We start from the raw sequence: 49,612 nt of genomic DNA on the forward strand, positions 1-49,612 counted from the left end.
ATCCCGTAGTATCAAATATTACATTATCTGTGTTATTTGAATATGTACCTATTCCGGATATTATGGATCGGTTACTCGTAGCTCTCCTGTATAATCTAACTGTATTTGATGATGTAACATTTTTAATGCCAATTAATTCTCCAGAATATACAATCTTACTGTTCTGTTTTGTGTGATTATATTGCCGATCTACTCTTGTACTGTTGCCTTGATCTGGTTTGATATTAGAAACGTGTATGTTTGCACTATCTGATACTCCTCCATTTACAAACTGATCCCTAATATCTGAATTTGGCAGTGGTTTCGTCGAATTCAAATTAACAGGTTCGCCCTGTTCCTGTCCTTCTGCAAGCCGAATAACTGCCACAAACTGATTACTTTGCCAAATCGTGTTTCTATTTCCCATAGTATCTCTAGCAGGAATCGTCAAACTATCATGTACACCAGTTAGTACCTCTGAGTATCCAATGTATTTCTCGTAGACGACGTTACCACCCGCAGTGATTGGGTGAATTGAAACGACATATGGTGTCTTCATTCCCACCGTGTCTCGAACTTCTATAGTTGCGATCGAGATATTTGTGGTTGCTTCCGCCTCATGTTTTTGATTCTCAAAACGTACTGTACCTAAATACACATGAGCTTGATCTTTGGCTATTGCCAACCTCTTTAATTCACTCGGTAATTTTGTAACATTATTTTGTTTAATGTTTATTTGCTTGCTTGGTATGAGGTATGCTCTAATCCCTCCCCCTAAATTTGAAGTATTAAGCGATATACTGCCTTCCCCATCCATTTGTTGTACTGTCAGTGATTTATGGCCAACAATTTCGCCATTATCTGGGTGGGTAAGGACCACTGTCGAATTCACGTCTGCAATTAACTCACTGACTGTTACTCCAGATGAAGTTCTAGTATCTCTAGCAAAATTCGTAGAAACCGTTGCTTGATCCTGCACAGTCATGGAGGCATCAGCAAAATCAAATTCAGAAGAATTCTTTAAATTTCCACTTGTTTTTAATTCATCATAGCTACTTGTTGAGTCACCGTTTATTGCACCCACTCTATATTGAAGGTTAGTTGATGTTTCGCCCTCCGACCCATTAATGCCCCCCAGTTGTACTGATTCAATTTGAACAGAACCTCCTAAATTCAGACGCTTAATCTGTATCATAAGAACTGCTTCGCCATTGATATTCATATTACTAGTTTTAGCGATAATCCCATTTGATATTGTTGAATTTTCGACAATTGTATTAGACATATCAACACCAATGTTTTGTAATTCTTTAAAGTTCAGATATATGGTCAAATATTCTTTAGAATCAGTAACATCCCTCGGTTCGATTTTTATATCTGAAATTGTATGAGTATTTTCGAACGATAATAATTTCTCGACATCTCCTGATTCACTTATATTGAGAGATTGATCTTTATCCGCTTCTGCAGACATAAGAGTCATTCCCACCGCGGCAACAGAAATCACGACAACACAAATGATGAGGATGACTACCGGTCTGCGCCGAGTTGAGTTTCTTCGATCCATCGTGATGAGCCACGATCGACAGAGCCGGGGCTACGGAGCGCTCGCCTGTGGTGTCCGACGAGGTTGCTACGCTGCCGCCGCCTCGCGTCGTGAGATACTCTCGGGTGGTTGATTATTTATTAAATGCGTTACGGACACAGAAGCTTCTAATCGCGGAAACGACCTCGAGAGATCGACTCACGTTCGGCGATCGAAGCGCTCCCCTCCGTGATCGTCAGAGGGCCTCAAAAACCAGATTGACGTGTCAGTTTGACGAGGAGTGCTCGGCGTGTTCCATCAGCGAGAGGACGGAGTCGCCGGCGTCGACCGCGATCGGGTGGACACCGACGAGCGCGATCACGTCTTCCTCGTGCTGGACGGTCGCGACGTAGAGAAGCACTGGAACGTCTTCGACGGTACTCTGGTTGTCGCCGGCGTCGACCTCCGCGTCGATCGTGGTCTCGAGGATCGACACCTCGACCTGCCGACCGAGGATGGTCCGCGTCTCCGACCCGCGGCTCTCGATATCTTCGGCCTGAACCTCGGTGCCTTCGCCGCCGATCCCTCGCTGATCGACCTGTTCTAACAGCCGACGGATAAGCTCCGCGTCGTTCGCGCGGACGAGCGGGTTGACCGACTGGCCGCCAACCGACGCATCCGGCGTGCTCGCCACGAACAGCGCGGACCCGTTGTCCCGGTTCTCGTACCCGGCGACCCACGTCGTCGCAGACACCTGCGCGTTCACGCCCGCCACGTCGAACTCCTGTTCAAGCGTGAACGACTCCGGCTCCTCGCCCTCGTACCCGGACTCCGAGGCCGCATCGGACGGGATCCGAGCCGGGCTTGCGTCGTACTCATAGCTCCCGTTTTCTCCGCCGGCGCACCCGGCGACGGCGACGGACGTCGATGCGGCGATCGCCGCGAGCAGTCCACGTCTGTGCATAAGGGTTTGTAGGCCTGTTGGAACGGTTAAGCGTATCGGCGCGAGGGCTCCTATCTGATAATCGGCGATGCGCGCTCGGTATCAGTTCCGCGAGTGAAGGCACAAAGTTCACGGTGTGGCGTGTGCGAGATGAGCCAAATGGAACGCCGAGGACAGACAGGGCTGGTGGAAGCGCTCCTCCTTGACGTGGTCCGACTCCACGAGACGTGGATGGAGGTCGTCTTCCCTAGACAGCTCGATCCGAGCGCGGTGCTGGGAAAGTGGAAACCGGAAACCCCCGCTCAGACGGTCGGGTACTACCTCTGGGCGATACTCGGCGGTCCGCTCGTCGCGGTCGCGTACCCGCTCCTGCTCGTCGGGTTCGCCACGCGGTTCTACGCCGCGAAGCTCGACTCGGCGGTCACCCGCTTCGGCGTGATCGGCGCGGTCATCGTCGCGACGCTCGTTTGGGGGTCGCTCACCCTCCTCGCGCACTTCCAACTGCCGACCGAGGTGATGCTCGGTATCGGTGGCGCCAGCGTCGTGGCGGTGATCTCCGCGGGCGCGGCCGCCGGGTTCTCGAAGCTCGGCGGACGGTTCGTCAGCGTGCTGTTCGCGTACCCGTTCGCGATGACCGCGATCTTCCTCCCGCCGGTGGTCGCCGGGCTGCTCACGCCCTCTATCTCCAGTCTGGTGCTCGATCCGAGCTACGAGCTCGCGGTTTGGATCCTCGACACGTTCCTCGCCGTCGGCGGGGTCAACGAAGCGCTCCGGGGCGCGTTCGACTTGAAGACGTTCGGTGAGCAGTGGGGCGTCGCCGGCCTCGGCTACGTGCTGATGTGGCTCGGCATCTCCGTCCCGCTCGGATGGTTCCTCGGAGTGCTCGTCTCCCTCGCGAACCTGATCCGTCCGAAGCCCGACGCCTGAGCGCGGGCGGTCGGGCGTCGGCGCCGACGCTCCGGGAGTGCTACTCGCTTCTGTCGAACCGGTCGCGGGCCGTCTCGAAGGCGGACTCCGACTGTTCCTTGCTCCGACGGCCCTCTCGCTCCGCGACCGCCTCGGGAGCCGGGCTCGCGTCGTCGTCGATCCGCGCGAACGACTTGTGGACCTTCGTGTGACACCAGCGACACAGCGCGACGGTGATCTCGTGGGGACCGGCGTCGTCGGGGTCGCCCGACTGTTCCTCGTCGGTATCTGTCCCGCCGTACGACAGGTGGTGTTCCTCCACTAGCGGCCGGGCGTCGTCGTGGGCGATCCGAACCTCTTCGAGCCCGCAGCGGCGACACTCGCGACCGTCGGTCGTCGAGCGGTAATGAGGACACCGCGGCCACGCCTCCTCGGCGCCGACGTGGCAGGCGTAGCCGTCGGCGCGGCGGGTCGCGGTGAACTCGGGGTCGTCGCCGGCGCGCGTCAGCGCGAACCGACAGCGCCCGTCGTCGGTCAAGTGGTCGCAGACGCCGGCGACCGCGTACGGGTCGTCGACCCCGACGGGGGTCCCGTCCGGCGTCCGTTCCATGTCCGGTCAGATCAGGCTCGCGCCGTCGAGGTCGGTCCGGCCGTAGTCGACGTCGAGCAGTCGCAGGAGGGTCGGTGCCACGTCGAGGAGGTCCGCGTCCTCGACGGTCGCGTCCGGGTGGTCGACGAACAGGGCGGCGTCTTCGAAGGTGTGCATCCCCGTCCGCGGACCGTCCGGGTCGAACACGTCGTCGTGGGGGCGGAAGCCGGACTTGAGGTCGAACCCCTCGTTCGGGATGACGACGAGGTCGGGGGCGATCTCGTCGTGATCGCCTCGGAAGACGGTCTCGCGCTCGACGACGCGCTTCGCGACCGGCTTCCCGTCGGGGCCCTCCCACGCTTCGAGGGCCGACTGCAGCTCGGCGCGCACGGATTCGTACTCCGACTCGGGCACGACGCCGTCGGGCTCGCGGCCCTCGAGGTTGACGTAGAATCGGCCGGGGACGAGCGAGTACGCGCGGGTGTCCTCGTCGATGTCGGTCAACGCGCCGTGGTCGTCGCCGTCGTACGAGAGCCAGCCCTCTCGCTCCAGCCACTCGTTGCAGTAGACGTCGTAGCGGAGCCGCGCGAACCCGTGGGTCGAGCCCACGACGAGGCGAACGTCGTCGGGGAGAGCCGTCCGGATCGCGCCGATGTGTTCGTCCAGCGCGGCGTAGAAGTCGAGGAAGTCCTCACGGTATCGGCCGTTCTCCGCGTAATCGCCCCACAGGAAGTGGTTGATCCGGTCGGGCGCCGTGAACACGCCGACGAACAGGTCCCAGTCGTCGCGCTCGACGTACCGGGAGAACGCGGCGGCGCGGGCGTCGAGCGTCTCTCGCGCGTGCTCGATGAACTCGGACTTGTCCGGCTTGTGTCCGAGCTTCGCGTTCACCGACAGCCGGTAGTCGCTCTCGGTGAGGTACTCGCGGAGCTCCTCGGGATGTGCGGCCTTGTCGACGTCGGGCGAGAGGTATCCCGAAACCATCCGCTGGATCCTCCGCTGGGGCGGGAACGTCACGGGAACGTTCATCACCGTCGCGTCGAGCTCGGCGTCGGCGGCGCGGTCCCACACGCGGGTCGCTTGGACGTCCCGTCCCATCGGGACGTAGGTGTCGTACGAGCCGACCTCCCGGTCCTGAAAGCCGTACACCCCGGTCTCGCCGGGGTTGACGCCGCTGGTGAGGACCGGCCAGCACGCGCTCGATTCCGGAGGTACGGCGCTGTCGATCGGTCCGCCGTCGCCGTTGTCTTCGATCGCCGACAGTGCCGGAAACGTGTCCGGGTTGTCGGCGACGAGACCGTGCGGGAGACCGTCGATCCCGATAAACGCCACGCGCGGGGTGTCGGTCCCGCGCAACCGGTCGAAGAGGCCCATAGGGGTACATCCGGCGTGGAGGGCAAAAGGGTTGACATCGCCCGCCCTCTCGGACGGCGCCCGCCGTCGACCGCTCGCGGGATGTCGACCGCCTCCGCGGCGGCGTCCGTCTCGGCTCGGGAGCCTTTTGAATGCGCCCCGCGAGGGTGACCCATGGAGACGCGACGCGCGCTGCTCGTCGACGCGTTCACGGACGAACCGCTGGCCGGGAACGTCGCCGGCGTGCTGCCGGACGCCGCCGGCCTGAGCGACGGCCGCATGGGGAAGATCGCCGCCGAGATCGGCGCCTCCGAGACCGCGTTCCTCTTCGACGCGGGCGACGGCGCCGACGAGCGGGTCCGTTACTTCACCCCCTCCACGGAGGTCGATCTCTGCGGCCACGCCACGATCGCGAGCTACGCCGCGCTGTACGCGGCGGGGACGGTCGAGGCCGGCGACCGCACCCTCCGGACGAACGTCGGCGACCTCTCGATTCGGATCGACGACGACGGCACCGTCTGGATGCGCCAGAACCCGCCGACGGTCGAGCCGGTGGACGAGGCCGAACTCGACGCCGACCGCCTCGGCGACGCGCTCGGGATCGACCCCGCGGCCCTCCGGGACGTGGGCGCCGACCTCCCCGTCGCCGTCGCCTCGACCGGGCTCCCGTGGCTCGTCGTCCCCGTCAACTTCCTGGAGCGTCTCGGGGAGGCAGAGCCCGACGCGGCCGCCGTCGAGGCGATCTCGAACGCCCACGACGCCGCCGGGATCTACGCGTTCACGTTCGACGCGATCGGCGCGGAGTCGACGCTCCACGGCCGGGCGTTCGCGCCCGCGGTCGGTGTCGCCGAGGACCCCGTGACGGGCACGGCGAGCGGCGCGGTCGGGGCGTACCTCCGGGCCGTCGACGCGTTCGACGGCGACCTCCCGGAGGAGCTCCGGTTCGAACAGGGCCACTTCCTCGACCGCCCCGGGCACGTCAGGGTGCGAGTCGAGGGCGACGACGTCCGGGTCGGCGGCCGCGCGGTCGTCTCGACCGAAGGCGAGCTGACGCTGCCGGCGGAGGAGGACGGCGACGACATCATCGAGGCGTGAGCGCGCTCGGTCCCCGTGTCGCGACGGTCCGTCAATCACCGGAACGCGCCGCGGCCTCCGTCGTCGAGCCGAACGTTTAGGCGGTCCCGGGGCGTACGGTCTGTATGGAGTTTGACCTCCCACGCGCGGCGGCGCTGCTGGTACTGATCGTCGCGGTCGGCACCGCGGGACTGATCGGAAGCGGGATGATGCCGCTACAGACCACGCTGATGATGGTCGCCCCGTCGATGCTCCTCTTCGGGGCGATCGCGTTCGCCATCGGCGTGAAACACGGTCAGTTCCGGGCGACACACGCCTGATCGGGCTCGCAGCGACCACGCCTCCGCGGGGCTGCGCCCGCGCCGGCCGGAACCACGACGCTTTTTAAAACGGGACCGACAAGCGGGAGCCGTGTTGATCGGGTCGCCGCTCACCGAACTGCTGCTCCTCGTCGGCGGTATCGTGCTCCTGTACGCGGGCGCGGAGCTGCTCGTCAAGGGCGCCAGCGACTTGGCGCTCGCCGTCGGCCTGAAGGCGTCGACTGTCGGGGTCACCGTCATCGCGTTCGCGACGACCGCCCCCGAGCTGTTCGTCTCTCTCCTCGGCGCCGTGACGGTGTCGACGGACGTGGGACTGGGGACGATCCTCGGGTCGAACATCGCCAACATCGGGCTCGTGCTGGGCGTCTCCGCGCTGATTCGCCCCCTCGACGTCTCCGACACGGTGTTCGAGCGTCACGTCCCGTTCATGGTCCTCGCCGCGGTGCTGCTCGTCGCGCTCGGCTGGAACGGCCGCATCGGCCGACCCGCCGGGCTCCTCCTGCTCGGAGTGCTCGTCGCGTTCACCGTCGTGATTATGCGACGCATCCGCCGAACGCAGTCCGGCATCTCCACCGCGGAGCGCGCGGAGATGCCGGACGCGAGCCTCCGGGACGTCGCCGCCGTGGTCGGCGGTATCGTCGCGCTGGTGCTCGGCTCGCGGTGGCTCATCGACGGGGGGGAGTCGCTCCTCTCCGCGGCCGGCTTCTCCGACATCTTCATCGGGCTCACGGTGCTCGCGCTCGGTACCTCGCTCCCCGAGCTGGCGGCGAGCCTCGTCGCCGCCGTCCGCGGCGAGGCGGAGTTCAGCGTCGGCAACGTCGTTGGCTCGAACATCTACAACGTCCTCGCCGTCCTCGGGATCGTCGCGATCGTCCGACCTATCGGCGTGAGCCCCGGCGTCCGCGTATTCGAGTTCCCGGCGCTGATCGGCTTCACCGCCCTCCTCGTTGGACTCATGTATCGCGACAGGCGGCTATCGCGCGTCGACGGCGCGGTCCTCATCGCGGGGTACGGCGCGTTCGCGTACCTGCTGTTCCCGTGACGAGGCTGGAGAGGGGTGAGGTGCGGTCGCTGTGCCGGGCGGGGCTTTGGCGGTGTTCACCGCAGATCCGCGATCGATAATTTATAAGAGAGCGGCTGGGGCTTTGAAGCAATTTCCCGGCGCTCCGAGGGCGATAGCTTATAAATAACCGACTGCGGCTTCGGCCACGACCGCGACCAATTTCCCGACACCGTCTCGCGCTCGAACCGACGCCTATTCGGCGGCCCGACTCCGACCGGAACCCGTGATAGCGATCGTCGTTAGCCGGGCCGACAGCGCCTCTGAACACATCGGCGAGCGCCTGCTCGCGGTCGGGGACTGGGAGCGGCGCGAGGACGAAACGCGCTCCGACGCCGCGGGCGGCGGGACCTATTACCGGACCGAGGGATTCGAGCTCCGGGAGTTCGACGACCTCCACATCGAACTCGACGACCCAGCGGCCGCGTTCGGCGGCGGGGGGGACCGCGGAGGCGCTGGAGACGCCGCCGGAGACGCGGCGCCCGACTTCCTCGTCTTCGTCTCCAGACACTCCGGGGAGACGGGCCGGCTCCTGACCGCCCACGTCACCGGGAACTTCGGCCCGGCGCCGTACGGCGGCGAGCCGGAGACGCTCGCGACCGCCGCTCCCGGCGCGGAGAAGCGCGTCGTCGAGGCCTTGGCGACGCGCGCTCCCGATGGGTACGACGTCGGTATCGAGTGCACGCACCACGGACCGACGAGCGTCTCCGTCCCCTCGCTGTTCGTCGAGCTCGGCTCCGACGAGCCGCAGTGGGAGGACTCGGGGGCGGCCGAGGCGGTCGCCCGGGCGGTCCTCGACCTACGCGGGACAGGCCCGGATCTCGTGGGTGACGGAGCTGCCGACGCGACCGACGGGGCGGTGCAGGCGACCGACGGGGCGGTGCAGGCGACCGACGGGGCGGTGCAGGCGACCGACGGGGCAGCGCAGGTGACTGACGGGACAGCGCAGGCGACCGACGAGTCGTCCCGCCACGACGACTCCCCCCGCCACGTCGTCGGCTTCGGCGGCGGCCACTACGCGCCGCGGTTCACTCGGATCGTCCGCGACACCGCGTGGGCCGTGGGGCACGTCGGCGCCGACTGGGCGCTCGGCGAGATGGGCGCGCCCGAGGCGAACCGCGAGACGATCGATCAGGCGTTCGCGCGCAGCCGCGCCGACCGCGCCGTGATCGAGGGCGATAGACCCGACCTCGCCGCAGTCGTCGAGGCGCTCGGCCACCGCGTCGTGAGCGAGACGTGGGTCCGCGAGGTCGGCGACCGCCCGCTCCCGCTGATCGAGCGGCTGGAGGCCGATCTCGCGACCGTCGACGAGGGGCTCCGGTTCGGCGAGATCCTCCCCGCGGAGTCGGGGGCCGGCGCGATCCGGATCCGCGAGCTCCCCGACGCGCTCCTGTCGCGGGCGCAGGGGATCGACCCGGAAGCGACCCGCGAGGCGGTCGCGTCGAACGCCGTCGCCTTCGACACGGAGCAGGCCGGCACCCGCGCGGCGGGAGCGGCCGCCTTCGACGATCGCGCGGACGCTCCCGGCTACGGGGACCTCGTCGACGACCTCGCGGCGGTGCTCGCGGAGAGATACGACGCGGTCGAGGCGGGAGACGACGCGGTCGTCGCCCGCGAGGCGGCATTCGACCCCGATCTCGCGAGGGACCGCGGCGTTCCCGAGGGTCCGGCGTTCGGCCGCCTCGCCGACGGAGAGACCATCGAGGCCGACGGCGAGACGGTGGCCCCGGAGGACGTGTCGCGGTCGCGAACTGACCGGTTCCCGATCGACGGTAAGGACACGGAAGAGTGAGTCCGCCGCGGAGGGAGTGAGTCCGCCGCGGAGGGAGTGAGCCCGAGGGACACCGACGGTTCCGAGAGCGACCGCGCTCCCCGCGCTGGCGACGGTCTCTCGGCGTCCGACCCGCGTCAGACGATCGGGCAAAAATAAATACGTCCGGGTCGCAACCACACCACATAATGGACTCTATCGTAGAGGACGCAATCGACGAAGCCGAGGAACCCCCGGCGGACGACGCCGGGGAGGCCGGCGCCGGCGCGACCGACGCGACGACCGGCACCCCGCCACAGTCCGGCACGATGACCGACGACGAGCTGCAGGACGTCCTCCAGGACCTGCAGACGAACATCACCGTCGTCGGCTGCGGTGGCGCCGGCGGGAACACCGTTGACCGGATGACCGAGGAGGGGATCCACGGCGCGAAGCTGGTCGCCGCAAACACCGACGTCCAGCACCTCGTCAACATCGAGGCCGACACGAAGATCCTCATGGGTCAGCAGAAGACCCAGGGCCGCGGTGCCGGCTCGCTCCCGCAGGTCGGCGAGGAGGCCGCCATCGAGTCCCAAGAGGAGATTCAGGACGCCATCGACGGCTCCGACATGGTGTTCGTCACCGCCGGGCTCGGCGGCGGCACCGGCACCGGCTCCGCGCCGGTCGTCGCGAAGGCCGCTCGCGAGTCGGGCGCGCTCACCATCGCCATCGTCACGACGCCGTTCACCGCCGAGGGCGAGGTCCGCCGGACGAACGCCGAGGCCGGCCTCGAACGCCTCCGCGACGTGAGCGACACGGTCATCGTTGTCCCCAACGACCGCCTGCTCGACGCGGTCGGGAAGCTCCCGGTCCGGCAGGCGTTCAAGGTCTCCGACGAGGTGCTGATGCGCTCGGTGAAGGGGATCACCGAACTCATCACGATGCCCGGACTGGTCAACCTCGACTTCGCCGACGTTCGGACCGTCATGGAGAAGGGCGGCGTCGCGATGATCGGCCTCGGCGAGTCCGACTCCGATTCGAAGGCGCAGGACTCGGTGAAGTCCGCGCTCCGCTCGCCGCTGCTCGACGTCGACATCTCCGGCGCGAACTCCGCGCTGGTCAACGTCACGGGCGGCACGGACATGTCCATCGAAGAGGCCGAGGGCGTCGTCGAGGAGATCTACGACCGGATCGATCCCGACGCCCGGATCATCTGGGGCACTTCCGTCGACGACGAGCTGGAGGGTCAGATGCGCACCATGATCGTCGTCACCGGCGTCGAGTCGCCGCAGATCTACGGGAGCAACGGCGAGCCGCCGGAGGGAACCGCGGCGGAGATGGAAGACATCGACTACGTGGAGTGACGCGTCGGCGACGCGTCGCGTCCCGATAGAGTCCCTTCTCGCGGTTTCGCTCTCGGGTCCATCGGATCGGCCCGCATCAAAAGGTAAAAACCGTCTCGCCTCGAAACCCGTCGTAACATGGACGTTCCGTACGACCTCAACAGCTACGTTCGGGTGCTGAAGCTGGCGAGCACGCCGAGCCCCGACGAGTTCCTCCAGGTGTCGAAGATCGCCGGCGCCGGCATCCTCCTCGTCGGCTTCATCGGATTCCTGATGTTCGCGATCATGAGCCTCCTGCCGGGGGTCGGCGTCTGATGCCGATCTTCTCGGTCAAGACCACTGCGAGCCAAGAGCGCACCGTCGCCGACATGCTCGCGGAGAAGGAGATGCCGGAGATCCAGGCGGTCATCGCCCCCGACCAGCTCACGAGCTACGTGATGGTCGAGGCGACGGACGGCAGCGTGTTCGCCCGGATCCTCGACGAGATCCCGCACGCCCGCGGCGTCATTCAGGGCTCCGAGGGACCGGCCCGGAGTCCCTTCTCCGAGGTCGAACACTTCCTCTCGCCGACCCCCGACGTCGAGGGGATCGCCGAGGGCGACATCGTCGAGCTGATCGCCGGGCCGTTTAAAGGAGAGAAGGCCCGCGTCCAGCGCATCGACGAGGGGAAAGACCAGGTGACCGTCGAGCTGTACGAGGCGACCGTCCCGATCCCTGTCACCGTCCGCGGCGACCAGATCCGCGTGCTCGACTCCGACGAGCGCTGATCGGCCGACTCCCGTTCCCTCTCCGTCCTCCTCTTTCGTCCCCACGTCGCGTCTTTCTTTGCGCCCTCTCGCACCGAGCTTCCGCGCTTTCGCACCGAGTTTCCGTGCTCTCGCACCGAGCGACCCGCGACGGATCGTCGGCAACGACAAGGGCTTTATTCGACGACGACCGACGGTTCGGACATGTTCGGTCCCGGCCTGTCGGCGGTCGTGAGCTTGGTTCCCAACACGTTCACGTTCGCTTGGATCGTCGCGATCCTCTTTGCGGCGTCGTGGCTGCTCGACAGCCGCAGGCTGGCGGCGGGCCGGTCGCTCGCGGCGGGGACGTGGGCGCTGTTCGGGCTCTTCTGGCTGACGACGGTCCCGTACTTCGCGCTCGAACACCAGAGCTACGTCGAGTCGATCTTGGCGCTCGTCGGCGTTCCGGCCTGCACCTACGCCGGTTACCTGCTGTACGACGGCCGCGCCTCGCTGTTCACGCTCACCCGGGCGATCGCGATCATGCTGTTCATCTACCTCCCGTTCGAGACGATCCCGGCGTTCTCGATCGCGGGCGTCGCGTTCCCCGAACCGCGGCAGATCCTCATCGAGGCCGTCGCGACGCAGACGGGATTCCTCATCGACCTGCTCGGTTACGCGCCGGAGCGCGTGATAAGCTCCGAGGGGTACGACGCGGCGTACGCGTGGACGCTCGCTGACGGCCACACGGTCACGATCCACGTCGTGTTGGCGTGTACGGGGCTCGGGAGCATGGCGATCTTCGGCGGCCTCGTCGCCGCCGTGCAGGCGCCGCTCTCGCGCAAGCTCCGCGCGCTCGCGGTGTCGATCCCGCTCATCTACGTGCTCAACATCCTCCGGACGACGTTCATCTCCGTCGTCGCGGGCAACCAGTACATGCAGTGGCAGACCGACCTCGTGCTCGCGATGTTCGGCGCGACCGACCCGTACCGGGTCTCCTTCCTCATCTCCGACCGGATCATGAGCCAGCTCCTCGCGGTCGTCGCGCTGATCGCGATCACGTTCCTCGCGGTGCGGGAGCTCCCGGAGCTCGCGGTCATCCTGGAAGACGTCCTCTACCTGCTCACGGGCGAGGAACACGACTTGACGGAGTCGCTGGACCTGCCGCGAGAGCCGACGAACCGCTGAGTTGGATCGCGTGTGTCGGTTTCCGCCCCGCCGCCGCCGACTACATAGTCCTCTATAGAAAACTATAGGCGTATTTGTGTGATATACCGACGCATGCCGGAGACCGTTCGCGCGGCGCGTCGACGCCGCGGCGGGGCAGGTGACCGGCCGTGTTGAGCGCGGTCGACCCCCTCGTCTACCTCCAGACCAACGTCGCGAAGCTGGTCTTGGCGACCGCGCTCGGACTGTTTCTCGGACTCGAACGGGAGTGGTCCCACAAGTCGGCCGGGATCCGCACGTTCGCGCTGATCGCCCTTGCGGCGGCGGTGTTCTCACTGCTCGACGGCGGCGGGCTCCTGATCGTCGGCGGCGCGCTCATCGTCGCCAGCGCGGTGCTGTTAGCGGTCCGGAGCTTCGTCGAGGAAGGCGTCGACGGCCTCTCGCTCACCACGTCGGTGTCGATGCTCGTCACGTACGGGGTCGGGGCGCTCGTCGCCGAGGCGTTCTTCATCGAGGCGGTGACGGTGGCGATGCTCTCCTCGCTTTTACTCGTGCTGAAGCGGGAGCTCCACCAGTTCGCGTGGGGGCTCTCCCGCGAGGAGGTCCGCAGCGCGGTGGAGTTCACCATCCTCGCGTTCGTCGTCTTTCCGCTGCTCCCCGCGGAGACGATCGACCCCTGGGGCGCGGTCCAGCCGCGGCTCATCTGGTCGCTCGTCGTCGCAGTCAGCGCCATCGGCTTCGTCAACTACGTGCTCGTGAAGCGGTACCAGGGGCGCGGCTACGCGGTCACCGGCTTCTTCGGGGGGCTCGTGAACTCGACGGCGGTCGTCGCGGAGATGGCCAAACGCGCGAAGGGTCGGGGCGACGCGCTCGACCTCGCGGTCGGGTCGATACTGCTGGCGAACGCCGCGATGGCCCTGCGGAACGCCGCGGTCGTCGCCGCCTTCGTTCCGGAGGCCGCCGTGGTGGTCGGCGCGCCGCTCGGTGCGGTCACCATCGCCGGCGTGTCGATCGCGATATGGAGGAGCGACTGGCGGACGACCATGGAGGCGGAGCTCACCTCCCCGTTCAGCCTCCGGAACGCCCTGACGTTCGGCGCGCTGTTCCTCGCGGTCCTCCTCATCTCCGCCGGCGCGGAGCGGACCTTCGGCGCTGGCGGATTCGTCGCCACATCGTTCCTCGCGGGGCTCGTCTCCTCCGGGACCGCGACGACGACCGCGGTCTCGCTGCTCGGTACCGGACAGATAACGGTCGACACCGCGGTCGCGGGCGTCGTCGCCGGAACGGCCGCGAGCATCGTGGTCAAGACGGCGTTCGCGGCGAGCTTGGCCCGCGAGCTGCTTCGCCCGGTGCTGCTCTGGAACCTCGTGTTGTTCGCCGTCGGCGTCGCGGTCGGCGTCCCGCTGCTCCTGTTTTAACGGGCGCTGCGTTTTTCGTGCGCTCCGCGACTCACGAGAGGTGCGCCGCCACGTCGGTCGAGGAGACCATGCCCACGTAGTCGTCGTCGACGACCGGGAGGTGTTTGACGCCGTACATCGTCATCATCGCGGCGACCTCCTCCATCATGAGGTCCGGCGTCACCGTCTCCACGTTCTCGGTCATCACGTCGCGGACGACGGCCTCGTCGAGGTCGCGGTCGGCCGCGACGGCGCCGATGATGTCGCTCTGGGTGACGATACAGCCGCCGCCCGTCGTCACGACGAGCGCGCTGATGTCGTCGTCGGCCATCCGACGCGCGGCCCCGCGGAGCGGCTCGTCCGCCCCGATCGTCTCCAGCGGCGTCGACATGACCTCGCTAACGCGGGTTCGGTCGTTTAAATCCATACCATGTCGTGTGCTATCAGGTCGGATTACTCTTCCGGTGCACGATCATCTCCGACTCGTCCGACGGTTTCTGCGACCGGCCGCCGGCTTCTCGGCGGGCCTGACACGCTCGGACGAGCATATATACGCGTCCACCTCCGTACTGTTCATATGACAGGGGTTCTCAGTTCACTGGACGATTTCGGAACGCGGTCGCTGCTCACGCACGCCATCATGTCGGTGACGCTCCCGTTGGGATTCCTCATCGGGCTTACCGTGGACTCGCAGCTCGGGTTAGTGTCGTTCGTCGCGCTGTTGAACTTCACCGCGGGGATGTGGATCTGCCAGTCGATCCACTCGCTCGGCGCGGAGGCAAGCGAGGACGGATACGACGGCGTCATCAACGAGCTCAGAGCCTATGTCCGGTGACGACGGAATCGACGCCGGGCGGCTCGGGCGTCTGCTGCTGTTGATCGGATTCGTCACGGCGGTCTCGCTGCTGACGTCCGCGCGGGTCCTCCCGAGCGACCTGTTCTCCGTCGCCGTCGTCGCCATCGGGAGCATCGCGCTCGTCACCGCGATAATCGGCTTCCTGATCGCGGCGGGCGCGACGTACGACGAACAGGTGTCCGCGTCGAACCGCTAGCCGGTCGGGGATCGGCGACGGGGGCACGTCCTGTCCCCCCGTACGGCTCGTCGTTGAATCGAGGGTGCGCCGTCAGCGTCGGTGTTCCGAGATATACGCCGTCAGCGTCGGTGTTCCGAGATATACGCCGTCAGCGTCGGTGTTCCGAGATATACGCCGTCAGGTCGGTCGTCGACACCACCCCGACCACCTCGCCGTCCGCGCCGACCACCGGTAGGTGCGTGTATCCGCGGTCCGTCGGCTCCGCGAGCTCCTCGACGGAGTCGTCGGGAGAGACGGTGACGACATCTGTCGTCATAAACGCCTCGACGGACGTCTCGTCGTCCGGGTCGTTCCGGCGGACGAGCGAGACGAAGTCCGTCGCAGTGATCAGTCCCGCGAGGCGCCCGTCGTCGTCGACGACGAGGACGGAGCTCACTCCCGTCTCCAGCATGCGTTTGGCCGCGTCCGCGGCGGCCGCGCTCGGGGAGATCGTGACGAGTTCGGTCGACATCAGCTGCTCGACGGGCACGTCTGTCATGAACTGCAATAACGCGAGACGGGGATATCAAACGACCGGTCGTCGGATCCCCGCGATCCTCGGTGTGCTCACTCGTCGAGGAACTCCTTCGGCGCCCCGGCGAGCCCGGCGAGCGCGTCGGCCTCGACGTGGTGGAGGTCGCCGGGGATCACGAGGAGATGGAGCGGATCGCCGAACTCCCGGTCCGCGAGGGCGCTCAGCCGGTCGGCGGCGACGGTCGCGTCGGGGGAGCCCGCGCGGGCGACGACGACGGCCAGTTCGTCGCGCCAGCCGTCGGCGAGGAGGCCGGCGGCGACGTCGGCGGTCATGTACTCCTCGTGGTCCGGGTCGGGGCCGGTCGGGCCGGTGCCCACCTTGATGTCGAGGTAGACGAGGGTGTGGAGCCCGCGCTCGCGGTTGGCCTCGATCGTCTCGACCACGCTTCCGGGCACGTCGCCGCCGCCGTGGGCGTACGGGAAGGGAAGCGTCGTCGCCTTACCGAAACGGTAGTTCTGGAGCCCGGTGAGGCTCGACGCGGCCGATTGGGCCGTTACCCCGTGGATAACGCGCGTGTCGATACCCCGTTCCTCGGCGCGCAGCCGGAGGTCCGTGTGCGTCGTCGAGATCATCGTGTCGCCCGCGGTACAGAAGGCGATGTCGCTTTCGGCGGCGGCCGCGAGGATAGGCTCCGGGTCCCGCTCGACCCCCTCGCGGTCCCGGACCTCGATCTCGGCGCCGTGGTACGCCTCCAGCTCGTCGACGTCGGCGCCGACCAGTCTACTGGTGTAGAACTCGGCGAAGACCCGATCCGCGGCGCGCAGCGCCTCGCGCCCCTCGACGGTGATCGACCGCTCGTCGTAGAGCCCGAGCCCGATGAACGTGAGCATACCCGCGGTGGGTCGGGCGGCGGCTAAAAGGGCGCGGAACGAACCGCCGGCCGTCGGCGACGGGGTCACACCTAAAGGTCTTTCATGATTGTTCCTTGTGATTCCATAGCAAGCCCTAAGAGGTAACCACCACAACTTCTGGCCACAGGCCCTCACGGGCTCACATACCACTATGACTGACGACGAACTCATCTGGCGCATATCGGGGGGATCCGGAGACGGGATCGCTTCGACGAGCCAGAACTTCGCAAAAGCCTTGATGCGATCGGGGCTCAACGTGTTCACGCATCGCCACTACCCGTCCCGCATCCGCGGCGGTCACACGTACACCGAGGTCCGCGCCGCCGCGGACCCGGTGAAGTCTCGCGGCGACGGATACAATTTCCTGCTGGCGCTCGGCGACTCCTTCGCCCGAAACCCGCAGGAGGAAGCTGTGTACGGGAACGAGGAGATCAAACCGCTCTCGGAGAACCTCGACGAGCTCCGCGAGGGCGGCGTCATCGTCTACGACGAGGGACTCTTAGACGCCGCCGAGATCCCGAACTTCGACGAGCGGGTCGAGGAGAACAACTGGCACGTATTCCCCCTCGACCTCCGCGGGCTCGCCCGCGACATGGGTCGCGAGGTCATGCGCAACACCGCCGGCGTCGGCGCCACCTGCGCGCTGACCGGTATGAACCTCGACCACGTCCAGGACCTCATGCGCGACGCGATGCCGGAGAAGATCCTCGACCCGAACCTGGAGATCCTCCAGACCGCCTACGATCAGGTGCGGGAGGAGTACGACGCCGACGCGCCGGACGTCTCGGTACCGACCGGCGAACACGAGGAAACGCAGCTGCTCATGTCCGGGTCGGACGCCATCTCCTACGGCGCCATCGACGAGGGCTGCCGGTTCATCGCCGGCTACCCGATGACGCCGTGGACCGAGGTGTTCACCATCATGACGAAGCACCTGCCGAAGCTCGGTGGGATCTCCGAGCAGGTCGAAGACGAGATCGCGGCGGCCGCGCTCGCGGTCGGCGCCTCGCACGCCGGCGTCAAGGCCATGTCCGGCTCCTCCGGCGGCGGGTTCGCCCTGATGTCGGAGCCGCTCGGGCTCGCTGAGATGACGGAGACCCCCGTCGTCCTCGTCGAGGCCATGCGCGCCGGTCCCTCGACCGGGATGCCGACGAAGCCGGAGCAGTCCGACCTCGAACACGTCCTGTACACCTCGCAGGGCGACTCCCAGCGCGTCGTCTTAGCGCCCGGGACCGTCGAGGAGGCGTACGAGCAGTCGCGGCTCGCCTTCCGACTGGCCTACGAGTATCAGATTCCGTCGATCCTCCTGTACGACCAGAAGGTCGGCGGCGAGATGACGAACGTCCCCAAGAGCCACTTCGACCGCGATCCGAATCCGACGCTCGGAAAGACCCTGAGCGAGGACGCGCTCGCCGATGAGCCGCATTCGGCCGACGGGAAGTTCCACCGGTTCCAGCACGACGTCGACGACGGCGTCTCCCCGCGCTCGATCCCCGGACAGAAGGGCGGTCGCTTCCTCGCGACCGGCAACGAGCACGATCCGACCGGGCACATCGCCGAGTCGCCGGACAACCGCGTCGCGCAGATCGACCGGCGCACGGAGAAGCTGGAGGCGATCCGCGCCGACCTCGACGCGGTCGACACGGGCTCGTACGCCGGCCCCGACGACGCCCAGTACGGTATCCTCACTTTCGGAAGCCAGCAGGGCACCGTCGAGGAGGCCGTCGGGCGCCTCAACGACGCCGGTATCTCGGTGAAGTCGTACGGCGTCTCCGACATGGCCCCGTTCCCGACCGAGCAGGTCGAGGCGTTCGTCGAGAGCGTCGACGAAGTCCTCGTCGTCGAGATGACCGCCTCGGGACAGTTCCGCGGGCTCATCCAGAAGCACCTCGGTCGCTACGGCGAGCGGCTGTCGAGCCTGCTGAAGTACAACGGGAACCCGTTCGAGCCGGCGGAGATCGTCGACGGGTTCGAGGCCGCGATCGTCGAGGGCGACGGCGACGCGTCCGGCCATCAGACCACCTTCGTCCCAGCCGCAGGTGACTAACCAATGAGTACGTTTTCAGCGATCGGAGAGGAGCGAGAGATCGACCGCGACGAGTACACTCCCAGCGTGGAGCCGCAGCCGACCTGGTGTCCGGGCTGCGGTGACTTCAGCGTCCTGAAGGCGCTCAAGCAGGCGCTTCCGGAAGTCGGGCGCACCCCCGAGGAGACCCTGCTGTGCACCGGGATCGGCTGTTCGGGCAAGCTGAACAGCTACCTCGACACGTACGGGTTCCACACGATCCACGGGCGCTCGCTGCCCGTGGCCCGCGCCGCGAAGCTCGCGAACCCCGACCTCGAAGTCATCGCCGCCGGCGGCGACGGCGACGGCTACGGGATCGGCGGGAACCACTTCATCCACACGGCCCGGGAGAACCACGACATGACGTACATCGTCTTCAACAACGAGATCTTCGGGCTCACGAAGGGGCAGACCTCCCCGACGAGCCCGAAGGGCCACAAGTCGAAGACGCAGCCGTCCGGCAGCGCCAAGGAGCCGATCAAGCCGCTCTCGATGTCGCTGAACGCCGGCGCCTCCTACGTCGCCCGCACGGCCGCGGTCAACCCCAATCAGGCGAAGGAGATCCTCATCGAGGCGATCGAGCACGACGGCTTCGCACACGTCGACTTCCTCACCCAGTGCCCGACCTGGAACAAGGACGCGCGCCAGTACGTTCCGTACATCGACGTCAACGAGTCCGACGACTACGACTTCGACAAGACGGACCGCGTCGAGGCCGCGGAGATGATGCGCGAGACCGAGGAGTCGCTGCACGAGGGGAAGGTCCTCACCGGCCGCTACTACGTCGACGAGGACCGCCCGTCCTACGGCGCCGAGAAGCAGGCGATAGGCGAGATGCCCGACGAGCCGCTGGCCGAGCGCTACTGGGACGACGAGTACGAGTGGGAGCGCTCGCACGACAAGTTCCTGGACAAGCACGCCTGACGCCTCGACAAGCACGCCTGACGCGGCCGTAGATCGGTATCGACGGCCGATCCCGCCGCGTTTCGTCGTCCGTTCGTCTCGTTTTTTGGTTCGCAAGGTATTTTTTCCGTGGCGACAAAGCCATGCGTATGAGTACGGTATCGACGGAAGAACGGATCCTGTCGGTGTTAGAGGAGAACGCGCAGGCCTCCTGCGCGGAGATCGCCGACCGGGCCGACGTCTCGAAGCCGACGGTGCGGAAGTACATCGACCGCCTCGAAGATCGGGGCGTGATCGTCGGCTACTCGGCGGAGGTCGACCCGAAGAAGCTCTCGTCGCAGTCGATCGCCATGGTCGGGATGGACGTCGACTCCGGGAAGTACGTGGGCGCGACCCGCGAGCTGAAAGAGCTCGACGAGGTGCAGGCGCTGTACACCTCTTCCGGCGACCACATGCTGATGGCCGAGGTGCGCGCCGGCGACGGCGACGAGCTCGGTGCCGTCATCTCCGAGAAGCTGCTGGCGATCGACGGCATCACCGCCGCACACCCTTCGTTCCTGCAGGAACGCCTGAAGTGAGCGCGGGGTGATCGACCGGCTCGGTGCGCCGAACCGCTTCTATCGATAGCCGAGCGCGAGGGCGGAACCGAAATCGACGGAGACCATGATCGGACGGGTGGCGGTGCGTGCGCCGGCTACTTACTCTCGCTCCGCCGCGGGCCCTGTCCGGGTCACTGAAGCGAGTTCACGTCGGCGGCGACGACCGACTCGTCGCCGGCGGGGCCGCGCCGCGTGCCGCGCGGATCGAACCCGTGCGCGGCGAAGAACTCCTGTGCGCCCGGACTGTCGGCGGGGACGCTCGCCCGGAGCGTGTCGACCTCGCGGTCGGTCACCGACGACGCGACCCGCGAGAGCAGCTCGGCGGCGACGCCCTCGCCCGCGTGGCCCGGGTGGACCCACAGCGCGAGCAGCTCGGCCTCCGATCCCTGCGCGTCGGGGTGCGCGATGGCGACGCCGACGGGACCGTCGCCGTCCTCCATCAGGAACGACCACTCCGCCTCCGCGGCGGCCTCGCGGACGCCGGCGGCGGACACGTCCAGAAGGGGGGATCCGATGTCGTCGAACACGGTCGCCTCGCGGGCCCGCGAGACCGCTGTTCGCAGCGCCTCCGCGTCGTCGGGCCGAGCCGCCCGGACATGCATGGATAACCATGAGTAAAGAACTCACCTATAGGTTTCGGGATGGGAACGGTACGCACAGTAACGGCGAAACTCGCTCGGCGGTCAGCGGGTGGCCGCCGAGCGAACGTCGCGGCGGGCCTCGCTTCCCAGACCGGTGGGTCCCCCGCACGCGGTGCGATTCCGGCCTACGCGACCGGCTCGATTCCGATCGCCACGACGACGTCTTCGACGTCCCACTCCTCGACGAGGCCGCCCGCGCCGCCGGCGGCGTCGCGCGGGTCGTCGAGCCACTCGTCGGCGCGCACCTCTCCGGCGATCAGGTCGGCGTGCTCGTCGACGAAGCCGGCGACCCGGTCGTCGTCGACCTCGACGCCGACGCGGATCCGCGCTTCGACGTCGAGGTCGAGCTCCTTGCGCATCTCCTGTATCCGACGGATCACGTCGCGGGCGTACCCCTCCGACTCGATCTCGGGGGTGAGCGAGGTGTCGACGTAGACGGTGCCGCCCTCGAAGTCGACGCCGGAGACGTTCTCCGGGGGTTCGGCGACGTACTCGACCATCGCGTCGTCGAGGTCGACCGGCTCGCCGTCGACGGTCACGTCGCCGCCCTCGACCGCGGCGCGGGTCGCGCCCTGCACCGCGTCCATCACCGTCTGGGCGTCGGCGCCGAACGCGGGGCCGATCTCGGCCATCTGCGGCTCGGCGGTCTCGACGAGCTCGTCGAACGCCTCGGTGACGATTACCTCGCGGGCGTTGACGCGCTCGCCGATCAGGTCGGCGAGGCGCTCGACGGCGGCGGTCACCCCGTCGTCGTCGCTCTCGACGACCACGCGCGGCACGGGCCACCGGAGCTTCCGACCGGCCTGCTGGCGGGCGTTCGCGGCGGCCTCCTCGACGTCGCGGAGGACGGCCACGTCGCGCTCGAGGTCCGGATCGCGGAGCCCGTCGTCGGGCTCGGGATAGTCGAGCTGGTGGACGGTCGTCGCCGAGCCGTCGAGCGTCTGGTACATCCGCTCGGTCAGGTACGGCGCGATCGGCGCGAGCAGCCGGACCACCTCGTCGAGGACCGTCGCGAGGGTCGCGTAGGCGCCGCGCTTCGAGGCGGAGTCGGCCTCCTCCCACATCCGGTCGCGGACCGCCTTCACGTAGAACCGCGAGACGTCCTGCGTGACGAACTCGATGACGGGGTTGACGGCGTCGCTGACGCGGTAGTCGGCCCACGCCTCCGTCACCTCGGTCTCGACGGACTGGAGCCGGGAGAGGACCCACTCGTCGGCGAGTTCGAGCTCGCCGTCGTCGAGGTCGGCCTCGGCCGGGTCGTAGCCGTCGAGCTCCATGTACTCCAGCGGGAAGCGGAACACGTTCCAGAGGATGTTGAGCTTCCCCTGTAGCTCGCCGAGCCCGTCCCACTCGAACGCGAGGTCGACCCCCTGCTGGTCGTGGCTGAGCAGGTAGGTCCGGAGCGGGTCGCGGCCGGCGCGCTCGATCGCCTCCTCCGGGGTGACGATGTTGCCGACGGACTTGGACATCTTGCGGCCGTCCTCGTCGTTGGCGAACCCGTGCATCAACACCTCCTCGTAGGGGATCTCGCCGACGGCGGCGGTCCCCATGCCGAGCTGCGACCAGAACCAGCCGCGGGTCTGGTCGTGCGCCTCGACGATGAAGTCGGCGGGCCACAGCTCGTCGTGGGCGTCCTCGTCGGACGGGTAGCCGAGCGTGCCCCAGCTGGCGACCGAGGAGTCGAGCCACACGTCGAACACGTCCTCGACGCGGCGGTACGTGGTGCCGTCGTCGACGATGGTCAGGTCGTCGACGGCGGGACGGTGGAGGTCGATCGCCTCGGGATCGACGTCCTCCTCGACGCGCTCGGCGAGCTCCTCGCGGGTGCCGATCACGATCATGTCGTCGTCGAGGCTGCTCCCGTCCGCGTCCTCCGGCACCCAGATCGGGATCGGGATCCCCCAGTATCGCTGACGGGAGACGTTCCAGTCGGGCGCGTCCTCGATGAAGTCGCGGAACCGGTTGTCGCGGGCCCACTGGGGGTGCCACTCGGACTCCTCCATGTTGTCGAGGAGTTCGTCTTTGACGTCCGTGATCGAGATGAACCACTGGTCGGTGACCAGCTGGATGATCCCGGTGTCACAGCGCCAGCAGTGGCCGTAGCTGTGCTCGACGGTGCCGTGCGCGAGCATGTGGCCGTCGGCGACGAGGTCGTCGACGATGTCGTCGTTGGCGTCGCGCACGAACTGACCCGCGTACTCGCCGGCGGCCTCCGCGAACTCGCCGTTGGGACCGACCGGACAGTAGATGTCGAGCCCGAGTTCGCTGCCGCGGTGGAAGTCCTCCTCCCCGTGGCCCGGCGCGGAGTGGACGAGCCCGGTGCGGTCGGCCTCCACGTAGTCGGCGGCGTACACCTGCCCGGCGCCCTCGAAGTCGGGGTATTCGGCGACGCGGTCGGCGAGCGGGTGGTCGTACGCCCAGCCGACGAGATCGCCGCCGGTGAGCTCCGCTTCGATCTCGTACTCCTCGTAGCGGCCCTCCTGTAACACGCCTTCGACGCACTCCTCGGCGACGTAGATGAGCTCGCTTTCGCCGTCCTTCTCGGCGCGGACCGCGTTGTACCTGAGCTCCTCGTCGACGGCGACGAAGGTGTTCGCGGGAATCGTCCACGGGGTCGTCGTCCAGATGACGAGGCTTCCCTCCCGGTCCGCGAGGGGGAACTTCACGTAAATAGAGGGGTCCTCGACGTCCTCGTACTCGACCTCGTTGTTGGCGAGCCCGGTCTCACACCGCGGACACTGCGAGATGGAGCGTTTCCCCTGCTCGACGAGCCCGTTGTCGGCGACCTCGGAGAACGCCCACCACGCGGCCTCCATGTACTCGGGGTCGATCGTCTCGTACGGGTTCTCCCAGTCCATCCACACGCCGATGGACTTGAAGTCCTCGTCCATCGCCGCGCGGTTGGTGACGGCGAACTCCTTGCACTTCTCGATGAACCCCTCCATCCCGTACTCCTCGATGTCTCGCTTGTTCTCGAAGCCGAGTTCCTCCTCGACTTTCACCTCGATCGGGAGCCCGTGCATGTCGTACCCCGGGCGGTCGGTGACGCGGTGGCCGGTCATCCGCTTGTGGCGGATGATCGCGTCCTTCAGCGTCTTGTTCCACGCCGTGCCGAGGTGCATCTGTCCCGAGGTGTACGGCGGCCCGTCCACGAAGAAGAATGGCGGGTCGTCGGCGTGCGCCTCCTTCGCCGCCTCGTACGCGTCCGCGTCGTCCCAGTACTCGTCGACCGCCGACTCGACGTCCGCGGGCGCGTACTGGTCGTCGATCTCGTCCATATCCGTTGGTCTTCGCGCGCGTATTTGAATACGGCGGAGTCGGGGTCACCGTCGCACGAGAATCGGGGTGGCCGCCGCGCTCGCTCCGGGTGCTCGGTACATACCAATATACCGTTGCGACCCCTACTCTCGCGCATGAACTTCGCACGTCCGGCTCTCGCCGGAGCGGCAGTCCTGTTCGTTGCGATCGTCGCGACCGGCGGCGCGGTCGGCGCCGACCCGGTGACGCTCACCGTCTCTGTCACCGACCAGAGCGGCGACAGCGTCGGCGGTGTAACCGTCGAGGCGACGTGGGAGACCGAAGCCGGCGAGACGGGGGCCGCGTCCGGAACGACGGCGAGCAACGGGAAGGTGTTCCTCGACGTCCCCGAGGGAGCGAGCGTCGATCTGGACGTGGACGACGACACCTACGTCCGGAACCGGCCCCTCCGGGTCGCCGACGCGAGGGAGACGGAGGTCGACCTCGGCGTCTCTCGGAGCGGGACCGCGACGGTGTCGGTCGTCGACGACCAGAATCGGCCGAAGGTCGACGCGCGGGTGACCGTCCGCCGGGACGGCCGAACTGTCGACCGCGGCGAGACCGACTCGGACGGCGCCTACGAGACGGCACGCCTCGAGCGCGGCACGTACAGGGTCACCGTCGTGAAGCCGGGGTACTTCGAGAGCACGCGCGAGGTGACGGTGTCGCTGAACACGGAGGCGACGGTGGCGATCGAGCGCGGTACCGTGACGCTCGACGTCCGCACCCTCGACGACCACTTCGAGCCGCCCGAGCCGATCGAGACCGGATCGGTCCGGGTTACCTCGTCGGTGTACGAGGGAGAGGTGACAGTGACCGAGGGAACCGCCTCGCTCAACGTCCCCGTGAACGCCGCGTACACGGTCGAAGTCGTCAACGACGGATACGACGCCTCGCCCGATCGGCTTCGGGTGCGGGAGTCTTCGGTGAGCGTGAACGCCACGGCGCAGCGGACCCCGACCCTGTCGGTCACGCCGGCGAACGAACGCGTCCTCGTCGGCGAGACGACCCGCGCGACGGTACGGAACGCGTACGACGAGCCGGTGTCCGGGGCGACGGTCGAGATCGACGGCGACGCGGTCGGCGAGACCGACGATCGCGGTGAGATAGACGTGCCGATATCGTCCGCCGGCGACAGGACGATCGTCGCGCGCGACGGGTCCGTCGCGTCCGACCCGGTGACGGTCGAGGGCGTCGAGACGGCGGACGAGACCGACCCGGAAGAGGACGGGTCGGACGGCGCCGATGACGAAGGCGATGCGGAGACCACCGACGACGGCGCCCCCGGCTTCGGCGTCGTCGCCGCGGTCCTCGCGCTTCTGACCGCGGCGACCGCCGCGGGTCGGCGCCACGGTCGCTGATCGAGAGGACAGACGCCGGCAGGGATCAGGCCGATCGGGGTCGAGTCACCCGCGGCCTCACCACGCCGCGCGCAACACGCCTTCGATCGCCTCGGGCGTCGCGTCGAGATCGGCGGGCGCGCGGTCCATCGACCAGTCGTCGGCGATGTACTCGGCGATCGCCGGGAGGTCGCTCTCGTCGGTCTCGGGCACGTCCCGAAGGCGTCCGGGGGTCGGTAGCGCGTCTCGGACCGCGGTGACGGCGTCGACGACGTCCTCGCCGATCGCCTCGTCGTCGCGGCCGCCGACGTCGACGCCGAGCCCGTCGGCGAGCGCCCGGCGGCTCGCGTCGATCTCGTCGAAGAGGTACGCGAGGACGTGCGGGGCGACGATCGCGTGGATGTCGCCCTGCTGGACGTCGTAGCGCCGCGCGAACCCGTGGCCGAACGCGTGTATCACCGAGATCCGACGGTCGAGTTGGACGAGCAGCACGCCGACCACGGCTCGGTCCATCGCGGCCTCGCTTCCCGGTCGATCCCCGGCGACCCGCGGGAGCGCGTCGGATAAGAGCCGCAGCCCGTGGACCGCGGTCGCGTCGCTCACGGGCGTCGCGTCCCGCGCGTACGGCGTCTCGATCCCCTTGTCGAACCCGTTCATCGCCGACCCCGCCAGCACCGACTTCGGGGTCGTCTCGAACAGCGCCGGGTCGGCGAGGTCGACGACCGGCATCGCGCCGTCGCCGCTGACGGTCATCGGCTGGCCCGTGGGCGACTCGTCGGCCGGGAGTACCTCCAGCGAGCCCCCGGTCGAGACGTCCGCGCCGGCGAACGTCGTCGGAATAACCACGAGCGGGATCGCGGGGTCGCTACCGGGAGCGAGCGACCCGAGCTCGTCGGGCCCGTCGGCCGCGTCGGCGCGGAGGGCGTCGAGGTCGCGGCCGTCGACGTCGAGGGTCGTCGCCTGCCGCGCGATGTCGAGGCTGCTACCGCCGCCGACCGCGACGAGGGCGTCCGCGCCGACCTCGGCCCGTTTGTCGAGGAGGTCGTACGCCGTCTCTATCCGTTTGTCCGGGGTCGTCCCGTCGAAGACCCCGGCGAGCCGGTCGCCGAGCCCCTCGCGGATCGGGTCCATGAGGTCGTCGTTGGCGCCGACGTTGGAGCCGCAGACGACGAGCGCGTCGACGACCCCTCGGTCGCCGAGGATCGCGCTCAGCTCGCTCGCGCGACCGCGTCCGTACAGGATCTCACAGCCCCGGTAGTCGTGCTCGAAGGTGTCCGCGATCGGTAGCATCGCCAGTCGGTACGGCGGGCGGCCGCTTGTAGCTGTGGGAACGGGCGGCACACCGCCCACGACGCGGCGTGGCTCGCGGCCCGCGGCCGTCTCCCCAAGAGCCAACCCGCTGCGGGTCGGAGACTCAGATCCGGTCGCTCGACCGACACACCATGCGCGAGTTTCCGCCGCTCCCCTCTCTCGACGATCCGGAGGCGCCAGACGACGTCCTTGAGGGCCACCTCTGGCTCCTCGAACTGATCGACGGGACGGGGCTTCGCTTTTCGATGGACGAATCTGGGCTCCTCCGCTTCGGTGGCCCGGAAGCGACGTACGCCGACCTCGACGCCGTCCCGCTCGCGCTCCGTCCCGCGGTCCGACACGTCCGCCGGCGGTTCGATCGCGAGGCCCTCCGCGGGGCCGTCGCCGACCCCGCCGCCGTGACGTTCCTCGGCGTCGCGACCCGCCGTCGCGGGACCGACTACGACTGGGACCGGCTCCCGCCGTTCCTCGGCGCCGACGTGTGGGTGGGACCAGGAAGGGAGGCGAGTGCGGAAGGCACGGACGCGGAAGCAGCCGACGGCGCGTTCCGTCCGCCAGACGCCGACGCGGCGATCTTCGACGGGGTCGGGCTCGACCCGGTCAACGCGGTGGCGCGCGAGGTGAACGCCCGCGACTTCGACCCCGACGAGTTCGCGGTCCCGGCGTCGGCGTGGCGCGACGGTCCGGCTGCGGGGGTCGTCGTCCGGAACAAACGCGGCGGCCGCGGGAGGATCGCCCGGGAGACGGACGACGGCGATGATGACGCTCGCGTGGAGGTCGGTCACCCGGATGACGGCCGAGCCGGCGACCCGGTCGACCCCGACGAACTCGCCGCGACCCACGCTGGACGGGAGCGGTTCGAACGGGTCGTCCGGGCCCTCGAACGACGCGGCGACCCGGCGACGGTCGACGTCCTCGCGGACCGGACCGTCGAGGCGGTCGCCAGAGAGACGCCGCTCGAGTTCGAGGAGGGGAATTCCGGTCCCGTGGGAGTCGATCCGGCTCGGTTCCGCGCGTCGGTCGTCGAGCGCGCGCGGGTCTTCCTCGACGGTCGCGAGGAAGGCGAATACGGCGACCCGAACGGTGCAGAGTAACCCGCTTTCACGGGCGGATGGTACGTCGGGCTGACGTCGGGGTACGTCCGTCGGTGTCGGGGTCGACATCGGGGTACGTCCGTCGGTGTCGTCCGTCTCCCACGCCCGCGCGCGTGCGCCGGCTTTATAAGCCGGCACGGACTAAATCCGGTAAGTTCTATGTCAGAGCAGAGTGAATACGGAGCCGGCCAGATCCAGGTCCTCGAGGGCCTGCAGGCCGTCCGTAAACGTCCGGCGATGTATATCGGATCCACGGACGGCCGAGGATTACACCATCTCGTCTACGAGGTCGTCGACAACTCCATCGACGAGGCCCTCGCGGGTCACTGCGACGAGATCACCGTGACGATCCACGGGGACGGCTCCGTCAGCGTCAGCGACGACGGGCGCGGCATCCCGGTCGACACCCACGAGAAGTACGATCGGCCGGCGCTCGAAGTGATCATGACCGTCCTCCACGCCGGCGGGAAGTTCGACTCCAAATCCTACCAGGTCTCCGGCGGCCTCCACGGCGTCGGCGTCAGCGTCGTCAACGCCCTCTCCGAGCGGCTCGAGGTCGAGGTGAAACGCGACGGCGGCGTCTACCGCCACGAGTTCGTCCGCGGCGAGCCCGTCGAGGGCGGGTTCAAGCGCGTCCGCGATATGGACGAGGGCGAGGACACCGGGACGTATATCCGCTTTTGGGCGGACGAGGAAATCTTCGAGACGAACGAGTTCGAGTTCTCGACGCTCGCCAGCCGCCTCCGCGAGCTGGCTTTCCTCAACTCCGGCGTCGCCATCACGCTCGCCGACGAGCGCGAGGCCGACACCGACGCCGACGACGCGGGCGACGAGCAGACGTTCGTCTACGACGGCGGCATCCGCGAGTTCGTCGCGTACCTCAATGAGACGCGGACGCCCATCCACGACGACGTCATCTACTTCGCCGACGAGGACGAGGACATCCACGTCGAAGTCGCGATGCAGGCGACCGAGGAGCTGCAGGGCTCCGTCCACGCGTTCGCGAACAACATCAACACCCGCGAGGGCGGCACTCACCTCACCGGGTTCAAGACGGCCCTCACCCGGACCGTCAACGACTACGCCAACGAGCACGGGCTCGTCGACGACCTCGACGCGAACCTCAAGGGCGAGGACGTCCGCGAGGGGCTCACGGCGGTCATCTCGGTGAAACACCCCGACCCGCAGTTCGAGGGGCAGACGAAGACGAAGCTCGGCAACAGCGAGGTCCGCGGCATCGTCGAGTCCGCGACCCACGAGAAGCTCGGCACGTTCTTCGAGGAGAACCCCGACACCGCCCGGACGGTCGTTCACAAGGCCGCGGAGGCCGCCAGAGCGCGCAAGGCGGCGAAGAAGGCCGAGGAGCTCACCCGCCGGAAGTCCGCGCTGGAGTCGACCGCGCTGCCCGGGAAGCTCGCCGACTGCCAGACCCGCGATCCCACCGAGGCGGAGCTGTTCGTGGTGGAAGGCGACAGCGCTGGCGGCTCAGCGAAGCAGGGCCGTAACCGCGAGAATCAGGCGATCCTCCCGCTCAAAGGCAAGATACTCAACGTCGAGAAACACCGGCTCGACCGGATTCTGGAGAACGACGAGATCCGCGCGCTGATCACCGCGATCGGCGCGGGGATCGGCGAGGAGTTCGATCTAGAAAATGTCAGATATAATCGAATAATTCTCATGACCGACGCCGACGTCGACGGCGCTCACATCCGGACCCTGCTCCTTACCCTCCTCTACCGCCACATGAAGCCCCTCTTGGAGGCGGGCTACGTGTACGCCGCCCAGCCGCCCCTCTATCGCGTCCGCTACCGCGGGGAGACGTACGACGCGATGACGGAGGCGGAGCGCGACCGGATCGTCGAGGAGCAGTGCGACGGCAACCCGGACCAGGTCCAGCGGTTCAAGGGCCTCGGCGAGATGAACCCCGACCAGCTGTGGGACACGACGATGGACCCGGAGAACCGCATCCTCAAGCAGATCAACATCGACGACGCGGCCGCCGCCGACCGCATGTTCAACGTGCTGATGGGCGACGCGGTCGAGCCGCGCAAGCAGTTCATCAAGGAGCACGCGACAGAGGCCGAGTGGGTGGACATATGAGCTCGGACGTACCCAGCGCCGACCCCGACGACGCTCGCGCCGCGCAGGTGACGAACGCCCGCATCGAAGACGAGATGGAGCAGTCGTACATCGACTACGCTATGTCGGTCATCGCGGGTCGCGCGCTGCCCGACGTCCGCGACGGGCTCAAACCCGTCCACCGGCGCATCCTCTACGCGATGCACGAGTCGGGCGTCACGAGCAACTCCTCGCACCGGAAGTCCTCCTCCATCGTCGGCGAGACGATGGGTGACTACCACCCGCACGGCGACAGCGCCATCTACGACACGCTCGCGCGGATGGCACAGGACTTCTCGATGCGGTACCCCCTCGTCGACGGCCAGGGGAATTTCGGCTCCGTCGACGGCGACCCGCCGGCGGCGATGCGGTACACGGAGGCCCGGATGGCCCCCATCGCCGAGGAGCTGCTGGCCGACATCGAGCGCGACACGGTCGACTTCACCGCCAACTACGACGACCGGCTCGAGGAGCCGGAGGTGTTGCCGTCGGCGGTACCGCACCTCCTCGTCAACGGCTCATCGGGGATCGCGGTGGGGATGTCGACGAACATCCCGCCGCACAACCTCGGCGAGGTCGTCGACGCGACGGTCGAGCTGATCGAGAACCCGGAGTCGACCGTCGAGGACCTGATGGAACACGTCAAGGGGCCGGACTTCCCGACCGGCGCGAACATCGTCGGCCGGAACGCGGTTCATAAGGCGTACAAGACGGGTCGCGGTCGCGTCCGCGTCCGCGCCGAGTTCGAGGTCATGGAGGAGGAGGGTCGGATCGTCATCTCGGAGCTCCCCTTCCAGCAGAACAAGTCCCGGCTCGTGGAGCGGATCGCCGAGGACGTCAACGAGGGCGCGATCGAGGGGATCCGCGACCTCCGGGACGAGTCCGACCGCGACGGGATGCGGATCGTCATCGAGCTCAAGCGCGACGCGATGGCGGAGGTCGTCAAGAACCAGCTGTTGGAGAGCCACCTCGAACGCACCTTCGGCGTCATCAACCTCGCGCTGGTCGACGGCTCGCCGCAGGTGCTGGACCTGAAGGAGACGCTCGAACACTACGTCGAGCACCGCCGCGAGGTGGTGCGCCGGCGCTCCGAACACGAACTCGAAGAGCGCGAGGACCGCGCGCACATTCTCGAAGGGCGGCTGAAGGCGCTCGAACAGGTCGACGACGTGGTCGAGACGATCCAAGACTCTGCGGATCGCGACGCCGCGAAGGCGGCGCTGGAGGCCGAGTTCGAGTTCTCCGAGGCGCAAGCGGCCCACATCGTCCGGATGCAGCTCGGCTCTCTCACCTCGATGGAGACCCAAGAGATCGAGTCGGAGTACGAGGACGTCACCGCCCGGATCGAGCGGCTGGAGACGATCCTCGCGGACTCCGACGAGCTCGACGCCGTGATCGTCGACGAGCTGCGGGAGATGAAAGACGAGTACGGCGACGAGCGCCGAACGAGCTTCATCGAGGACGTCGGCGACGTCACCCACGAGGACCTCATCCCGGAGGAGGAGTGCGTCGTCGTGATGAGCGAGGACGACTACATCAAGCGGATGTCGCTGGACACCTTCCGGGCGCAGAACCGCGGCGGCAAGGGGATCATCGGTACCGGTCTGAAGGAGGGCGACGGCGTCTCTTCCGTGTTCGCCGCAAACTCCCACGACTACCTGCTCGTCTTCACCAATCGCGGGCAGATCTACGAACTGAAGACGTACGAGATTCCGGAGATGTCCCGGACCGCTCGCGGGAAGTCCGCGGTGAACCTCCTCGACCTCGACGGCGGCGAGGAGATCGAAGCGGTGGTGAACACCGACGACCTCGACGACGAGGAGTTCCTCACGATGGTCACCCGCGACGGGTACATCAAGCGGACCGCCGTCGACCAGTTCGGCAACATCATGTCGACGGGGATCCGCGCCATCCGGCTGGAGGACGGCGACGAGCTCGTCGACGTCGAGGTGACCGACGGCGCCACCGACATCGTCATCGGGAGCCGGAACGGGATGGCGATCCGCTTCGACGAGTCCGAGGCGCGCGCGATGGGCCGCACCGCTCGCGGCGTGATCGGGATCGACCTCCGCGAGGGCGACGCGGTCGCCGGCGTGGCCGCCATCGACGACGACTACCACAACTGGGTGCTCACCGTCACGGAGAACGGGTACGGGAAGCGTTCCGACCTCGACGAGTACCGCCTCCAGTCCCGCAACGGGAAGGGGCTTATCGACATCAAGACCGGCGACCGCAACGGCGAGGTCGTCGCCATCGAGGCGGTCACCTACGGCGACCACCTGCTCGCGATGAGCGGCGACGGCCAGATCATGCGGACCCGCGTCGAGGAGATCTCGACGGTGAGCCGCAACACGAAGGGCGTCATCGTGATGAACCTCGATCCCGACGACGAGGTCGCCTCCGTGGACATCGTTCCCGAGGCGGTGTACGTCGAGTCCGAGTCGGTCGACGACGTGATCGACGAGACCGACGAGACCGACGACGAGTAGTCACGTCGAGTAGCTGTCCCGAGGAGCCGCGTCGACCCATCCCCGGCGCGTTTTTGCGAGCCGCCCTCTGCCCGGTCGAATCTCAGGAAAGTTACTTACGGTCACCGCGAAAACGGCCGGACGAGATGGACGAGTACGAGGGGATAAACGAGGTCGTACACGAGCCGAGCGAGGCGTTCGCCGAGTCGACGAACGTCGCCGCGTTCATGCGCGAGTACGGGATCGACGACTACGAGGCGCTGATCGAACGCACCACCTCGGAGATCCCGGGCGAGCCGGCCTCCGGCGTCGACTGGTTCTGGGACGAGATCGTCGACTACCTCGACATCGACTTCTACACCGAGTACGAGACCGTTCGGGACGACAGCGACGGCCCGCAGTTCACCGACTGGTACCCCGGTGGCGAGATCAACGTCGCGCACAACGTCGTCGACCGGCACGCCGCCGTCGACTCGCCGAACCGGAACCGGGTCGCGCTGATCTGGGAGGGCGAACCCGGCGACGTCCGGGAGGTCACCTTCCACGAACTGGCGCGGCAGACGAACCGCGTCGCCAACTACCTGGAGTCGGTCGGGGTCGAGACCGGGGACACGGTCGGCCTGTACATGCCGATGGTGCCCGAGGTCGTCCCGATCCTCTACGGCTGCCTCAAGGTGGGCGCGGTCGCGGTGCCGATATTCTCCGGGTTCGGCACCGAGGCGACGGCGGCCCGGATCGCCGACGCCGAGCCATCCGTCCTCTTCACGGGCGACGGCTTCTACCGTCGAGGCAGCGAGGTCCGGCTGAAGGCGACCGCCGACGCGGCGATCACGGACGCGGGGCGCGTCGAGCACGCGGTGGTGTACGATCGGTTGGGCGCGACGCCCGCGGGGGAGTCGGGAGGCGGCGACGGCGGTGACATCGAGCCTGTGCCGTGGGATCCCGACCGCGACGCGACGTGGACCGAGGCGATCGCGTCGCAGTCGACCGATTACGAGACGAAGCGGCTCCCCAGCGACCGGGAGTCCATGCTGCTGTACTCCTCGGGCACGACCGGCGAACCGAAGGGGATCGTCCACACCCACGCGGGCGTCCTCACGCAGTGCGCCAAGGAGATCCACTTCGGTTTCGACCGGAAGCCGGCCGATCGGTTCTTCTGGGTCTCCGACATCGGCTGGATGATGGGGCCGTGGACGCTGATCGGGAACCACGCGTTCGGCGGCACCGTGGTGATGTACGAGGGGGCCCCGGATCACCCCGAACCCGACCGCTTCTGGGACATGATAGACCGGCACGGCATCACGCAGTTCGGCATCTCGCCGACGGCGATCCGCGCGCTCCGGAAGCACGGGGACGAGTGGGTCGAGGGCCACGACCTCTCCTCGCTCCGGATCCTCGGTTCGACCGGCGAGCCGTGGGACCCCGAGTCGTGGCGGTGGTTCTACGACGCGGTCGGCGGCGGCGACTGCCCGATAATCAACATCTCCGGCGGCACCGAGATCTGCGGCTGCTTCCTGATGCCGATGCCGAACCAGCCGCTGAAGCCGTGTACGCTCGGGGGCCCGGGACTCGGGATGGACATCGACATCGTCGACGAGAGCGGCGAGTCGGTCAGGGAGTCTGGCGAGCGCGGCTACCTCGTCGCCCGCGACTCCTGTCCCTCGATGACGAAGTCGCTGTGGTCCGGCGACGAGCGCTACCTGAACGAGTACTGGTCGACGTGGGACGACCTCTGGGACCACGGCGACTTCGCGCAGAAGGACGACGACGGGTTCTGGTTCCTCCACGGCCGCGCCGACGACGCCCTGAACGTCGCCGGGCGGAAGGTCGGCCCCGCCGAGATCGAGGGCGTGCTCATCGACCACGACGCCGTCAATCAGGCGGCCGCGGTGGGCGTCCCGGACGACACCACCGGCACCGCGGTGGTCGCGTACGTCGTCCTCGAACAGGGCGTCGAGCCGAGCGACGGGCTCCGCGACGAGCTCCGCGAGCTGGTGGGAGAGGAACACGGGAAGCCGTTCCGGCCGCGCGAGTTGCTCTTCGTCGACGCCTTCCCGAAGACGCAGTCCGGGAAGATCATCCGACGCGCGATCGAGTCGGTTTACAAGGGCGAGGACCCCGGCGACCTCTCCTCGATGGAGAACCCGGAGGCGCTGGCGGACCTCCGCGACGCGGCCTGACGGTCGGCCGCGGCGGCGGGACCGGGAGGGCGCGCGGTTCCCCTACGCCGCCTCGGCGACCGCGTCGGCGAGCGCGTCGTACTCCGGTTCCTGTCCCGCGTTCTCCGCGAGCCAGCGGTACGTCACGACGCCGTCGCCGTCGATCACGAAGACGGCCCGCTGCGCGACCGTGTCGACGCCGTAGCGGTCGAACGACTCGACCACGTCGTACGCCTCGATCGCGCGGTGGTCGGGGTCGCCCACGAGCGCGAACGGGAGCTCGTACTGCGTCCGATAGGCCGCGAGCGCGTGCGGGAGGTCGGTGCTCACGCCGAGCAGGGTGCAGTCGTCGCGGTCGAACCCGTCGCGGAGCGCCTCCATCTCGTCGGTGCAGGTGTTCGAGAAGGCGGCCGGGAAGAAGGCGAGCACCACGGGCTCGTCGCCGAGGTGATCGCTCAGCCGAAACGGTTCGATGGTCTCGTCCACGAGCGAGGCGGTGAAGTCGGGGGCGTCGTCGCCGACGGCTGTCATATCAATCGCTTGTGCCGCGGGCGTATGACGGTTTCGGCGTCCGTCGGAGCCGTTCTCGGTACGGCGGGGTTCCGGGGGCGTTGCCCGGCCAACGGCGACCCGTCGTCAGCCCACCGAGGCAAAAAGACTATAGTCGCAAGAGGGTTACTCCGGAATAGAGATGGTAAGTGCGATTCCACTGATCGGCGGCATCCCGGCGGGCCCGGAGCTCCTCATCATTCTGCTCGTGCTGGTCCTCCTGTTCGGGGCGAACAAGATTCCGAAGCTCGCCCGGTCGACCGGCCAGGCGATGGGCGAGTTCAAGAAGGGCCGTGAGGAGGTCGAGGACGAACTGAAACAGATGCAGGGAGACGACGAGGAACCGGCCGTCGACGCGGGCTCGACGGTCGACGAGGACGAGGACCTCGACGACCTCGAAACCGAGAAAGAGACGAGCGCGTAGACCGGCTCCGAGACGCCGACCGATCCCCGCTGCGACGTTTTCTCTGACGCCTTGGGCGCGTGGCCTAGCGGACAGGGCGAGAGGTTCCTAACCTCTCGATCGCGGGTTCGAATCCCGCCGTGCCCGTATCGAACGGAGTGAGATACGGGCACGGCTGACCCTCGCTCGCTGACTCCGTTCGCTCGCGAGGATCCCGCCGCGCCCGTCGCCTCGTCGCAATCGCGCCGCGTCCCTTCTAATTACCCTCGCCCAGCCGCGGGAACGACCGCCACGCGAGCCACACCGCGAACCCGGCGATCGCGAGCGTCGCGCCCGCCAGCTGGGGGCCGGGGTCGTATAAGAGGGGAGGGTGGTAGCCGAGCCCGTAATCGAGGGCGACGTTGCCGACGGCGATGGCGAGGGCGACGGCGAGCGCGCCGCGGGTCGTCCGACCGAACGCCGGGAACAGCAGCGCCAGCCCGACGAAACAGAGGTGCGTGCCGAGCACGCCCCAGTAGTAGATCCACGCGTCGGGGGCGGCGACGTACTGCGAAAAGGCGAGGTTCAGCGAGACCAGCGGCCAGAGGCCGAACGTGACCAGCCAGACGAACGCGAGGGTGTGGAGGTACGCGAGCGCGCGTGACACCGGGGCGTCGGTCACGCGATCTCCGCGGCGGACCGTGGGAATGAGCGATACGAGCGTGATCCCGCCGAGCGCGACCGCGACGGCCGAGTCCGCGTACAACGGCCACAACGGGACCGGCACGTCGCCGGCGGTCGGCGCGTAGTAGCCGACGCCGACCGCGAGCATGAACGCGACGAACGCGAGCACGACGCCGAGGCTCCGGGGAGCGCCGAGCAGCTCCTCGGCGATCGCCGCGCGGACGCGACGACGGACGGCCGGCCGCCTGAGCCGCCCCAACGAGCGAAGCACCGAGGCGTCTGAGCGTGTCACACCGTTCGCTTCGTCCGCCGCGGCCTAAAGGTCCGCTCTCCGCGCCGCCGTGACGGAGTGCGGGCCGAGCGCAGCGGTCGGTGACGTGTCGCGGGTTGAATAGTAAATGGCAGGGGTTTTGCTCGTCTGACGAGTAGTCGGCGGTATCGACATGAGCTCCGCATCCAACGGCGTTCTCGACACCGCCGTGATCGTCGTGGTCGGCGAGACGGCGTGGACGACCGCCTACGCCGACGCCCTCAGAGATCGGTCCGACGCGACTGTCCGCCCGGTCCCGACGGCGTCGGCGGCGCTGGACGCGCTCGGAGAGTCGGCGGTCGACTGCGTGGTGACCGACCACGTGCTCTCGGAGCTCACGGGCGTCGAACTCGTTCGCCGGATACGCGACCGGACGGTCTCGCTGCCGGTCGTCTTGGGGACGGCGGACGGAAGCGAGGCGATCGCCAGCGAGGCGGTCGGCGCCGGGGTGACCGACTACCTCGCGGTCGGCGAGCCCCTCACGGACGCCGTCGACGACGCCCTGTGGCGGACCGAGCGGGCGCTCCGGGAGGCCCGGCGGTCCGCGAGTCGGCGCGAGCGCGCGCGGCAGTTCGACGCTTCCTTCCACGACACCAGATCGGCGACGTGGGTCCTCGATCCCGACGGCGGGCTGACGCGCGTCAATCAGGCCGCTCGCGACATGGTCGACGCCGACGTCGACGCCGTCGTCGGTGACTCGTTCTGGACGCTCCCGTGGTGGTCCGAGGGGGATCGACCGAGAGCGGACATCCGCCGGCTCGTCGACGTCGCGCGGGGCGGGGAGTTCGGACACGCCGTCGTCGTCCGGGACGCGGCCGACGAGCGGGTGCTGGAGCTCTCCGTGCGACCGGTCACCGACGAGCGGGGAGACCTGGCCTCGATCGTCGTGGACAGCGCCGACATCACCGACCGGGTCGCCCTCGAGCGGGAGCTCCGCCGGTCCGAGAAGCTCCACCGCGTCACGCTCAACAACATGACCGACACCGTCCTGATGACCGACGAGGACGGCGAGTACACGTACGTCTGTCCCAACGCCCACTTCATCTTCGGATACACCGCCGAGGAGATCCGCGGGCTGGGGACCATCGAGGACCTGCTCGGCGAGGACCTCTTCGACCGCGAGGAGCTGGCCGACGAGGGCGTGCTGAAGAACATCGAGACCACGGCCACGGACAAGGCAGGCCGCGAGCACACGCTGTTGGTGAACGTCCGGGAGGTGTCCATCGAGGACGGGACGCTGCTGTACAGCTGTCGGGACGTGACGAAGCGCAAGCAGCGCGAACGGGCGCTCGCCACCCTCCAGGGAACCGCGCGGGACTTCCTGTACGCCGAGACTCACCGGGAGATCGCCCGCCACGTCGTCGACGACACGCCGGACGTCTTGGGTCTCGACGCCGGCGCCGTCTACCTCTTCGACGCCGACGACACACGGCTCCGACCCGCCGCCCGCTCGCGGGAGATGCGGGACGCGCACGGACCGCTACCGCCCGTGCACGCGGACGGCCGCGACCTCACGAGCCACAGCTTCGTCGAGAACGAGGCGCTGTTCTTCGACGACGTTCACGACGCCGACCGGCTCGCGGACCGCGCCACCGGCCTCCGAAGCGCGGCGTACATTCCCCTCGGAAACCACGGCGTGTTCGTCGCCGGCTCGATGGCGGTCGGCGCCTTCGACGACGTGACGCGGGAGCTCGCCGACCTCCTCGCGGCGACCGCGGAGGCGGCCCTCGATCGGGTCGACCGGGAGTCCCAGCTCCGCGAACAGGACCGCGAGCTCCAGCGACAGAACGACCGGCTCTCCGCGCTCGACCGGATAAACGAGACCATTCGCGAGATCGACCACGGGATCGTGCAGTCCGAGACCCGCGAGGAGATCGACCACACGGTCTGCGAGCGGCTGACCGCCGACGGGCGCTTTCGGCTCGCGTGGATCGGCGCCCGCGACGACGCGGGCGACGCGGTGACGCCGCGGGCGTGGGCGGGGACCGATCGGGGCTACCTCGACGCGCAGTCGTTCCCCGTCTCCCCCGAGGACGTCGAACCAGCGGGTCGGACCGCGGCGACGGGCGACGTGACCCTCGTTTCGAACGTCGCGGCCGACCTCCGCGCAGCGCCGTGGCGCACGGACGCGATCTCGCGTGACCTGCTCTCCGCGTTGAGCGTCCCGCTCGCGTACAACGACCTCTCGTACGGCGTGTTGACCGTGTACGCGGAGACCCCGGACGCGTTCGACGAGACCGTTCGGGCCGTGATCGCGGAGCTGGGAGAGACGATCGCCGCGGCGATCAGCGCCGGCGAGCGCAAGCGCGCGCTGCTCACGACCTCGATGACCCGCGTCGAGTACGCGGTCCGCGACCCGTCGTTCCTGCTCACGCAGTTGGCCGAGGCCGCCGACTGCACGATCGCCTACGAGGGCGGCGTCCAGCAGACCGCGAGCGGCAACTACGTGTTCCTCACCGTCGAGGACGCGTCGCTCGATGCCGTCGTCGACGCGGCGGACGACCTCGTGGCCGTCGAGGCCGTTCGGCGGATCCGCGGGGGCGATACCGGGGGCGTGCTGCGGCTCCGGCTGGCCGAGCCGTTCCTCGCCGCGGAGTTGGCGGACCACGGCGCGGTCCTCCGGAACACGACGGCGACCGGCGAGGAGACGGAGCTGGTCGTCGACGTTCCCGGCGGCGTCGAGCACAGACACGTCACGCAGCTCGTCCGCGAGCGGTTCGTCGACGTCGACCTCGAGTCGAAGCAGACTCGCGAGCAGGCGTCCGAACACGGATTCTACGCGTCGGTCCTCGACCGGCTGACCGACAGACAGCTCGAGGTCCTGGAGACGGCGTACTACAGCGGGTTCTTCGAATCGCCGCGGAAGGCGACCGGCGAAACCGTCGCGGACTCGCTGGACATCTCTCCGCAGGCGTTCTACCAGCACATCCGCACCGCCCAGCGGAAGCTGTTCGCGGCGCTGATCGACGACCACGCGCCGGTGGCCGCTCGCCGCGTCGACCGCTGACCCCGGCTCTCGTTCTCGGTTGCAGCGAGTGATTTAACTGTAAACCCCCCGATCAGATCTCGGTTGGATGAACAACTACTGAATATATCCTTATATCCACGATATGTCCTTGTAGAGTCCCGCGCGGAACTCCCGGGAACTCGCAACTATCCATGAGGGACGTCGACCAGAGATCGGCCGAGGAATCGCCCTACGAGTGCTTCGACTGCGGAAACGTCGTGCTCGCCGAGAACAATCCCGGCCGGTGTCCCGACTGCGGCGGTGAGATGCGGAATCGACACACGCCGCTCGAGTGAGAATGGCGCGGACACCGACGACGACCCACGACGAGACGCGAGCGGAGAGTCGGGAGGAACCGAACGAGCCTGAATCGGCGCTGGAGACGGCGCGTCGACAGCTCCGGCACGCCGCCGAACACCTCGATATCGATCGGAACACCGTCGAACGGCTCAGCTATCCGAAGACGGTCCACGAGGTCACGGTCCCGATCGAGCGCGAGAACGGCGAGGTAAAGGTGTACACGGGGTACCGCGCGCAACACGACAGCGTTCGCGGCCCGTATAAGGGAGGGCTCCGGTATCACCCCGACGTGACGCGCGAGGAGTGTGTCGGCCTCGGCATGTGGATGACGTGGAAGTGCGCCGTGATGGACATCCCGTTCGGCGGCGCGAAGGGCGGTATCGCGGTGAATCCGAAGGACCTGAGCGACGACGAAAAGGAGCGGCTGACGCGCCGGTTCACCGACGAGATCCGGACCGCCATCGGCCCCACGAAGGACATCCCCGCGCCGGACATGGGGACGGACCCGCAGACGATGGCGTGGCTGATGGACGCCTACTCCATGCAGGAGGGCGAGACGATCCCGGGCGTGGTGACGGGGAAGCCGCCGGTCGTCGGCGGGAGCGAGGGCCGCGACGAGGCGCCGGGCCGGAGCGTCGCGATCGTCGCCCGCGAGGCGATCGATTACTACGGGAAGGCGATCGAAGAGACGTCGGTCGCGGTGCAGGGGTTCGGGAGCGTCGGGGCGAACGCCGCGACGCTGCTCGACGACTGGGGAGCGAACGTCGTGGCCGTGAGCGACGTCAACGGCGGGGTCCACGACCCGGACGGGCTGGACACCCACGCGATCCCCTCTCACCGCGAGGAGCCGGAGGCGGTGATGGCCCACGAGGCGCCGGAGACGGTGACGAACGACGAGCTGTTGGCGCTCGATGTCGACGTGGTGATCCCGGCGGCGATCGGGAACGTCCTGACGGCGGACAACGCCGGCGACGTCGCGGCCGACATCGTCATCGAGGGTGCCAACGGCCCGACGACGAGCGCGGCGAGCGAGATCTTCGCCGAGCGCGACGTGCCGGTGATCCCGGACATCTTGGCCAACGCGGGCGGCGTGACGGTGAGCTACTTCGAGTGGCTCCAGGACATCAACCGCCGCGCGTGGTCGCTCGAACGCGTCAACGACGAGCTGGAGACGGAGATGCTCGACGCGTGGGGAGACGTGCGCGAGGCGTTCGAAGCGCGGGACGTGACGTGGCGCGACGCGGCGTACATCGTCGCGCTGTCACGGGTCGCCGAGGCCCACGAGACGCGCGGTCTGTGGCCCTGAGCGGGTCGCGCCCGTCGCCGACCCGACAGCAACGGTCCCGAACCGACCGGACTCCTCGCGGATCGCCCTCGACGATCCGACGGACGCGAGAATCCCGAGCGTTGAGTGTACCGCGACGGACCGGGCCGAAATCACCGGGACCGCGTGCTCCGGGTGAGGTCGTCCGACGAGCCGACGAACGGTGGCGGGCGAGAGACCCTCCCCCGTTTCGAGCGCGTGTCACCGCGCCGTTGTCCGGGGATTATCAGTCGCGGGTTTTTGCGAGACACCTTTTTCAACGGTTGCGGCGTTCCCGTACGCATGGTAACCGAGGACGCCGAGCGTTCGCCTCTCTCGCCCGACGAGACGGCGGGATCGCCGGCGTCCGATCCCCCGGTGTCGGTGGGGCGGTACTCGTGGCGCTCGTTCCTCCGCGAGCGCGGCCGCGACGCCGCCGCGGCGGCGCTGTACGCTGACATCGGTGAGGAACCGGTCGTCCCGGCGACCGCCGTCGCCGCGCACGCCGAGGCGGGGGCTGACCGCGTCGTTCGCGCGACCGGGGTCGACGAGCCGTTCGTGGCCGACGGCGACACCGCGGTCCCCGGTCAGGGGACGCCGGACGCGGGAACGCTCGTGGTCGGCGCCGCCCACGCCGTGCTCAGCGGCGACGCCGTCGTCCCCGACGGCACGTCGACGGCGGCGGTGGACTCCGGGGCGTTCGCGTCGGAGCCGGACCCGGCCTCGACGACGGAGGAGGACGGGCCCGAAGGAGCGACGGAGGAAAGCGACGCGGACGAATCGGGAACGTCCGCGGACGCGACCGACGAGGGAGACGGTCCCGCGGTCGCTAGCGGCGGCGTGACCGGAACGGTCGCTGTCGCCGCCGCCGACGTCGAGACCGTCCCGAGGCGCGCGCCGACGAGTGAAGAGTGGGACCGAGCGGGCGTCGACCCGAGCGAGTCCCTCGGGTTCGACCCGTCGGAGACGGGGTACCGGGTCCGGGCGGCCGCGGCCGTCGGCGACGCCCTCTGGGACCTCTGTTCGGCTCGATACGACCTCTACGAGGTGCCGGTGCTCAAGGGGTACTACGCGTGGGACGACTACCGCGAGGAGTACTTCCTCGACGAGGAGGGAGCGCCGCCGACCGACGAGGACGACGAGCCGCTGGCGTTCACCCACGAGGACAAGACCGAGGCGCTCGGGTTCGACCCCGACCGGACCGAGGAGCTGCTGGGTGCGGGCGGGAGCGCGGCCGCCGAGCTCGCCGACTTGGTCGACGAGCGCACCGTGGACGTGAACCCCGATATCGACGAGGACGCGTTCTTCTCGACGGCCGCCGGCGACGCCACCCTCGCGAACCGCTACGACTTGGAGAAGGCGGTGCCGATACCGAAGAAGGCCCACTTCCGCGAGATCGAGCGGTACTGGGTGAACGAGCCGTACGCGTTCGTGATCGTCTTCCGCTCGACGAAGGAGAACGAGGTGAAGTACTACGCGGTCCAGCCGTACCGGACCGAGATCGAGACGGACCTCGTCGAGTTCCTGACCGGGAAGCTCCGGACCTCGATCAAGTACGCCGACGAGGCGATCGCGGGCGGCGACGAGGCGTTCCGTGAGGACGTGATCGTCGACGAGGCGCTCACGCTCCTCGACCGGTACGACCTCTACGAGCGCGAGGACGACGGTCGCGGGGTCGTCGAGGACCTCGTCGACGACGTGGTCGACCGGTTCGGGTTCGACGTGACGGAGGGCATCGCCGCTCGGATCACGGAGTCGCTCGGGTACGAGGCGCCGATCGAATCGAGTTCGACATCGCCCTCGAAGATACTCGCCCGACCCGAGCCCGCGGTGCTCGCAGAGGACTCGGAGACGCTCTCGGAGCATCAGGTCGAGAAGCTGCTGTACTACCTCAAGCGCGACTTCATCGGCTACGAGCGCATCGATCCGATCAAGTACGACATCAACGTCGAGGACATCTCCTGTGACGGGTACGACTCCCCCGTCTTCGTCTACCACTCCGACTACGAGCAGATCATCACCAACGTCTACCACGAGACCGACGAGCTCGACGACTTCGTGGTGAAGCTCGCGCAGCGCTCCGGGAAGGGGATCTCGAAGCGACGCCCGCAGGTGGACGCCACCCTCCCGGACGGCTCCCGCGCCCAGCTCACGCTCGGCCGCGAGGTGTCGGACCACGGGACCAACTACACCATCCGGCAGTTCAACGACGTCCCCTTCACCCCGATCGACCTGATCAACTGGAAGACGTTCTCGCTCGACGAGATGGCCTTCCTCTGGCTCTCGATCGAGAACCACAAGAGCCTGATATTCGCCGGCGGTACCGCCTCCGGGAAGACGACGAGCCTGAACGCGGTCTCTCTCTTTATCCCCTCGAACGCGAAGATCGTCTCCATCGAGGACACCCGCGAGGTCGAGCTCCCGCAGCGCAACTGGATCGCCTCCGTCACCCGCCCCTCCTTCTCCGACGACGACAAGGGCGACATCGACGAGTTCGACTTATTGGAGGCCGCGCTCCGCCAGCGCCCGGACTACATCGTGATGGGCGAGATCCGCGGCGAGGAGGGTCGGACCGCCTTCCAAGTCATGTCGACCGGCCACACCACGTACACGACGTTCCACGCCGACACCGTCGGCGAGGTGCTCAAGCGGTTCACCACGGAACCGATCAACGTCTCGAAGACGATGTTCACGGCCCTCGATCTGGTCTCCGTCCAGACGTCGACGCGGGTGCAGGGCAAGAAGGTACGCCGGAACAAGTCGCTGACTGAGATCAACCACTACGACGCCGAGAACGACGAGATCAACGTCCAAGACGTGTTCCAGTGGCAGGCGGAGACCGACGAGTTCCTCCAGATGGGCGACTCGAACACCCTCGAAGACATCATGTTCGACCGCGGGTGGAGCCGCGAGACGTTGGACGAGGAGCTCCGGAAGCGCAGAATCGTGTTAGCGTACCTCATCGACCGCGGGCTCAACAGCTACGCGCAGGTGGCCGCGACGTTCCAAGCGTTCATCAACGACCCCGAGACGGTGCTCGCGCTGATGGCCAACGAGGAGCTCGAACGCTCGCTGGAGGACCTCCGCGAGATGGAGTCGGTCCTCATCAACGTCGACCGCGACAAGGAGGAGATGGTGCCTCGCCCGGAGCCGGACGAGGCGGGCCGCGCGGAGGTCGAGCGGATCCTCGCCGACGCCGAGGACCTCTTCGCGGAGTACCGCGGTCGGATGCCCGACTCCGTCGCCGACGCGCTGCTCGACGTGGCCCCCTCTCCCGACGTCGAGGCGTCGCCCGACGCCGCCCGCGAGACGCTCGCGGAGACGGCCCGCGAGGCGGCGGCGCTCCACCCCGAGGCGCTCGGCCCCCGACCCCCCGACACCGGTACCGACGACGAGGCCGCGGCGGCCGACGGGACGCCGACCGATCCCTCACCGTCCGAACCGGCCGCCCGCGACGGCTTCGAGGGAGTCGCAAACGCGTCCCCCATCGACGACGGTCCCGGCGTCGGCCCGAGCGACCGGACCTCGGACGCGAACGGGACGGAACCGACGAACGGCTCGGTGCCGACTGATCGGCAGTCAGGCGCGACGGACGCAGATTCGGGCGGCGGGGACGCCGAGATCGACTTCGACGAGCCGTTCGAGGAGGGGATCGACGTGTTGGACCCGGGCCGCGAGGGGAACGAGACGCCCGACGTCGCTCCCGGCGGAGACGCTGAGACGCCCGACGTCGCTCCCGACGAGAGCGACGAGGTCGGGGAGGAGTTCGAAGACGGGGCCGAAGAAGGGAGCGCCTCCGACGACGACATCGACGACTGGGGGTTCGGCACGGTCGAATCTCCGGAGGAGCGGTAGCGCCGTGTCCCCGACGAGGTGGGTCGCGTGAGCCTCGATACGGGAGTCGGCGACGGATCCGCCGACGGCGACGTCCTCGCGGAGCTGTTCTACCCCGTCTTCGAGCTGCTGTTCGCCCCCGACGGCGACTTCGTCGGCGATGTCGAGCGCAAGCTCGCGGAGGCCCGGATGCCGGATCAGGTGGAGATGTACGTCTCGCGGGCCCTCGGCATCGGGCTGCTCGTCGGTGGGCTTCTCTGGGCGTTCGGCACGCTGATCGGCTACGGCGTGTTCTCGCTCGGGCTGATCGACTCGAGTGCGCTGTCGCTCGGTATGCCGGCGCCCACGCCGGCGATTCAGGAGCTGTTGCGGTCGCTGGTCGTGCCGACCGCGGTGCTGATAAGCGGACTCGTCTTCGGCTCGATCGGATTCGCGCTCGGGTTCGGCACGTTCGTCGCGATCCCCTACTCGCGGGCGTCATCGCGGAAACGCGAGATCAACCTCCTGCTCGCGGACTCCGTCTCGTTCATGTACGCGCTCTCTGTGGGAGGGCTCAACCAGCTGGAGATCCTCCGCGCGATGGCGACGGCGGAGGACACCTACGGCGAGGTCTCCCGCGAGTTCCAGAGCATCGTCAACGAGACGGAGTACTTCGGCACCGACTACCGGAACGCGATCCGCCAGCAGTCGATGGAGACGCCGTCCGACGAGCTCTCGCAGTTCCTCGCCGACATGCTCTCCATCGTCAACTCCGGCGGCGACATGGAGAGCTTCCTGAAGGACAAAAAAGAAAAGCACCTCCGCACGTCGAAACAGGAGCGCGAGATGACCTTAGAGACGCTGGAGCTGTTCGGCGAGATGTACATGACGCTCTCGCTGTTCCCCCTCCTCCTGATCATCATCCTCGTCATCATGGGCATGATGGGCGAGGCCGACGACCGGCTGCTGTACGCGACGGTGTACGTCCTGATCCCGCTGACGGGAGTCGGCTTCCTCGTGCTCGTCTCCACCGTCAAGCAGGACGAGCCCGGCGACGGCTACCTCCGCCCCGACGGCGGCAGCGAGCGGCTCAGGCAGACGAGTCGGGAGGGACTCCTCCACTTCGGACTGATCGAGGGGTTCGTCGGTCGCTTCGGCGTCTTCGACCGGATCCGCGACCGCGAGGGGGCGTTCAAGACGAAAGAGATCGTCTCGGCGCCGCACCTGTTCTTACGGGACAACCCGCTGTACACGCTGGCCCTGACCGTGCCGACCGCGGTCGCGATCGTCGCGATCACCGCGCTCACCGGCAACGCGCCGACGACCTTCGACGGGTGGGTCGCCCGCCCGGTCTGGTCGGCGTTCGTCTGGATCTACGTCCCGGCGTACCTCGTAATGGTCCCCCTCGCGGCCTTCCACGAGTGGAGCCAGCGGTCGAAGCGGGCGATCACGGGCAAGCTCTCCGAGAGCCTCCGGAAGCTCTCCTCGGCGAACGACACCGGCCAGACGCTGCTGGAGTCGGTCGAGACGGTCTCGGCGACCTCCACCGGCCAGCTCGCCGAGGAGTTCGAGGTGATCCACGCGAAGGTGAACTACGGGATGAGCCTCCGAGACGCCATGGTCGAGTTCAACAACACGTACGCGGTCCCCCGGCTCGCCCGGACGGTGAAGCTCATCTCGGAGGCCCAGGAGGCGTCCTCGCAGATCACGGACGTGTTGACGACGGCGGCTCAGGCCTCGGAGAACCAAGACGACATCGAGCGCGAACGGATCTCCCGCACCCGGATGCAGGTGGCGATCATCGTGATGACGTACGTCACGCTGCTCGGCGTGATGGCGATCCTCCAGACGCAGTTCGTCGACGTGATGGGCGATCTCTCGTCACAGGGGGAGTCCGCCGGGGGCGCGGCCGCGGGCGGCGGGCCGAGCTTCGGCGGCGGCGGCGTCGAGCCGGACGTGCTCTCGTTGCTGTTCTTCCACGCCGTGACCCTGCAGGCGGTGCTCTCCGGGTTCATCAGCGGTTACATCCGGAACGCCGACATTATCTCCGGCGTCAAGTTCGCGGTGGTCCTGATGACGCTCGCGCTGGGGGTGTGGATCTATGTGGGGTGACCGGCGCGCGGCCACGGCCGGACTGCGCTCCGCGAGCGACCGCGCTCAGACCCCGATCGACTTCGCCGTCGGCGCGAGCGTGTTCCTGTTGACGCTCGGGTTCGTGATCGCCTTCGTGCCGACGGTGTTCGACCCCTTCGCGGGCGCCGCGACCGCCTCGCCGGCAGTGAGCGACCGCGTCGCCGCGGGGCTCGTCGGCGACCTCCTCGCCGCGTCACCGACCGAGCCCGCGGTGTTGTCACCCGCGTGTACGGCCGCGTACTTCGAGGACGACGGGGGCAACGCGACCCTCGCCGGCGCGGCCGGCTGTCCCCCCGGGATCACGAACGACACGGCCGCGGAGTTCGGGCTCGACGACGACGTGCTCGTCGTCGTCCACGCGATGGACGAGGCGGACCCGGTCGGTAACGCCTCGACCGTCACGGTCGACACGGCGTACGGCACGCACGCGGTCGACCTCCGCCGCAGCACGAGGGATCCGGTCCGCGTCGACCGCGGGGGCGTCAGCGTCTCGCAGCGACTCGTCTCCATCGAGGGGACGCAGCACCGGCTCACGGTGTGGGTGTGGTGACGATGCCCTCGAGCGAGGACCGCGCGCAGGCGCACACGCTGGAGGCGTTCGCGGCGGCGATCCTGATCGTCGCCGGGCTCGCCTTCGCGCTGCAGGCGACCGCGGTGACGCCGCTGTCGGCCAGCACGTCGAACCAGCACTTGGAGAACCAGCAGCGGGCGGTCGCGAACGACATCTTGGAGACGAGCGCGGCGAACGGCGATCTCCGGGACGCGGTGCTGCGCTGGGACCCGGTGAACGAGACGTTCACCGACGGCCGAAGCCCGAGCTACTTCACCGGTGGCGGCCCACCGAACGGGTTCGGCGCGGCGCTGAACGAGAGCTTCGGCGACCGGCGGATCGCCTTCAACGTCCACATTCGACACGGCTCGGACAACGGGGCCGAGACGACGCTGGTGAGCATGGGATCGCCGAGCGACAACGCCGTGACGGCGACGCGGACGGTCGTCGTGACCGACGACGCGAACCTGACCGCGCCGGGATACGATGACACGACACTGGGAGCGCTCTCGGACGGGACGAAAGACGGCGAGTTCTACGCGGCAGACGCCGCCGCCGGCGCGATATACGACCGACTGGAGGTGCGCATCGTCGTATGGCAGCTTTAACGTCCGGCTCGTCCGACGGCGACGGCTCCCGCGGAGGTAGCGCCCGCGGCGATAGCGCCCGCGGCAGTAGCGCCTGCGGCAGTAGCGCCCGCGACGCGGAGCGCTCCCGCGACGCGGACCGCTCCCGCGACGGGCGGCGGTTCCGCGACGCGGACCGCGGTCAGCTCCTGTTGATCTCCGGGCTGGTCGTGGCCGTTTCGCTCGTGGCGCTCGTGGTGCTGTTGAACGCGAGTATCTACAGCGAGAACGTCGCGACCCGCGGAGTCGAGGCCGCCGACGGGGAGGCCTTGGAGGTCCGCGCGGCCGCGGTCGAGGAGACCGGAAAGCTGATCGACGGGACGAATCGGAACCGCCCCGGAGACCACGATGCGGCGGTCACGGCGGTTGAGAACGGCACTGCCGACCTCGACGCGTACCTCGCCCGAGCGTACGCCGATCGCGGCGGGGTGACTAACGTCTCGCTCGTCCCTTCGTCGATCCGCCGGGGGAGCTACGTGACGGGGAGCCTCACCGCGAACGGTACCGGGGACTCGAACGCGACCCTCGCCGCCGGCGCCGCCCGGACGCGCGGATTCGTCGTCGAGGTCGACCCGGATTCGCTCGCGTCCACGGACGCCGCCGGGGCGGCGTCGGGCGCCTTTCGTATCGAGTTCGGCGACACGACCAACGAGACGCGGGAGGTGTACGTGTACGAGAACGCGACCGACGGCGACGTCACCGTCGCCGTCGGCGAGAACGGGAGCGACCCGACCGTCGTCTGCTCGACGCCGTCCGGCGACCGCGTCGGCGTCGACCTGACCGGTGAGAGGGTCGGTGACGAGCGCTGTCCGGGGCTCTGGGCGGCAAGCGCCGGGGAGCTGGCGGGCCCGCACGACGTGTCTATGGAACGAACCGACGCGGCGAACGGCACCGCGGTCCTGACTGCGCTCCCCGATTCGGGCGACGCCGTCGGTTCGGATCACTCCGCGACCCCCGCGGTGTACGATACGGAGATCGACTTCAGCTACCGGACCGCGGAGCTCCGGTTCGACACCGCGATCCGGGTCGCGCCGGGTGAGCCCGATGCGTGAGCGCGGGGCGGCGGACGGCGGCGGCGGCCGCTTCCGCGACGACGACCGCGCCGTGAGCGTCACCGTCGGATACGTCCTGACGCTCGCGATCGGCGCGGTACTGCTCTCCGGGGTCGTCATCGGGATCGGCGGCGTCGTCGACTCGCAGTCCGAGCGGGTCGTCAGGGGCGACCTCGCCGTGGTCGGCCAGACCGCCGTCGCGAACCTCGAGAGCGCGGACCGGCTCGCCCGCGCGGCGGAGGTCGACCGCCCGGCCGACGCCGACCCGCCGACCGGCGCCCTCGACGTCGCCCAGCCCGACCGGCACACCGGCCGCCC

At 68.0% G+C, this 49,612-nt stretch carries 41 protein-coding genes, 1 tRNA gene and 1 pseudogene; 31 read left to right on the plus strand and 12 right to left on the minus strand.

Going from position 1 to position 49,612, the window contains the following annotated elements; all coding sequences use genetic code 11:
• A partial coding sequence (locus OQF71_RS02115) for a hypothetical protein (protein ID WP_280585495.1) occupies positions 1-1,468 on the minus strand: 1,468 nt, incomplete at its 3' end.
• 322 nt (positions 1,469-1,790) lie between these two features.
• On the minus strand, positions 1,791-2,468 hold the full coding sequence (locus tag OQF71_RS02120) for a DUF6517 family protein (protein ID WP_280585496.1): 678 nt from the start codon (positions 2,466-2,468) through the stop codon (positions 1,791-1,793).
• Positions 2,469-2,633: 165 nt separating this feature from the next.
• Between OQF71_RS02120 and OQF71_RS02125 the strand changes: the two genes are divergently transcribed.
• Positions 2,634-3,374, plus strand: a complete 741-nt coding sequence (locus OQF71_RS02125; protein WP_280585546.1) for a hypothetical protein — start codon at positions 2,634-2,636, stop codon at positions 3,372-3,374.
• A 40-nt stretch (positions 3,375-3,414) separates the two neighbouring features.
• On the opposite strand, the gene OQF71_RS02130 is transcribed toward OQF71_RS02125, so the two are convergent.
• Together OQF71_RS02130 and OQF71_RS02135 are read right to left on the minus strand one after the other, a co-directional pair.
• Complete coding sequence (locus OQF71_RS02130) at positions 3,415-3,963, minus strand: hypothetical protein (RefSeq protein ID WP_280585497.1); 549 nt, start codon at positions 3,961-3,963, stop codon at positions 3,415-3,417.
• Between the two features lie 6 nt (positions 3,964-3,969).
• Positions 3,970-5,316 (minus strand): alkaline phosphatase family protein, encoded by a 1,347-nt coding sequence (locus tag OQF71_RS02135; RefSeq protein WP_280585498.1) that lies wholly within the window; start codon positions 5,314-5,316, stop codon positions 3,970-3,972.
• 153 nt (positions 5,317-5,469) lie between these two features.
• On the opposite strand from OQF71_RS02135, the gene OQF71_RS02140 reads away from it, so the two are divergent.
• The 9 genes from OQF71_RS02140 (at position 5,470) to OQF71_RS02180 (ending at position 14,152) form a co-directional block, all read left to right on the plus strand.
• Entirely contained in the window at positions 5,470-6,390 is a 921-nt protein-coding gene (locus OQF71_RS02140; RefSeq protein ID WP_280585499.1) for a PhzF family phenazine biosynthesis protein, read from the plus strand.
• 104 nt (positions 6,391-6,494) lie between these two features.
• Positions 6,495-6,689, plus strand: a complete 195-nt coding sequence (locus OQF71_RS02145) for a hypothetical protein (protein WP_280585500.1) — start codon at positions 6,495-6,497, stop codon at positions 6,687-6,689.
• A gap of 91 nt (positions 6,690-6,780) precedes the next feature.
• The gene (locus OQF71_RS02150) at positions 6,781-7,731 is read left to right on the plus strand and encodes a calcium/sodium antiporter (RefSeq protein WP_280585501.1); all 951 of its coding nucleotides are present in this window, start codon (positions 6,781-6,783) and stop codon (positions 7,729-7,731) included.
• Positions 7,732-7,975: 244 nt separating this feature from the next.
• Entirely contained in the window at positions 7,976-9,541 is a 1,566-nt protein-coding gene (locus OQF71_RS02155; RefSeq protein WP_280585502.1) for a D-aminoacyl-tRNA deacylase, read from the plus strand.
• Between the two features lie 167 nt (positions 9,542-9,708).
• Positions 9,709-10,863: a cell division protein FtsZ gene (ftsZ, locus tag OQF71_RS02160; protein WP_280585503.1), complete on the plus strand. Its 1,155-nt coding sequence runs from the start codon at positions 9,709-9,711 to the stop codon at positions 10,861-10,863.
• A 117-nt stretch (positions 10,864-10,980) separates the two neighbouring features.
• Entirely contained in the window at positions 10,981-11,157 is a 177-nt protein-coding gene (locus OQF71_RS02165) for a protein translocase SEC61 complex subunit gamma (RefSeq protein WP_280585505.1), read from the plus strand.
• Complete coding sequence (locus OQF71_RS02170) at positions 11,157-11,609, plus strand: transcription elongation factor Spt5 (protein ID WP_004050001.1); 453 nt, start codon at positions 11,157-11,159, stop codon at positions 11,607-11,609. Before OQF71_RS02165 ends, OQF71_RS02170 begins: the two co-directional genes overlap by 1 nt.
• Before the next feature lie 183 nt (positions 11,610-11,792).
• The gene (gene artA / locus OQF71_RS02175; RefSeq protein WP_280585508.1) at positions 11,793-12,755 is read left to right on the plus strand and encodes an archaeosortase A; all 963 of its coding nucleotides are present in this window, start codon (positions 11,793-11,795) and stop codon (positions 12,753-12,755) included.
• A gap of 149 nt (positions 12,756-12,904) precedes the next feature.
• A complete protein-coding gene (locus tag OQF71_RS02180) occupies positions 12,905-14,152 on the plus strand; it encodes a DUF4010 domain-containing protein (protein ID WP_280585509.1) in 1,248 nt (415 codons plus the stop codon).
• Between the two features lie 31 nt (positions 14,153-14,183).
• On the opposite strand, the gene OQF71_RS02185 is transcribed toward OQF71_RS02180, so the two are convergent.
• Entirely contained in the window at positions 14,184-14,558 is a 375-nt protein-coding gene (locus OQF71_RS02185; protein WP_309243335.1) for a CBS domain-containing protein, read from the minus strand.
• A 150-nt stretch (positions 14,559-14,708) separates the two neighbouring features.
• Here OQF71_RS02185 and OQF71_RS02190 point away from each other — a divergent pair, with 150 nt between their 5' ends.
• Both OQF71_RS02190 and OQF71_RS02195 read left to right on the plus strand, forming a co-directional pair.
• On the plus strand, positions 14,709-14,966 hold the full coding sequence (locus tag OQF71_RS02190; protein ID WP_280585511.1) for a hypothetical protein: 258 nt from the start codon (positions 14,709-14,711) through the stop codon (positions 14,964-14,966).
• A complete protein-coding gene (locus tag OQF71_RS02195; protein WP_280585512.1) occupies positions 14,956-15,183 on the plus strand; it encodes a hypothetical protein in 228 nt (75 codons plus the stop codon). The genes OQF71_RS02190 and OQF71_RS02195 overlap by 11 nt, the downstream gene beginning before the upstream one ends.
• 130 nt (positions 15,184-15,313) lie before the next feature.
• Here OQF71_RS02195 and OQF71_RS02200 read toward each other — a convergent pair whose 3' ends face one another.
• Complete coding sequence (locus tag OQF71_RS02200; RefSeq protein WP_280585513.1) at positions 15,314-15,703, minus strand: CBS domain-containing protein; 390 nt, start codon at positions 15,701-15,703, stop codon at positions 15,314-15,316.
• Between the two features lie 68 nt (positions 15,704-15,771).
• Entirely contained in the window at positions 15,772-16,569 is a 798-nt protein-coding gene (dph5, locus tag OQF71_RS02205) for a diphthine synthase (protein ID WP_280585514.1), read from the minus strand.
• A gap of 172 nt (positions 16,570-16,741) precedes the next feature.
• On the opposite strand from dph5, the gene OQF71_RS02210 reads away from it, so the two are divergent.
• The 3 genes from OQF71_RS02210 to lrpA1 all read left to right on the plus strand — a co-directional run bounded on the left by OQF71_RS02210 (position 16,742) and on the right by lrpA1 (position 20,136).
• A complete protein-coding gene (locus OQF71_RS02210; protein ID WP_280585515.1) occupies positions 16,742-18,637 on the plus strand; it encodes a 2-oxoacid:acceptor oxidoreductase subunit alpha in 1,896 nt (631 codons plus the stop codon).
• 3 nt (positions 18,638-18,640) lie between these two features.
• The gene (locus OQF71_RS02215) at positions 18,641-19,579 is read left to right on the plus strand and encodes a thiamine pyrophosphate-dependent enzyme (protein WP_280585516.1); all 939 of its coding nucleotides are present in this window, start codon (positions 18,641-18,643) and stop codon (positions 19,577-19,579) included.
• A 128-nt stretch (positions 19,580-19,707) separates the two neighbouring features.
• Positions 19,708-20,136 carry an HTH-type transcriptional regulator LrpA1 gene (gene lrpA1 / locus OQF71_RS02220; RefSeq protein WP_280585518.1) on the plus strand — a complete coding sequence of 143 codons (429 nt, stop codon included), beginning with the start codon at positions 19,708-19,710 and terminating at the stop codon, positions 20,134-20,136.
• Between the two features lie 152 nt (positions 20,137-20,288).
• Here the strand turns inward: lrpA1 and OQF71_RS02225 are convergent, their stop codons facing one another.
• Both OQF71_RS02225 and ileS read right to left on the minus strand, forming a co-directional pair.
• Positions 20,289-20,759 carry a GNAT family N-acetyltransferase gene (locus tag OQF71_RS02225; protein ID WP_280585519.1) on the minus strand — a complete coding sequence of 157 codons (471 nt, stop codon included), beginning with the start codon at positions 20,757-20,759 and terminating at the stop codon, positions 20,289-20,291.
• Between the two features lie 164 nt (positions 20,760-20,923).
• The gene (ileS, locus tag OQF71_RS02230) at positions 20,924-24,076 is read right to left on the minus strand and encodes an isoleucine--tRNA ligase (RefSeq protein ID WP_280585521.1); all 3,153 of its coding nucleotides are present in this window, start codon (positions 24,074-24,076) and stop codon (positions 20,924-20,926) included.
• 135 nt (positions 24,077-24,211) lie between these two features.
• On the opposite strand from ileS, the gene OQF71_RS02235 reads away from it, so the two are divergent.
• On the plus strand, positions 24,212-25,456 hold the full coding sequence (locus tag OQF71_RS02235) for a carboxypeptidase regulatory-like domain-containing protein (RefSeq protein WP_280585522.1): 1,245 nt from the start codon (positions 24,212-24,214) through the stop codon (positions 25,454-25,456).
• Positions 25,457-25,513: 57 nt separating this feature from the next.
• On the opposite strand, the gene OQF71_RS02240 is transcribed toward OQF71_RS02235, so the two are convergent.
• Positions 25,514-26,725 carry an iron-containing alcohol dehydrogenase family protein gene (locus OQF71_RS02240; RefSeq protein WP_280585524.1) on the minus strand — a complete coding sequence of 404 codons (1,212 nt, stop codon included), beginning with the start codon at positions 26,723-26,725 and terminating at the stop codon, positions 25,514-25,516.
• Between the two features lie 152 nt (positions 26,726-26,877).
• Here OQF71_RS02240 and OQF71_RS02245 point away from each other — a divergent pair, with 152 nt between their 5' ends.
• The 4 genes from OQF71_RS02245 (at position 26,878) to OQF71_RS02260 (ending at position 34,606) form a co-directional block, all read left to right on the plus strand.
• The gene (locus OQF71_RS02245) at positions 26,878-27,840 is read left to right on the plus strand and encodes a hypothetical protein (protein WP_280585526.1); all 963 of its coding nucleotides are present in this window, start codon (positions 26,878-26,880) and stop codon (positions 27,838-27,840) included.
• A 159-nt stretch (positions 27,841-27,999) separates the two neighbouring features.
• Complete coding sequence (gene gyrB / locus OQF71_RS02250; RefSeq protein WP_280585528.1) at positions 28,000-29,940, plus strand: DNA topoisomerase (ATP-hydrolyzing) subunit B; 1,941 nt, start codon at positions 28,000-28,002, stop codon at positions 29,938-29,940.
• Positions 29,937-32,447 (plus strand): DNA gyrase subunit A, encoded by a 2,511-nt coding sequence (gene gyrA / locus OQF71_RS02255; RefSeq protein ID WP_280585529.1) that lies wholly within the window; start codon positions 29,937-29,939, stop codon positions 32,445-32,447. The genes gyrB and gyrA overlap by 4 nt, the downstream gene beginning before the upstream one ends.
• A 125-nt stretch (positions 32,448-32,572) precedes the next feature.
• Positions 32,573-34,606 carry an AMP-binding protein gene (locus OQF71_RS02260; RefSeq protein WP_280585530.1) on the plus strand — a complete coding sequence of 678 codons (2,034 nt, stop codon included), beginning with the start codon at positions 32,573-32,575 and terminating at the stop codon, positions 34,604-34,606.
• Between the two features lie 42 nt (positions 34,607-34,648).
• Here OQF71_RS02260 and OQF71_RS02265 read toward each other — a convergent pair whose 3' ends face one another.
• Positions 34,649-35,116 (minus strand): redoxin domain-containing protein, encoded by a 468-nt coding sequence (locus OQF71_RS02265; RefSeq protein WP_280585532.1) that lies wholly within the window; start codon positions 35,114-35,116, stop codon positions 34,649-34,651.
• A gap of 160 nt (positions 35,117-35,276) precedes the next feature.
• Here OQF71_RS02265 and tatA point away from each other — a divergent pair, with 160 nt between their 5' ends.
• Together tatA and OQF71_RS02275 are read left to right on the plus strand one after the other, a co-directional pair.
• Entirely contained in the window at positions 35,277-35,558 is a 282-nt protein-coding gene (gene tatA / locus OQF71_RS02270) for a twin-arginine translocase TatA/TatE family subunit (RefSeq protein WP_280585533.1), read from the plus strand.
• Between the two features lie 53 nt (positions 35,559-35,611).
• Positions 35,612-35,684 (plus strand) — tRNA-Arg (locus tag OQF71_RS02275).
• Positions 35,685-35,793: 109 nt separating this feature from the next.
• Here the strand turns inward: OQF71_RS02275 and OQF71_RS02280 are convergent.
• Positions 35,794-36,492: a DUF1405 domain-containing protein gene (locus OQF71_RS02280; protein WP_280585534.1), complete on the minus strand. Its 699-nt coding sequence runs from the start codon at positions 36,490-36,492 to the stop codon at positions 35,794-35,796.
• A 151-nt stretch (positions 36,493-36,643) separates the two neighbouring features.
• Here OQF71_RS02280 and OQF71_RS02285 point away from each other — a divergent pair, with 151 nt between their 5' ends.
• The 9 genes and pseudogenes from OQF71_RS02285 to OQF71_RS02325 form a co-directional block, all read left to right on the plus strand.
• Positions 36,644-39,517 (plus strand): bacterio-opsin activator domain-containing protein, encoded by a 2,874-nt coding sequence (locus OQF71_RS02285; RefSeq protein ID WP_280585535.1) that lies wholly within the window; start codon positions 36,644-36,646, stop codon positions 39,515-39,517.
• Between the two features lie 152 nt (positions 39,518-39,669).
• Entirely contained in the window at positions 39,670-39,813 is a 144-nt protein-coding gene (locus OQF71_RS02290) for a rubrerythrin-like domain-containing protein (RefSeq protein ID WP_280585537.1), read from the plus strand.
• A 2-nt stretch (positions 39,814-39,815) separates the two neighbouring features.
• Positions 39,816-41,123 carry a glutamate dehydrogenase GdhB gene (gdhB, locus tag OQF71_RS02295; protein ID WP_280585539.1) on the plus strand — a complete coding sequence of 436 codons (1,308 nt, stop codon included), beginning with the start codon at positions 39,816-39,818 and terminating at the stop codon, positions 41,121-41,123.
• Between the two features lie 300 nt (positions 41,124-41,423).
• Complete coding sequence (locus OQF71_RS02300) at positions 41,424-44,975, plus strand: ATPase, T2SS/T4P/T4SS family (protein WP_280585540.1); 3,552 nt, start codon at positions 41,424-41,426, stop codon at positions 44,973-44,975.
• A gap of 27 nt (positions 44,976-45,002) precedes the next feature.
• Positions 45,003-47,045, plus strand: coding sequence for a type II secretion system F family protein (locus OQF71_RS02305; RefSeq protein ID WP_280585541.1), 2,043 nt, complete (start codon positions 45,003-45,005; stop codon positions 47,043-47,045).
• Positions 47,035-47,616: a hypothetical protein gene (locus tag OQF71_RS02310; RefSeq protein ID WP_280585543.1), complete on the plus strand. Its 582-nt coding sequence runs from the start codon at positions 47,035-47,037 to the stop codon at positions 47,614-47,616. Before OQF71_RS02305 ends, OQF71_RS02310 begins: the two co-directional genes overlap by 11 nt.
• A gap of 2 nt (positions 47,617-47,618) precedes the next feature.
• Positions 47,619-48,224, plus strand: a complete 606-nt coding sequence (locus tag OQF71_RS02315; RefSeq protein WP_280585544.1) for a hypothetical protein — start codon at positions 47,619-47,621, stop codon at positions 48,222-48,224.
• Positions 48,212-49,294: a hypothetical protein gene (locus tag OQF71_RS02320; RefSeq protein ID WP_280585545.1), complete on the plus strand. Its 1,083-nt coding sequence runs from the start codon at positions 48,212-48,214 to the stop codon at positions 49,292-49,294. The genes OQF71_RS02315 and OQF71_RS02320 overlap by 13 nt, the downstream gene beginning before the upstream one ends.
• Positions 49,287-49,612, plus strand: a pseudogene (locus tag OQF71_RS02325) (hypothetical protein); the annotation flags it as partial. The gene OQF71_RS02320 and the pseudogene OQF71_RS02325, both read left to right, overlap by 8 nt.

The organism is Halorubrum sp. Boch-26 (assembly GCF_029889805.1).
GTDB lineage: Archaea > Halobacteriota > Halobacteria > Halobacteriales > Haloferacaceae > Halorubrum.

Excerpts from the sequence above, each read along its gene's own strand:
- OQF71_RS02120 (WP_280585496.1), bottom strand. The coding sequence starts at position 2,468 with ATGCACAGACGTGGACTGCTCGCGGCGATCGCCGCATCGACGTCCGTC.
- OQF71_RS02130 (WP_280585497.1), bottom strand. The coding sequence starts at position 3,963 with ATGGAACGGACGCCGGACGGGACCCCCGTCGGGGTCGACGACCCGTAC.
- OQF71_RS02135 (WP_280585498.1), bottom strand. The coding sequence starts at position 5,316 with ATGGGCCTCTTCGACCGGTTGCGCGGGACCGACACCCCGCGCGTGGCG.
- OQF71_RS02140 (WP_280585499.1), top strand. The coding sequence starts at position 5,470 with ATGGAGACGCGACGCGCGCTGCTCGTCGACGCGTTCACGGACGAACCG.
- OQF71_RS02145 (WP_280585500.1), top strand. The coding sequence starts at position 6,495 with ATGGAGTTTGACCTCCCACGCGCGGCGGCGCTGCTGGTACTGATCGTC.
- ftsZ (WP_280585503.1), top strand. The coding sequence starts at position 9,709 with ATGGACTCTATCGTAGAGGACGCAATCGACGAAGCCGAGGAACCCCCG.
- OQF71_RS02165 (WP_280585505.1), top strand. The coding sequence starts at position 10,981 with ATGGACGTTCCGTACGACCTCAACAGCTACGTTCGGGTGCTGAAGCTG.
- OQF71_RS02170 (WP_004050001.1), top strand. The coding sequence starts at position 11,157 with ATGCCGATCTTCTCGGTCAAGACCACTGCGAGCCAAGAGCGCACCGTC.
- artA (WP_280585508.1), top strand. The coding sequence starts at position 11,793 with ATGTTCGGTCCCGGCCTGTCGGCGGTCGTGAGCTTGGTTCCCAACACG.
- OQF71_RS02185 (WP_309243335.1), bottom strand. The coding sequence starts at position 14,558 with ATGGATTTAAACGACCGAACCCGCGTTAGCGAGGTCATGTCGACGCCG.
- OQF71_RS02190 (WP_280585511.1), top strand. The coding sequence starts at position 14,709 with ATGACAGGGGTTCTCAGTTCACTGGACGATTTCGGAACGCGGTCGCTG.
- OQF71_RS02195 (WP_280585512.1), top strand. The coding sequence starts at position 14,956 with ATGTCCGGTGACGACGGAATCGACGCCGGGCGGCTCGGGCGTCTGCTG.
- OQF71_RS02200 (WP_280585513.1), bottom strand. The coding sequence starts at position 15,703 with ATGACAGACGTGCCCGTCGAGCAGCTGATGTCGACCGAACTCGTCACG.
- dph5 (WP_280585514.1), bottom strand. The coding sequence starts at position 16,569 with ATGCTCACGTTCATCGGGCTCGGGCTCTACGACGAGCGGTCGATCACC.
- OQF71_RS02210 (WP_280585515.1), top strand. The coding sequence starts at position 16,742 with ATGACTGACGACGAACTCATCTGGCGCATATCGGGGGGATCCGGAGAC.
- OQF71_RS02215 (WP_280585516.1), top strand. The coding sequence starts at position 18,641 with ATGAGTACGTTTTCAGCGATCGGAGAGGAGCGAGAGATCGACCGCGAC.
- lrpA1 (WP_280585518.1), top strand. The coding sequence starts at position 19,708 with ATGAGTACGGTATCGACGGAAGAACGGATCCTGTCGGTGTTAGAGGAG.
- OQF71_RS02225 (WP_280585519.1), bottom strand. The coding sequence starts at position 20,759 with ATGCATGTCCGGGCGGCTCGGCCCGACGACGCGGAGGCGCTGCGAACA.
- ileS (WP_280585521.1), bottom strand. The coding sequence starts at position 24,076 with ATGGACGAGATCGACGACCAGTACGCGCCCGCGGACGTCGAGTCGGCG.
- OQF71_RS02235 (WP_280585522.1), top strand. The coding sequence starts at position 24,212 with ATGAACTTCGCACGTCCGGCTCTCGCCGGAGCGGCAGTCCTGTTCGTT.
- OQF71_RS02240 (WP_280585524.1), bottom strand. The coding sequence starts at position 26,725 with ATGCTACCGATCGCGGACACCTTCGAGCACGACTACCGGGGCTGTGAG.
- OQF71_RS02245 (WP_280585526.1), top strand. The coding sequence starts at position 26,878 with ATGCGCGAGTTTCCGCCGCTCCCCTCTCTCGACGATCCGGAGGCGCCA.
- gyrB (WP_280585528.1), top strand. The coding sequence starts at position 28,000 with ATGTCAGAGCAGAGTGAATACGGAGCCGGCCAGATCCAGGTCCTCGAG.
- gyrA (WP_280585529.1), top strand. The coding sequence starts at position 29,937 with ATGAGCTCGGACGTACCCAGCGCCGACCCCGACGACGCTCGCGCCGCG.
- OQF71_RS02260 (WP_280585530.1), top strand. The coding sequence starts at position 32,573 with ATGGACGAGTACGAGGGGATAAACGAGGTCGTACACGAGCCGAGCGAG.
- OQF71_RS02265 (WP_280585532.1), bottom strand. The coding sequence starts at position 35,116 with ATGACAGCCGTCGGCGACGACGCCCCCGACTTCACCGCCTCGCTCGTG.
- tatA (WP_280585533.1), top strand. The coding sequence starts at position 35,277 with ATGGTAAGTGCGATTCCACTGATCGGCGGCATCCCGGCGGGCCCGGAG.
- OQF71_RS02285 (WP_280585535.1), top strand. The coding sequence starts at position 36,644 with ATGAGCTCCGCATCCAACGGCGTTCTCGACACCGCCGTGATCGTCGTG.
- OQF71_RS02290 (WP_280585537.1), top strand. The coding sequence starts at position 39,670 with ATGAGGGACGTCGACCAGAGATCGGCCGAGGAATCGCCCTACGAGTGC.
- gdhB (WP_280585539.1), top strand. The coding sequence starts at position 39,816 with ATGGCGCGGACACCGACGACGACCCACGACGAGACGCGAGCGGAGAGT.
- OQF71_RS02300 (WP_280585540.1), top strand. The coding sequence starts at position 41,424 with ATGGTAACCGAGGACGCCGAGCGTTCGCCTCTCTCGCCCGACGAGACG.
- OQF71_RS02310 (WP_280585543.1), top strand. The coding sequence starts at position 47,035 with ATGTGGGGTGACCGGCGCGCGGCCACGGCCGGACTGCGCTCCGCGAGC.
- OQF71_RS02315 (WP_280585544.1), top strand. The coding sequence starts at position 47,619 with ATGCCCTCGAGCGAGGACCGCGCGCAGGCGCACACGCTGGAGGCGTTC.
- OQF71_RS02320 (WP_280585545.1), top strand. The coding sequence starts at position 48,212 with ATGGCAGCTTTAACGTCCGGCTCGTCCGACGGCGACGGCTCCCGCGGA.